At 38.3% G+C, this 57,671-nt stretch carries 38 protein-coding genes, 2 pseudogenes and 1 CRISPR repeat array (1 of these 41 only partly in view); of the genes and pseudogenes, 22 read left to right on the top strand and 18 right to left on the bottom strand.

The features are described from left to right. Positions 1–2,463, top strand: partial view of an alanine--tRNA ligase gene (alaS, locus tag AN486_RS00540; protein ID WP_290598607.1) — the 3' portion only. The gene continues 180 nt to the left of window position 1, outside the view; only the last 2,463 of its 2,643 coding nucleotides appear in the window; the start codon falls outside the window, past its left edge; it ends in the stop codon at positions 2,461–2,463. A 224-nt stretch (positions 2,464–2,687) separates the two neighbouring features. On the opposite strand, the gene AN486_RS00535 is transcribed toward alaS, so the two are convergent. Further along, on the bottom strand, positions 2,688–3,647 hold the full coding sequence (locus AN486_RS00535; RefSeq protein ID WP_168635555.1) for a M48 family metallopeptidase: 960 nt from the start codon (positions 3,645–3,647) through the stop codon (positions 2,688–2,690). Positions 3,648–3,761: 114 nt separating this feature from the next. Between AN486_RS00535 and AN486_RS00530 the strand changes: the two genes are divergently transcribed. The 7 genes from AN486_RS00530 (at position 3,762) to AN486_RS00500 (ending at position 19,665) form a co-directional block, all read left to right on the top strand. Then, positions 3,762–5,306 carry an ATP-dependent DNA helicase gene (locus AN486_RS00530; RefSeq protein ID WP_290598605.1) on the top strand — a complete coding sequence of 515 codons (1,545 nt, stop codon included), beginning with the start codon at positions 3,762–3,764 and terminating at the stop codon, positions 5,304–5,306. A gap of 67 nt (positions 5,307–5,373) precedes the next feature. Further along, positions 5,374–5,592 carry a DUF2839 domain-containing protein gene (locus tag AN486_RS00525; RefSeq protein WP_168635553.1) on the top strand — a complete coding sequence of 73 codons (219 nt, stop codon included), beginning with the start codon at positions 5,374–5,376 and terminating at the stop codon, positions 5,590–5,592. Positions 5,593–5,713: 121 nt separating this feature from the next. Next, positions 5,714–6,460, top strand: a complete 747-nt coding sequence (locus AN486_RS00520) for a creatininase family protein (protein ID WP_168635552.1) — start codon at positions 5,714–5,716, stop codon at positions 6,458–6,460. A gap of 114 nt (positions 6,461–6,574) precedes the next feature. After that, a complete protein-coding gene (locus tag AN486_RS00515; RefSeq protein ID WP_290598601.1) occupies positions 6,575–7,690 on the top strand; it encodes a DUF262 domain-containing protein in 1,116 nt (371 codons plus the stop codon). Between the two features lie 2 nt (positions 7,691–7,692). Next, positions 7,693–9,075: a DUF3696 domain-containing protein gene (locus AN486_RS00510; protein WP_053540401.1), complete on the top strand. Its 1,383-nt coding sequence runs from the start codon at positions 7,693–7,695 to the stop codon at positions 9,073–9,075. 3 nt (positions 9,076–9,078) lie between these two features. After that, positions 9,079–9,936 carry a hypothetical protein gene (locus AN486_RS00505; protein ID WP_199924306.1) on the top strand — a complete coding sequence of 286 codons (858 nt, stop codon included), beginning with the start codon at positions 9,079–9,081 and terminating at the stop codon, positions 9,934–9,936. 474 nt (positions 9,937–10,410) lie between these two features. Further along, positions 10,411–19,665 carry a phytase gene (locus AN486_RS00500; protein WP_290598598.1) on the top strand — a complete coding sequence of 3,085 codons (9,255 nt, stop codon included), beginning with the start codon at positions 10,411–10,413 and terminating at the stop codon, positions 19,663–19,665. 264 nt (positions 19,666–19,929) lie between these two features. Here the strand turns inward: AN486_RS00500 and AN486_RS00495 are convergent, their stop codons facing one another. Next, complete coding sequence (locus AN486_RS00495; protein ID WP_168634808.1) at positions 19,930–20,817, bottom strand: IS982 family transposase; 888 nt, start codon at positions 20,815–20,817, stop codon at positions 19,930–19,932. A gap of 580 nt (positions 20,818–21,397) precedes the next feature. Between AN486_RS00495 and AN486_RS00490 the strand changes: the two genes are divergently transcribed. Then, positions 21,398–21,652: a hypothetical protein gene (locus AN486_RS00490; protein WP_168636592.1), complete on the top strand. Its 255-nt coding sequence runs from the start codon at positions 21,398–21,400 to the stop codon at positions 21,650–21,652. 268 nt (positions 21,653–21,920) lie between these two features. Here the strand turns inward: AN486_RS00490 and AN486_RS00485 are convergent, their stop codons facing one another. From AN486_RS00485 to AN486_RS00475, 3 genes are read right to left on the bottom strand one after another with little or no spacing between them, the layout of a single operon-like run. After that, positions 21,921–22,091, bottom strand: coding sequence for a hypothetical protein (locus tag AN486_RS00485; RefSeq protein ID WP_168204483.1), 171 nt, complete (start codon positions 22,089–22,091; stop codon positions 21,921–21,923). Between the two features lie 2 nt (positions 22,092–22,093). Further along, complete coding sequence (locus AN486_RS00480; RefSeq protein WP_015079758.1) at positions 22,094–22,567, bottom strand: type II toxin-antitoxin system VapC family toxin; 474 nt, start codon at positions 22,565–22,567, stop codon at positions 22,094–22,096. Between the two features lie 34 nt (positions 22,568–22,601). Continuing rightward, on the bottom strand, positions 22,602–22,754 hold the full coding sequence (locus AN486_RS00475) for a hypothetical protein (protein ID WP_158310516.1): 153 nt from the start codon (positions 22,752–22,754) through the stop codon (positions 22,602–22,604). 64 nt (positions 22,755–22,818) lie between these two features. Here AN486_RS00475 and AN486_RS00470 point away from each other — a divergent pair, with 64 nt between their 5' ends. Beyond that, positions 22,819–23,055, top strand: a complete 237-nt coding sequence (locus AN486_RS00470) for a type II toxin-antitoxin system HicA family toxin (RefSeq protein WP_015079757.1) — start codon at positions 22,819–22,821, stop codon at positions 23,053–23,055. After that, complete coding sequence (locus tag AN486_RS00465) at positions 23,055–23,288, top strand: type II toxin-antitoxin system HicB family antitoxin (RefSeq protein WP_015079756.1); 234 nt, start codon at positions 23,055–23,057, stop codon at positions 23,286–23,288. The genes AN486_RS00470 and AN486_RS00465 overlap by 1 nt, the downstream gene beginning before the upstream one ends. A gap of 289 nt (positions 23,289–23,577) precedes the next feature. On the opposite strand, the gene AN486_RS00460 is transcribed toward AN486_RS00465, so the two are convergent. Continuing rightward, positions 23,578–24,513, bottom strand: coding sequence for a DUF4351 domain-containing protein (locus AN486_RS00460; protein ID WP_290598584.1), 936 nt, complete (start codon positions 24,511–24,513; stop codon positions 23,578–23,580). A gap of 748 nt (positions 24,514–25,261) precedes the next feature. Here AN486_RS00460 and AN486_RS00455 point away from each other — a divergent pair. The 4 genes and pseudogenes from AN486_RS00455 to AN486_RS00440 all read left to right on the top strand — a co-directional run bounded on the left by AN486_RS00455 (position 25,262) and on the right by AN486_RS00440 (position 34,099). Further along, entirely contained in the window at positions 25,262–25,399 is a 138-nt protein-coding gene (locus AN486_RS00455; protein WP_290598582.1) for a hypothetical protein, read from the top strand. 126 nt (positions 25,400–25,525) lie between these two features. Beyond that, a complete protein-coding gene (locus AN486_RS00450; protein WP_290598580.1) occupies positions 25,526–32,791 on the top strand; it encodes a putative Ig domain-containing protein in 7,266 nt (2,421 codons plus the stop codon). A 271-nt stretch (positions 32,792–33,062) separates the two neighbouring features. Next, positions 33,063–33,571 (top strand): annotated as a pseudogene (locus tag AN486_RS00445) (Uma2 family endonuclease); the annotation flags it as partial. A gap of 267 nt (positions 33,572–33,838) precedes the next feature. Continuing rightward, positions 33,839–34,099 (top strand): hypothetical protein, encoded by a 261-nt coding sequence (locus AN486_RS00440; protein WP_027404460.1) that lies wholly within the window; start codon positions 33,839–33,841, stop codon positions 34,097–34,099. Here the strand turns inward: AN486_RS00440 and AN486_RS00435 are convergent. Further along, positions 34,088–35,011, bottom strand: a complete 924-nt coding sequence (locus AN486_RS00435; RefSeq protein WP_168636597.1) for a 1-aminocyclopropane-1-carboxylate deaminase/D-cysteine desulfhydrase — start codon at positions 35,009–35,011, stop codon at positions 34,088–34,090. The two genes, AN486_RS00440 and AN486_RS00435, sit on opposite strands and share 12 nt — an antisense overlap. Positions 35,012–35,079: 68 nt before the next feature. Between AN486_RS00435 and AN486_RS00430 the strand changes: the two genes are divergently transcribed. The 4 genes from AN486_RS00430 to AN486_RS00415 all read left to right on the top strand — a co-directional run bounded on the left by AN486_RS00430 (position 35,080) and on the right by AN486_RS00415 (position 38,408). After that, positions 35,080–35,652, top strand: a complete 573-nt coding sequence (locus AN486_RS00430) for a pyridoxamine 5'-phosphate oxidase family protein (RefSeq protein ID WP_290598577.1) — start codon at positions 35,080–35,082, stop codon at positions 35,650–35,652. An 809-nt stretch (positions 35,653–36,461) separates the two neighbouring features. Further along, positions 36,462–37,457 carry a sodium-dependent bicarbonate transport family permease gene (locus tag AN486_RS00425; protein ID WP_053540392.1) on the top strand — a complete coding sequence of 332 codons (996 nt, stop codon included), beginning with the start codon at positions 36,462–36,464 and terminating at the stop codon, positions 37,455–37,457. Positions 37,458–37,461: 4 nt separating this feature from the next. Further along, on the top strand, positions 37,462–37,755 hold the full coding sequence (locus AN486_RS00420) for a P-II family nitrogen regulator (RefSeq protein WP_053540391.1): 294 nt from the start codon (positions 37,462–37,464) through the stop codon (positions 37,753–37,755). Positions 37,756–37,922: 167 nt separating this feature from the next. Next, positions 37,923–38,408, top strand: coding sequence for a hypothetical protein (locus AN486_RS00415; protein WP_290598574.1), 486 nt, complete (start codon positions 37,923–37,925; stop codon positions 38,406–38,408). A gap of 436 nt (positions 38,409–38,844) precedes the next feature. Here the strand turns inward: AN486_RS00415 and AN486_RS00410 are convergent, their stop codons facing one another. From AN486_RS00410 to csx18, 11 genes and pseudogenes are all read right to left on the bottom strand, one after another. Next, on the bottom strand, positions 38,845–40,236 hold the full coding sequence (locus AN486_RS00410) for an amidase (protein ID WP_290598572.1): 1,392 nt from the start codon (positions 40,234–40,236) through the stop codon (positions 38,845–38,847). A 396-nt stretch (positions 40,237–40,632) separates the two neighbouring features. After that, the gene (locus tag AN486_RS00405) at positions 40,633–42,159 is read right to left on the bottom strand and encodes a hypothetical protein (protein WP_290598570.1); all 1,527 of its coding nucleotides are present in this window, start codon (positions 42,157–42,159) and stop codon (positions 40,633–40,635) included. Beyond that, positions 42,156–44,159 (bottom strand): type III-B CRISPR module RAMP protein Cmr6, encoded by a 2,004-nt coding sequence (gene cmr6, locus AN486_RS00400; RefSeq protein WP_168636602.1) that lies wholly within the window; start codon positions 44,157–44,159, stop codon positions 42,156–42,158. The genes AN486_RS00405 and cmr6 overlap by 4 nt, the downstream gene beginning before the upstream one ends. Positions 44,160–44,163: 4 nt before the next feature. After that, a complete protein-coding gene (locus AN486_RS00395) occupies positions 44,164–44,559 on the bottom strand; it encodes a hypothetical protein (protein ID WP_290598568.1) in 396 nt (131 codons plus the stop codon). A gap of 135 nt (positions 44,560–44,694) precedes the next feature. Further along, a complete protein-coding gene (cmr4, locus tag AN486_RS00390) occupies positions 44,695–45,471 on the bottom strand; it encodes a type III-B CRISPR module RAMP protein Cmr4 (RefSeq protein ID WP_168636604.1) in 777 nt (258 codons plus the stop codon). Beyond that, on the bottom strand, positions 45,468–46,616 hold the full coding sequence (locus AN486_RS00385; protein WP_290598565.1) for a type III-B CRISPR module-associated Cmr3 family protein: 1,149 nt from the start codon (positions 46,614–46,616) through the stop codon (positions 45,468–45,470). Before AN486_RS00385 ends, cmr4 begins: the two co-directional genes overlap by 4 nt. After that, positions 46,616–49,609 carry a type III-B CRISPR-associated protein Cas10/Cmr2 gene (cas10, locus tag AN486_RS00380; RefSeq protein ID WP_290598563.1) on the bottom strand — a complete coding sequence of 998 codons (2,994 nt, stop codon included), beginning with the start codon at positions 49,607–49,609 and terminating at the stop codon, positions 46,616–46,618. The genes AN486_RS00385 and cas10 overlap by 1 nt, the downstream gene beginning before the upstream one ends. A gap of 307 nt (positions 49,610–49,916) precedes the next feature. Continuing rightward, positions 49,917–50,548: a CRISPR direct-repeat array (repeat unit 36 nt; unit sequence GTTTCCATTCAATTAATATCCCCAGCGAGTGGGAAT). Between the two features lie 207 nt (positions 50,549–50,755). Beyond that, entirely contained in the window at positions 50,756–51,037 is a 282-nt protein-coding gene (gene cas2 / locus AN486_RS00375) for a CRISPR-associated endonuclease Cas2 (protein ID WP_039203883.1), read from the bottom strand. A 144-nt stretch (positions 51,038–51,181) separates the two neighbouring features. Beyond that, positions 51,182–52,174, bottom strand: a complete 993-nt coding sequence (gene cas1 / locus AN486_RS00370) for a CRISPR-associated endonuclease Cas1 (RefSeq protein WP_290598560.1) — start codon at positions 52,172–52,174, stop codon at positions 51,182–51,184. A gap of 290 nt (positions 52,175–52,464) precedes the next feature. Then, entirely contained in the window at positions 52,465–52,680 is a 216-nt protein-coding gene (locus AN486_RS00365; RefSeq protein WP_081424284.1) for a hypothetical protein, read from the bottom strand. A 17-nt stretch (positions 52,681–52,697) separates the two neighbouring features. Next, positions 52,698–52,868 (bottom strand): annotated as a pseudogene (csx18, locus tag AN486_RS00360) (CRISPR-associated protein Csx18); the annotation flags it as partial. A 278-nt stretch (positions 52,869–53,146) separates the two neighbouring features. Between csx18 and AN486_RS00355 the strand changes: the two are divergent. From AN486_RS00355 to AN486_RS00345, 3 genes are all read left to right on the top strand, one after another. Then, on the top strand, positions 53,147–54,334 hold the full coding sequence (locus AN486_RS00355; protein WP_039203888.1) for a WYL domain-containing protein: 1,188 nt from the start codon (positions 53,147–53,149) through the stop codon (positions 54,332–54,334). 370 nt (positions 54,335–54,704) lie between these two features. Next, entirely contained in the window at positions 54,705–56,792 is a 2,088-nt protein-coding gene (locus AN486_RS00350; protein WP_290598555.1) for an S-layer homology domain-containing protein, read from the top strand. 96 nt (positions 56,793–56,888) lie between these two features. Then, positions 56,889–57,602 carry a hypothetical protein gene (locus AN486_RS00345; RefSeq protein WP_233455537.1) on the top strand — a complete coding sequence of 238 codons (714 nt, stop codon included), beginning with the start codon at positions 56,889–56,891 and terminating at the stop codon, positions 57,600–57,602. Positions 57,603–57,671: the final 69 nt, after the last annotated feature.

Below are 57,671 nucleotides of genomic sequence, written 5' to 3'. Positions count from 1 at the left end.
CCGGAATTTAAACGCGCTACGACTTCGCAAAAGTGTATTCGTACCAATGATATCGAAAATGTGGGACGGACTCACCGCCATCATACATTTTTTGAGATGTTGGGGAATTTTAGCTTTGGTGATTATTTTAAACCACAGGCGATCGCTTGGGGTTGGGAATTATCTACTCAAGTCTTTGGTTTCTCTCCTCAAAATCTGGTTGTCAGTGTGTTTGAAGATGATGATGAAGCTTTTACCATCTGGCGCGATACCATTGGTGTAACGGAAAAACGCATCAAGCGCATGGGTGCAGATGATAATTTCTGGGTATCTGGTGCTACTGGTCCCTGTGGACCATGTTCGGAAATTTATTATGATTTTCACCCAGAACGCGGTGAAGATAATATTGATTTAGAAGATGATACCCGATTTATCGAGTTTTATAACTTGGTATTTATGCAATATAATCGGGATGCGTCAGGAAATTTAACCCCGTTACAAAATAAGAATATTGACACGGGAATGGGTTTGGAAAGAATGGCGCAAATCCTGCAAAAGAAGCCGAATAATTATGAAACAGATTTGATTTTCCCGATTATTGAAACTGCGGCAAAAATTGCCAAAATTGATTATCATCAAAGTGATGAAAATACGAAAGTTTCTTTAAAGGTAATTGGTGATCATGTCCGTTCTGTGGTTCACATGATTGCTGATGAAATTCGCGCTTCTAATGTGGGAAGAGGTTATGTTTTACGGCGTTTAATTCGTCGCGTCGTTAGACATGGGAGATTAATCGGAATTTCTGGAGAATTTATTAACCAAGTTGCAGAAACCGCAATTTCTCTTTCGGAATCAATTTACCCAAATTTGCGACAAAGAGCAACTGCTATTAAAGCCGAATTGCAAAGAGAAGAAAGTAACTTCTTGAGAACTCTTGATAGAGGAGAGAAGCTATTAGCTGAAATTATCCAAGATGTAAAACAAAAAGGATTAACTTCTATTAGTGGTGAAAGTGCTTTTACTCTCTATGATACCTACGGTTTCCCATTAGAATTAACCCAAGAAGTTGCTGAAGAAAATAATATCACTGTTGATGTTGATGGTTTCAATGCAGAAATGCAAAAACAGGTAGAACGCGCAAAAGCAGCACATGAAACCATAGATTTAACAGTACAAGGTTCTTTGGATAAACTTGCAGAACATATTCACTCCACACAATTCATTGGTTATACCCAATTAACAACAACAGCAAAAATCGAAGTTTTATTAGTTGCTGGTGTTTCGGAAGAAGCAGCAGAAGCAGGAACAGAAGTGCAAATTGTTCTCGATAAAACTCCTTTTTATGCAGAATCAGGGGGACAAATTGGCGATAAAGGATATATTTCTGGTGATGGTGTTTTAGTCAGAATTGAAGATGTGAAAAAAGAATCTGATTTCTTTATTCATTTCGGACGCATTGAACGGGGAACAATCAGAATTGGTGATGAAATTACCGCACAAATAGATACCGCTTGTCGTCGTCGCGCTCAAGCTAATCATACAGCAACTCATTTATTACAAGCTGCTTTAAAGAAAGTTGTAGATGAAGGAATTTCTCAAGCTGGTTCTTTGGTTTCTTTTGATAGATTGCGCTTTGATTTTAACTGTCCCCGCGCTTTAACCGGTGAGGAAGTTATCCAAATTGAAGAATTAGTAAATAGTTGGATTTGCGAAGCTCATCCTGCTACAATAGAAGAGATGCCCATAGCCGAAGCAAAAGCTAAAGGTGCAGTAGCAATGTTTGGGGAAAAATACGGTGATCAAGTGCGGGTGATTGATTTCCCTGGCGTTTCTATGGAATTATGTGGGGGAACTCATGTTAATAATACTGCGGAAATTGGCGTTTTCAAAATCATTGCTGAAGCTGGAGTTGCTTCTGGGGTGAGAAGAATAGAAGCGGTATCTGGGGCGGCGGTATTGGATTATTTGAATGTGCGTGATATAGTTGTGAAAGATTTGTGCGATCGCTTTAAAGTCAAACCGGAAGAAATACCCGACAGAATCACAACTTTACAAACCGAACTCCGCAACAACGAAAAAGAAATTCAAAGCCTGAAATCACAGATAGCAATAGTTAAATCTGACAGCTTATTACAAACTGCGGAAATCATCGGAGAACATAAAATTATTGTTTCTCAACTAGAAGATATTGACGCAGAATCATTAAAAGACGCTGCGGAAAGATTGCTGCAAAAAATCGGTAATGGTGCAGTAGTTTTAGGTTCTATTCCCGAAGCAGGAAAAGTGAGTATTGTTGCTGCTTTTAGTTCTGAAGTGAATAAGAAAGGTGTACAAGCAGGAAAATTTGTGGGAACTATAGCTAAAATTTGTGGAGGTGGAGGTGGTGGAAAACCCAACCTCGCGCAAGCTGGGGGAAGAGATGCAAGTAAATTACCAGAAGCATTAGAAACAGCGAAAAATGATTTGTTAGCAGCGTTAAAATAGGATTCAGATCCCCGACTTCTTTGAGAAGTCGGGGATCTAGATTTATATTGTCACTGCAACTTTACCAACTTCTGTAGAAGGTTTGGGTATAGGTTTTCCATCTTCCTTCAATCCCTTTTTCCTGGGGGGTGTGAACAGTTACCCAAGGTAAGTAATAAATTAGATTTTTCAAACATCCTCTAAGATAACGGTACGTTACGCTGTCGCTAACACACCCTACGAATCTAATCAGATTTTCTCATTTTGTTAATTTCTGCTTGTAATTTTTCAATTTCTTTTCTGAGTTTTTCTGCTTCATGATCTGGTGTTTCTGGTGTAACATCTACTGAACCGTCAGCAGAACGTTGATAATTGCCTTTTTTGATTTGTTGATATTCTTCTGATACTGCCCAACTGCGTAAGTAGTGCAAGCGTTCTACGGGGAAAGGGTGACTCAGCATCATTCCTTGTCCGCCATTGTATAAGAGAAATTTATATACTTGATTCAGCCCATCATCATCTAGCGCTTGATATTTTTCTGACTGCTGAATAAATTCTTGTAAACTACATTCATGGGCATATTTATGACTACCTCCAGAGAGTTTCATCATAGATGACATGACTGGGTTTAAATCGTCCATAACTAATAAAGCCGCTCTATCTGCGGATAGTTCAGCTTTGCGTCGCCACTCAAAAAAGGCATAAATCAAGCCTTGACTGACAATATTACCTAAACCGAAGGTTAATTCACCAATGACGGAAGCGGCATTCATCGCCCACATCGCCATTTGAATTAAAATAGTATGACCACATTTAATATGTCCCAGTTCATGAGCTAAGACCGTCCGTAGTTCGGCTTCATTAAGTAAATCTAGTAACCCAGTGTTAACGACAATATAAGGGTGTTCTTGTCCTAAAGCATAACTATTAACTTGGGCGTTTTGAGCGATAAACAAGCCCGGTTCGCCGCTAATGTCCAAATCTCGGACACATTCCCGGAATATCTGGTAAATAGTAGAATATTGGCGGGGTCCGACTTGAATGGAGTTACCCATTAAGTAGACAAGTTGGGGTCGTTCATAAACAAATTCTACAAATTTACGGGCGATTAAATCAAAGCCGGGTAAACTGCGTAAAGCTTGTTCTGCTTGACTATCTAATGGATGTCTGAAGGCTTCGCTGGAAATTCCTGGATAAGTTGGCATAATTTAGGAGAATGGGTAAATAAATGGTCATTGGTCATTGGTCATTGGTAAAGATAAAATAACGAACAACGAACGACTGACAACGAAAAAAACTTGTTATGGAATTAAAAGCGCGTGATTGAGGCTGAAGTTCATTTATCATTACATAACTTCTTGCGATCGCAAGCAGGTTTCCCTTCCTGGCATCATCATTTGACAATGGCTAGGTTGGTAGCACGTGCTTTGCGATTAGGACGTAGTGCTTTAATTCAGGTAGGGGCAGTTTGTGGACATCAAGGACGATATCGCACCAGTTTTATCGCTTCTGCTTTAATGTGGCACGGTTCTGTAATTATTGTCGCTTCGGAAACTGTCCAGCAACGGTTGTTAAAGGTAGAAATTCCCCGACTCCAGCAATGGCTACCAGCGAATAAACCCATTAGAACCGGTGACTTTTGGCCAAGTCCTGATTTTCAGGGTTTACTGTTGACTTCTCCTGAAGCTTGGTTAAAGGGACAATTTGCTGATAACAATCCATTTCCGGCGAATATTCCCACAATTATTGATGGCGTTGACGATTTAGAAGATTGGGTGCGTTCTGGGCTGACTCAAAGCATTGAAACCCATGATTGGGATCAATTAATGCTGGCTTATCCCTATCAAGCAGATTTAATTCGGGAAGTGAGGGTAGAACTAACATATAAATTATTTCAGCACCCCGAAAATCCCTATCATTGTTATCTGATTTCCCAGCCAGAAATTGATATTTTACAAGATTTATATTTAGCTTTAGATAAAAATCATCTTCCCGATGCTTGGCGAAAATTTTGGCAACAATTCCCCAATTTGGAAGATTCTTCTTCTCCTACTTTATTTTGGGCGACAATTTCCCGTCGTCAAGGTTTATTTTCTCTACATTATGCTCCCCTGGAATTGGGTAAAATCCTCGCCCCAATTTGGCAACGTCAACCTGTAGTATTAATTGGTAGTTCCTTAGAACCGGAAACGGAAGCACCTCTTTTCCGTCAACGCTTGGGTTTAGAAGATGTTACTTGCTTGAAATTTGCTGCCGATAGTCAAGGGGAAGCAATTCAACTTTATGTTCCGTATAAGTTACCTTTACCAAATACACCGGAATTTCAACCAGCTTTAATTCATCAAGTTCGCACATTGGTATGTTTGAGTGCAACCGCACCAGGAATGACAGTAATATTAATTGGAGATGTACCCCTAAAAGCCAGAGTGGGAGCAATTTTAGCTTCGGAATTTGGTTCACGGGTACAGGTGGAAAAAACTTGTTTAGATGAAAATGGGATTTTGATTACTGGTTGGGAATTTTGGCGGGAAAATCAAAGTGTTTTACCATCACCCAGATTGTTAATTATTGCAACTTTACCTTTACCATCCTTGGAAAATCCTTTGGTAGCTGGTAGAGTGGCTCATTATAAGCGATCGCACCAAGACTGGTTTCGGTTATACTTACTGCCCACAGCCATGAATGAATTACAAAGAGCGATCGCACCCGTCCGCGAAAATCAAGGTATAGTAGCATTACTCGACAGTCGTGTCGTTAACCGCAGCTATGGTGTACAAATCCTTTCCTCTCTTAGTCCCCTAGCCCGTTTGAACTATCTCGATCCTAGTCTGTTTTCTACCAATAATGAAGATGATTCCGCTTAATTAACTTCCCTGCCAAATTTCTATTAGAATTTAAAATAAACTCAAAAACAAACTAAATTATCGAATTATGGGTGAAGCAAAACGCCGTAAAAACTCACTCGGAGAAGACTACGGACAAGACACTACAAAAATCTTACCTTGGGTTCCCATCACAAAAACCCAAGCCTCACAATTTGTAGCTATCACCACTCGTGGTGCATGGATTGGTATTGGATGTATGGTATTTGCTTGGGTAATCATCCGCTTTATCGGTCCCGCTTTCGGTTGGTGGGAAATTGTTGGGTAATTTACAAATTAAGATCCCCGACTTCTTTTTGATTTGTTAATCATATTATGAATTTAGCTCAGAAGTCGGGGATCTGGGTATTATGATAATTAGTTGTAAAGTTCTTAATTCTTAATAAAAAATGCTCTTACATTTAAGCACTTGGCCGGAAGTTGAAACCTATCTACAACAATCTCAAGGAATTATTTTACCCATTGGTTCAACAGAACAACATGGACCAACAGGATTAATTGGGACTGATGCGATTTGTGCAGAATCCATATCCAAAGGTGTTGGTGAAGCAACTCAAGCAATGGTAGCGCCAACAATTAATGTCGGTATGGCATTACATCATACTGCTTTTCCCGGCACAATTAGTTTACGTCCCAGCACATTAATTTTAGTAATAAAAGATTATTTAACTTGTTTAGTCAAAGCTGGTTTTACCAAATTCTATTTTATTAATGGACATGGGGGAAATATCGCTACCCTCAAAGCAGCTTTTTCGGAAACTTACGCTCATTTAGAAGATTTACAAATTCCCAATTCCGCAAAAGTGCAATGTCAAATTGGTAATTGGTTTATGGGTGGTTCCGTTTACAAACTTGCCAAAGAATTATATGGTAATCAAGAAGGTTCTCACGCTACCCCCAGCGAAGTAGCTGTTACCCAATATATTTATCCAGAAGCAATTAAAAAAGCACATCTTTCTCCAGAAGTTGCTAGTGGACATAAAATCTATAGTTCCGTTGATTTTCGTTCTCGTTATCCAGATGGTCGCATGGGTTCAAATCCAGATTTAGCAACCCCAGAACACGGTAAGCAGTTTTATGATTTGTCTGTGGAAGAATTGAGCAAAGGGTATTTAGAATTTATGAAAGAGGAATAAATGAAAGTCCCTATGTAATACATTTATCAGAAGGAGCTATAACCAATTCTATTCTTCTCAAAGATGTCATAATTAAACTGTTAAACACTTTAGATAAGAAAAGGAGTAAAAGATATGGATGAAGAATTGCAAGATAGCGATGTCATTGAGAAAGATGAAGATACTGCTGAAGAAGAAAGAGATGATAACGGAGGTTTATATCCTTATCATCCAAATACAGCAGACATTGACATTCGAGAAGAACCGCAAACAATTTTTGAGTTAATGAGAAAATATGATAATGGTAAACTGATTATTGATCCTGATTTTCAACGTAATCTAGTTTGGAAACCAGAACAAAAAAGTAAATTTATTGAATCAGTTATCCTTAACTTTCCCTTACCTCCTTGGTATGTTAATCAAACCGTAGAAGGTAAATATATTATTGTAGATGGTTTACAACGAACATCAACTTTACATGAGTTTGTTAATGATGAATTTAAACTAAAAGGTTTAGAAGCTTTAACGGATTTGAATGGATATAATTTTTCAGGACTCAAAAAACTCCCCGGTGACTATCAAACCAGAATAGAAGATAAAAAACTTAATATATACTTGATCAGACCTTCTGTACCAGCTAAAGTTGTTTATGATATTTTTAATAGAATCAATACTGGTGGTACAAAACTTGAACGTCAAGAAGTTAGAAATTGTATATTTTCGGGAAAATCTACTCAACTACTCAAAGAATTATCAGAAACAGACTATTTCAAAAGAGCTATTGATTATGGAATATCTGCTACAAGAATGAAAGATAGAGAAGTTATTTTGCGCTATTTAGCGTTTAGAATTTTTGATTATGAAAAAGAATATCAGAATGATTTAAGTGATTTTGTTGAAAATGCAATGAAAAAGATCAATTTGATGCAAAATGAAGAAATAGATGCTTTAAAAAATGATTTCAAGAGAGTTATGAATTTGACTTTTGAGTTTTTTGGTAATAAAAATTTCCGTTTACCCGCAGGAAAAAGCAGAGGAAGAATAAATATTGCTATTTTTGAATCTGTTTCTTATTTCTTTTCTGTAAATAACGATCAATTCCTGGAAGATAATAAAAAATCTATTCAAGATAATTTTGATAAATTGCTAGAAAATAAAGAATATATTAATGCAGTTAAATATGGTACAAATAGCAGGAAAAAAGTCCTTGTTAGATTTAAATTAGCACAAGAAATTTTAGGGGATGTATAGGTATGCTAACTCAAATTGAATTAGAAAATTTCAAATGCTTTAAAGAAAGAATAGCTTTTCCGTTAGGACAATTAACACTGCTTACAGGAATAAATGGATGTGGTAAATCAACACTGCTTCAGTCTTTACTATTAATGCGACAATCTATTGATCATAATGAAAATACTGATCAAATTTTGCTAAATGGTAATAGTGTAAGTTTAAATAGTTTTAATGATGTTAGAAATATAAACAATTCTAGAAATGAAGACATTATTTTGCAATATTGTTACAATAAATTAGTTGAAATTTATGATACAAGTAATCCTAATAAGTATACTAAATTCAACATAAGTGGAGATGCTAAATACTTTTTGAGTGAAAATTCAGAAGATGACATGGTAGGGAAAATTAAGAAAATTCAATTTTACGATGAATTAGAATTAAATTTTTTGCAAGATGAGCATATTAATAAAAGTGATTTATATAAAATAATTTCTATTTATGAACCTCAATTAAGTAATTTTTTAAGCAAATTTATAGTTCATTATAATATTAATATTATAGATAAAAATAATAATACAAATTCATATAATGGAGGTACTCTTATAAATAATTTAATACCTGAACAACATTATCTTATGGTTGATAATATTGATAATATATATCAGGAAATAGCATCAGAGTGGTTACATAAATCTTTAAACTTTAGTCATATTCACTATATCTCCGCAGACCGTCTGGGTCCTCAAGAATATTATTTAAAATCTACCATCAACAAATTTCCTAATGTGGGTGCAAAAGGTGAATTTACAGTTAACTTACTCTATAAAAAAAGAGATGATTTAGTTAATGAAAAACTATGCTTAGGTGAAGATGCAAAAACACTAGCTACCCAAACCGAAGAATGGCTGAACGAAATATTTAATGGCGCAAAAGTTGAAGTTCCCAGTTCTGAAAGTAATATCCTCGAACTTTTATTTAATACTAGCACATCAAAAGACCGTTTTAGACCAGCTAATGTGGGATTTGGATATAGTTACATTTTACCAATTGTTGTTTCAGGTTTGATTGCTAAAGAAGGAGAAATATTAATAGTCGAAAATCCTGAAGCACATTTACATCCCAAAGCACAATCACGACTAGCTAAATTTTTAGCTAAAGTGAGTAGTTGTGGTGTACAAGTTTTTATTGAATCCCATAGTGATCATATTTTAAATGCCTTGCGAATCGCTGTTCTTGATGATATTATTACTCATGAAGACTTAAGTATCTTATATTTTCAACAAAATCCAGAACAGCCAGTTGTGCAAATTCCTGTCCAACCTAATGGGGGAATTGAAGAATGGCCAGAAGGATTTTTTGACCAAATGGATAAAGATTTTGCACGACTTTTCGGGATGTAAAAAATGGAAATATTTATTAATGAGGTGTCTCTAGAGGGTCAGTATCTTAACGAAGCAGAATTTCGAGATGCAGTGAAAACATTCACTGCTATTTTTCTATTAATTAATGAAAAAATTCAAAAGAAGAAGCTTTACAAAGGAGAAAGTGCTATATTTATTAAATATAAAGCGATTAGAGGTTTTAACTTTCATACCAGTTTGAATCTACTTAAAGATAAATCTTTAAAAACAGCTTTTATTAATATAGTTTTTAATAAATCAAATCCCCAAGAATGGTGTACCGAACAATTACATTCTTCAGAAGATTTATTTGATTGTTTAATTAGTGATGATAATTGTAAAAATGTGAATGATACTTCATTAGCTGAAGTTACAGAAAGAAAATTACAAAATCCTGACAGTGAATATTTATTAATTAATTTTGCAAATTCTAGTTTTAGAATAGCGCACCCCAATATCAAAAATAATTGTCTAATTACTATTATTAAAAATAATGATGAAATCAATCTGATATGTTTAGATGGTATAGACAGTAAATTAGCTCTGGAATTTTGGTTAGAACATAAGCTAAATGTAAGTCAATTAGAATATTCTTTTGATAGCACAAAATCACCAACGGATAAACAGACAATTTTACGAGATACCACAAGATTTAAAAAAACAGCCAATAAATGTCAAGCAAGAGTTATTTACCTTGAATCAAATACAGAACGCTATTGGTATGTAGATAATTTACATTATGGTCAAGCTTCTCATTTAGAAGTTTTTGATAAAACAGGTAAAAATCATCTTGGAGAAGCAGACTTAGACGGGAATATTAATTATTCTAAAAGCGATTCAGATAAAACTATAGATGTTTGAATGTTAGCAGTTGCGAAAACAGAAACTAAAATCCTCTACATCCTTTAATCGGTGCAAATCCTGATTCAGACAATTAATTTGAAAATTATAATCTTGATAAATAAAAACTCTATATATATGGACGCACACTTTCCCACGCTTACCATTAGCATACCCAAAACTCGGAACACTGTCAAGCCCCTTAGCTGAAATCACCAAAACTCGTTGAATTATTGATAAAATTCTCAATAATAATGAGAATAGACCCATTGTAATTGAGAAAGGCCTTTTTTACTCAAGACTAAAATATCCCGACTATTATATCCCCGACTTCTTAGAGAAGTCGGGGATATAAACCGTAAGCTTAATCAGCACTTAAATAAATCTGAACTATAGACAATAGTATCTTAACTTTTGACTGATATTCTTGATGCCATTATCTGCAATTTTCTGTAACCAGATTATCTTTGTTTAAGCTAAATCTGCATAAAAAATATGGTACTTACTACAGTCCGCTTTTCCCAATTTAATGCTTCTCTAAACCGCAACACGGATGGTCAGTTAGTAACTGATTTATCTACTCCTAACAACGCTCAAGCAAAAACCGTTGCCGAAATTATTCAACGCAACAACCCAGATGTATTACTAATTAACGAATTTGACTATTCCCCCGCAGCAGTAAATCTTTTTCGAGAAAACTATCTGCAAATCAGTCAAAATGGTGCGACACCAATTAATTATCCCTACTTTTATATTGCTCCTTCTAATACTGGAATTGCTTCCGGTTTTGACTTAAATAATAATGGTGCAACAGTTACAACTCCAGGCGCAACCGGATACGGTGATGATGCCTTTGGCTTTGGGAACTTCCCTGGTCAGTTTGGAATGTTGTTGCTTTCTAAATATCCTATTGATACAGCTAACGTCCGCACCTTCCAAAATTTTCTGTGGAAGGATATGCCAGGAAACTTATTAACAAATGACCCAACTGTAGATAATTCCGCAACTTCAATAAATGAGAACTTAAACGGTTTTTATTCACCTGAAGAAATTAACGTTCTCCGCTTATCTTCTAAAAGTCATTGGGATGTACCAATTACAGTAAATGGGGAAACAGTTCATGTTCTGGTTAGTCACCCCACACCACCCACTTTTGACGCAACTGAAGACCGCAACGGTAAGCGCAATAGTGATGAAATCCGCTTTTGGGCAGATTATATTACCCCAACCAAAGGTGATTACATCTATGATGATGGCGGTAAAAAGGGTAATCTTGCCGCTGGTTCAAGCTTTGTCATCATGGGTGATCAAAATGCTGACCCCTTAGATGGTGACAGTTATAACAATGCAATTCGCCAACTGTTACTAAATCCCAGTATCAATACAAATGTTATCCCCACCAGTTTAGGCGCTCCTCAACAGGCAACTTCACAAGGTCAGGCAAATAACAATCACAAGGGTAATTTTGCTTTCGACACCGCAGACTTTGCTGATACTGCACCGGGAAATCTGAGAACAGACTATGTACTTCCTTCCTCTGACTTACAAATTAGTAAATCAGAAGTGTATTGGCCTAGCAATACTGATGCAAATTTCCCATTAGTAGGAACTTTTAACTCTAGTCTTCCTGGTGGTTTCCCTAGTTCTGACCATCGGTTAGTGTATGCAGATGTGCAAGTTGGTGTAACAGAAGCAGGAAAAACGGCTGTTAGTGCTGGATTTAAAGGACAAACTATTTTCAATACCGGTTTTGTTCCCTCTGGCGCTGCCGGAACAGTAAATGGTCAACAAGTTGCGTTGGGTGGATTGTCCGGTGTAACTTACGATGCGGTAAATAATCGCTATTATGCCATTTCCGATGATCGCTCATCCAATGCCCGTTTTTATACCTTCACTCTTGACCCTGTTACTAATGCGGTAACTTTTACCAACGTTGTCCAACTCAAGGATATTAATGGTAATCCTTTTGCAACTAATAGCTTAGATCCAGAAGGTATTGCTTTAACCAGCAATGGGACAGTTTTAATCTCCTCAGAAGGAGAAGTTAGACCAGATTTAGGTGCAAGTCGCGTCACCAATCCTTTCATTAAAGAGTTTAATCTGACTACAGGACAGGAAATTCGTTCTTTAGCAGTACCCAAGAAATTCCTCCCAGTTGTCCAAGATACTAACAACAACAATGTTGTTGATACTGGTGATACTCAAACTTCAGGGGTGCGTAACAACTTAGCCTTTGAAAGTTTAAGCATTACACCTGACCAGAAAACCCTATTCACAGCTACAGAAAGCGCCCTATTTCAAGATGGTGCAATTTCTACAACTACCACAGGCGCTCGTTCTCGGATTATTCAATACAATTTGGTGACAGGACAACCAGAAAAAGAATATCTGTATGTTACCGATCCTATTGCTAAAGCCCCTACAGGTGGAACTGCGGCTGATAACGGTTTGGTAGATTTATTAGCAATTGATAATCGTGGCACATTATTAGCCCTAGAGCGCTCCTTTGCTGTCGGACAAGGAAACACGATCAAAATCTATGAAATCACCCTCCAAGGGGCAACAGACATTAATACAGTTGATTCCTTGAGTAGTCTCAATGCTAATCAACTAGCCGCAATTCAACCTACTCAAAAACGTCTGTTATTAAATCTTGATACCCTGAATTTGCCCAATAGTGACGGCAATCATCCCACAGGTACAGATAATATTGAAGGTCTGGCATTTGGTCCAAAATTGGCAGATGGTACACAATCCATTGTTTTGGTGAGTGATAACAACTTCAGCGGCACCCAATTTACGCAAATCTTCACCTTGAGTGCAGATGTAGTTCCCACTGCTACCCCAATTGTAGAAACCCGTCCCGCGCTTTTAGATGATGGTAGTTTACCATTTAGTCAAAGAGCCGATGCGGATGATCCAGCAATTTATGTTAATGCTACAGATTCTAGCAAGAGTCTGGTTTTAACCAGTGTCAAAAATGGCGGTTTGCGAATTTATGATTTAGCTGGAAACTTGTTGCAAACCATTAATCCTAGTAATCCAGATATTCGTTACAACAACGTTGATTTGCAATATGGATTTACATTAGGTGGTCAAAAAGTTGATATTGCTGTGGCAAGCGATAGAAATAATGATAAACTAGCGATCTTCAAAATTAACCCCAACAGTGCTAATGGTAATTATTTAGAAAATATTACCGATAGCAATGCTGCCACAATTTTCCAAAGTGTACCTTTCGCTACTCCTTATTCTGCATCTACTCGCAGTGCTTATGGATTAGCAATCTATCGCAGTCCCGTCACCAACGATTATTACGTCTTCACCAGTCGTCGCCAAACTGGAGATATAGCTCAACTCAAATTAGTAGACAAAGGCAACGGTAAAATCGGTTATGAGGTAGTTCGTAGCTTCACCATTCCCTCACCAACCACAGCAGGTGCTTCAGCCCAAACAGAAGGCATGGTAGCAGACCAAGAAACAGGATTTCTGTACATTGGTCAAGAAGATGTGGGGATTTGGAAATTCGACGCTGAACCCAATGGTGGTTCAACAGGTAAATTAATTGAGAAAGTCAAAGCTGAAGGAGGCAAAAACCTCACCAATGATGTTGAAGGCTTGACAATTTATTACGGTAAAAACGGTACAGGCTACCTGTTAGCATCCAGTCAGGGAGATAACACCTTTGCAACATATACCCGTGAAGGCAACAACGACTTTTTAGGCAGATTTGCAGTTGGTAACAATGGCGGAATTGACAGCGTTCAAGAATCCGACGGTGCAGATGTTATTAATCTGCCCTTGGGTCCCAATTTCCCTAATGGTGTATTTATCACCCAAGACGGTGCAAATGACCCCGCCACCATTGTTAATGGGGAGAACATCAGCAGCAACTTTAAATTAGTACCTTGGGAAAATATTGCTAATGCTTTACCCAACCCCCTGAAAATAGACACCACAAGTTACGACCCTCGTAACCCCGTCCCCCAACCACGACTAACTAATTACGAATTTACCAACCTCCCCAAATTAGGAACAACTACCAAAGGTCAAGATATCTTCTTAGGTGGTTTCTCAGGGTTGTATTTCCAAGGTATTGCATCTAATGGTAATCTCCAGTTTGTGACTCACACCGACAGAGGACCAAATGGCGACCCCACAGGTGCTAATCGTCCCTTCTATTTACCAGATTTTCAACCAGAAATAGTCAGTTTTGAGCTTAACAAACAAATAGGTGCAATTACCATCACCAAGAGAACAGGACTATTTGAAAAAGATGGAACAACCCGATTAACCGGACTTCCCAACCTACAAGCAGGGGCAAATGGTACAGCATACACCGATGAAGTTGCGGTTAATTTGGATGGTCAAGTCATAGCTAACAAGGCATTGGGGGCTGATTTAGAGGGGATAGTTATTGCCCCAAACGGTGATTATTGGCTGGTAGATGAATACCGTCCCGCAATTTATAACTTTGATGTTAACGGTAAACTACTTAACCGTTTTATTCCCCAAGGAACAGCCACAGCACCTGAACCAGACGCAGCCGCAGGAACTTTTGGCACAGAGGTATTACCCGCAGTTTATGGTCAACGTCGCAATAATCGCGGTTTTGAAGCCGTAGCTTTAGAGGGTAGTAAACTTTACGCCTTTATTCAAAGTGCCATTGACAACCCAGACAACGCTGGTGATACAACTTCCAGAAATTCCCGTAATTTGAGAATTTTGGAATTTGACATTATTTCCAAACAAGTAACTGGGGAATATCTCTATTTGCTGGATAACATCACTGCTGCTGGTAACGCCAAAACTGATAAATTAGGTGATGCGGTTTCCTTGGGTAATGGTAAATTTGCCGTTGTGGAACGGGATGATTTAGGAACAAATGTCTCCAACAAATTGATTTATCAAATTAATTTAACGGGTGCTACCAACATCAATAATCCTGCTAATTTCACCTTACCTGCTGGTAAAACTATTGAACAACTCACACCAGCCGAATTAACCACTGCTAAAATTACCCCAGTTAGCAAAAGTTTAATTGCCAATGCTGCCCAACTTGGTTATACAGGTGTGGAAAAATTAGAAGGTTTAGCATTAGTTTCACCCAACACCCTAGCATTAATTAATGATAACGACTTCAACGTTACTGGTAATTCACCTTTGGAGAAATTGGGAATTTTAGAACTACCCTATAACATCGCTAGTGTTGATTTAGAATTAAGTCAAACTGTTGATGCCACTCAGCCAGTCATAGGGGGACAAGTAACCTTCAATTTGACCCTTTTTAATCACAGCCCACTTGTGGCTAACGGCATTAAAGTCACAGATTTGTTACCACAACCATTTACCTTCATCTCTGCAACACCGGAACAGGGAACTTACAACAGTCAAACCGGTGTGTGGGAAGTGGGAGAAATTGCTGGTAATGTTACCCGCACCCTGAAACTCACGGCTAAAGTGACTCAAAGTGGGGCATTAACCAACAAGGCAGAAATTACCGCCCAAAATCAACCTGACTTTGATTCTGGTGCTGGTAATAACAACGCCCAAGAAGATGATCAAAGTTCAACTACCCTAAATATTGCTTCTAATATGGTGACAATCAAAGGTTTTGCTTCTTTACCTGCCGATACCTTCGCTGCTGGACCTGCTGCGGGTGCAGCCGTAACTAATCCTACCAATGGACGGACTACCCCCTTTCCTGGTCAACCAGTGCAAGGTTTTAGTGGTGTCCAATTTGCTCCTAATGGTGGTGGTTCTGTCTTTTGGTTCTTAGCAGATAACGGTTTTGGGGCAAAAAATAACAGTGCTGATTTCCTCCTGCGACTTTACCAAGTTGACCCCAATTTTGCGGGTACAGAAAACGGTAATGGCAGTGTAGCGCTTCAAAACTTTATTCAATTGTCTGACCCCAATAAATTAATCCCCTTTGATATTGTCAATAAAAATACGGTGAAGCGGGAACTCACCGGGGCTGACTTTGATGTAGAGTCCTTTGTGATTGATGCTAAAGGCGATATTTGGGTCGGTGATGAATTTGGAACTTACCTACTACATTTCAATAGCAATGGTGTTTTATTAGATGCACCCTTCGCCACTCCTAACCTTGTTAAACTAAATACCCTCAACGGTCAAGCCCCCATTGTCATTGGCCATCGTGGTGCTAGTGGTGAACTACCAGAACATACAATAGAAGCTTACCGCCTGGCAATTTTGCGCGGTGCAGACTTCATTGAACCAGATTTGGTATCCACTAAGGATGGGGTATTAATTGCCCGTCATGAACCTAACCTGATTAACACCACCGATGTAGCTAGTCGTCCCGAATTTGCTAGTCGGAAAACTACTAAGATAGTAGATGGTGTTGCTGAAGAAGGTTTCTTTGCTTCAGATTTTACCTTGGCAGAAATTAAAACTCTGCGGGCTGTAATGCCTCAAGGTTTCCGAGATCAGGTATACAATGGTCTTCTCCAAGTTCCTACCCTGGGCGAAATTATTGATTTGGTGAAAGAGGTTGAGGTACAAACTGGTAAGAAAATCGGTATTTACCCTGAAACTAAACACCCCACCTATCACGATAACTTGGGTTTGTCTCTGGAAGAAAAACTGATTGACACCCTCAAAGCCAAAGGATTTACTGATCCCAAACGGATTTTTATTCAGTCCTTTGAAGTCAGCAATCTCAAGGATTTAAACAATACCATCATGCCGACTGCTGGTGTGAATCTGCCCTTAGTGCAATTGCTTGATGCCTACGATGTCGCTAATGATGGAACATTGTTGTATCAAGATGTTAATGCTCGTCCCTATGATTTCACTGTTAAGGGAGATACTCGCACCTATGGAGATTTATTAACTCCTGCTGGTTTGAAAGAAATTGCTGCCTACGCTGATGGTATTGGACCCTGGAAACGGCAGATTGTTTCTGTGAAAACAGTTGATAACAATAATGATGGTAAACCTGACGATCTGAATAACGATGGTGTGATTAACGATGCGGATAAAGTTACCCTAGCACCCACCAGCTTAGTTAGTGATGCCCACAAAGAGGGTTTGGTTGTCCATCCTTACACCTTCCGCAATGAAAGCCGTTCTCTAGCATCAGATTACAATAACAATCCTGAGTTGGAGTACCGTCAGTTCATTAGTTTGGGTGTAGATGGTTACTTTACTGACTTCCCAGGGACAGGAGACTTAGTTCGGGATCAAATTACGGCGAATCAAGTCCGATCGCCCCAAAATCCCACTGTTCTCTCTACTCCTAAATTTGATACCCTCACAGGCAAAGCCCCCATCGTCATCGGTCACCGGGGTGCAAGTGGTGAACGTCCAGAACATACCCTAGCATCCTACAAATTAGCGATCGCTCAAGGTGCAGATTTCGTTGAACCCGATTTAGTGGTAACAAAAGATGGTGTCTTAATTGCCCGTCATGAACCCATGTTAGCAGTCGGCGTTCTCAATACTGATGGCACAATTCAACGAGATGCTAATGGTAAGCCAGTTATCAATACTACTGATACGAGTACGGATGTTTACTTACGGGATAAGTTTGCCGATCGCCTGAAAATCAAAAATTTAGATGGTCGCAATGTCGTCGGTTGGTTTGCTGAAGACTTTACCCTGGCAGAAGTTAAGGAACTGAATGCGATTGAACGGATTCCTGCTTTGCGTGGTACTACTTTCGATCAAGATGGATTGAAAGTACCAACCCTGAAAGAAGTCATTGATTTGGTGAAACAAGTCGAACTAGAAACAGGTCGCAAAATCGGTATTTATCCTGAAACCAAACATCCTACTTTCTTTCAACAGCAAGGTATCAATACTAGCCAAATTTTAGCAGACACCCTCAAAGCTGAGAACTTTACCGACCCATCTCGGATCTTCATTCAATCCTTTGAAGTTGCCAACCTCAAGGCGCTGAAAAACACCATCATGCCCACCGCAGGGATTGATATTCCTCTGGTGCAATTGTTTGGTGGTTCAGGTCAACCTTATGACTTTGTAGTTGCTGGTGATACCCGCACCTATACCAATTTGTCCACCCCCGCAGGTTTAGCCGAAATTGCTACCTACGCTAAAGGAATTGGTCCTAATAAACAGCGGATTATTCCTCAGTTGACAGTGGATGCCAATAAGGATGGACAGCCTGATGATCTCAATGGTGATGGACAAATCAGTGATGGCGATCGCATTTTAGGCGCTCCTACAACCCTCATTCAAGATGCCCACAAAGCAGGTTTAATCGTTCACCTCTACACCTTGCGGAATGACAGTTTCTTCCTCCCCGCAGATTATAAAGGCGACCCCGGTGCAGAATTCCGTAAATTCATTGATTTGGGTGTAGACGGCTTTTTTACCGATTTTCCAAAAACCGGGCGTTCTGTCTTAGTAAATAATTACCTGGCTGGTACAGGCTACGCTAATCCCAACGGGAATTTAAATACTCCTTACTTCAATAATTCCCCAGAATACTTTGCTCCTAATCAACCCTACTACGGCGACCTCGTAACAGCCAATTTGAACCGCTCCCAAGGCTTTGAAGGCATGGCATTTAGCCCTGACCGTCAAACCCTCTATCCGATGTTGGAAGGAACTGTTGTCGGCGATCCTGCTGGTTCTGTACGGATTTATAAATTCGATGTAGCCAGTGAAAGCTACCAAGGATTGGTAGGACGTTATCAATTAGCCAGTACCAGTAATGCGATCGGTGATTTCACTCCCATCAATAACAACGAGTTCCTAATTATTGAACGCGATAATAACCAAGGTACTACAGCCGCTTTCAAGAAGATATTCAAAGTTGATTTCAGCAAGATTGATGCTAATGGCTTTGTTTCCAAAGAGGAAGTCGCAGACCTCCTAAATATCCAAGATGCTAAGGATCTCAATGGTGATGGCAAAACTACATACAATATGCCTTTCCAAACCATTGAAGATGTGTTGGTAATTGATAGCAAAACCATTTTGGTGGCAAACGATAACAACTATCCCTTCTCCATTGGTCGTCCTCCAGGAATTGACAACAATGAGATGGTGGTCTTGGAACTAGACAAACCTCTTGCCCTTGATCCCCGTCTAGGTCTATCTGCGTCTATAGCAGAAGCTACCCAATATGTGGCGGGGACAACTGGTAAAGATGATTTGTTTGTCAGTGGTGGCACTGATGGCATCAATGACACCATCTTCACTGGCGCAGGTGATGACACTGTTGATACTGTCTTGGGTGCAAGTTCTCCCTTTGCTGGTAACAATATCGTTGATTCGGGTAGCGGTGATGATACGATCTTTGTGAATAAGGGCGATCGCACTTTCGGTAGTGATGGCAATGACACCTTTGATGCTAGAGATGGTCAAGGTGGCAACCGCATATCTGGTGGTGTGGGTGATGATACCTTCTACTTAGGTAGCAATGACCGGGCTTTGGGTGGTGATGGTAAAGATATCTTCAGAGTTAGTCTTGGTGGTGGTAACTTAATTTCCGGTGGTGCCGGCGCTGACCAATTCTGGATTGTCAATGCTGAATTACCCTCTTCGGCTAATACCGTGCTTGACTTCCAACTGGGTACGGATGTTATCGGTATTCAAGGTGCTGTTAGCTTAGGTATTACCACATCAACATTGAAGTTAAATCAAGTTGGTGGAGATACTGCGATTGTCTTCAACAATCAAACCTTAGCTACTCTGACTGGGATTCAAGCCAGTAGTTTGAGTTTGACAGATTCTAAACAGTTTGTCTTTGCTTAGAATCTAATTCTCCCGTAGGGGTTTAGCGCAATGCGTTAAGCCCTGACGGGGCAAAATCTCTGTAGTTTGGTTTGCATTTTTTTGATCGAAAACTGCTGTAAGACCTGAGTTCGATGTAAATAAAAAGTCTAAAAGTACGTAACAGCAACAGTTCTGTCAATAAGTATTGGTTATTGAGAATTAAAGCCCACGCCAAAAAGTTCTCAAAAAATTAATTTTTTGAAATGTATTTACTATTAGGTAATATTGATATTTAATTGGTAATTAAGCTAATAAAACTGGTAAGGTTTCAATTTCATTTTCATCAAATCTTAAAGAAGGTTTTTTAGGTTGCCAAGTATAAGCTATTATTGCAGCAACAACATTAACCATGAAATTAGTAACACTTCGATGTCGAGAATGAGCAAGTTGTGAAATATTTTTGAGTTGGTCATTAACAGTTTCAATTAAAGAGCGTTTTCGGAGCATTAATTTCTCCTCCAGGGACAAGAGCTTATTCCGCATATTTTTCTTGAAAGGAGTGATTAATTTGAGTCCATTAGACCAAAGTTCAAGCCAGAGTTTTTGAGAAATATATCCTTTGTCTCCAAATATTTTCCCAAATAAGTTCTTAGTCAAAGTGGGAACAGGTTTTCGGTCATCTGTATTTCCAGGAGTAATTTGAAACGCAAGTAACTCTCCTTGATCATTAATAATCAAATGAAGTTTAAACCCAAAATACCAACAAATAGAACTTTTCCCCCAGCCAGCTAAATCTTTAAAGACCTTATTTGTCTTGGCTCTTTTAGAATGACAAATGGGAATAGAGGTACTATCAATAAAACTTATACCTGTATTGAGTCCTTTTCGTGTATTCAGATAATACATCAAGGGAATTAAAGCATTTGGCATTAATTCAACAAATCTTTGATAACTCACTAAATTGGGAAATTCACCTTGGCAATATTTGAAGATATGTTTCAGGTAATAATCTTTAAAATTGCGGTAACTAGAGCGATGAAAATACACAATTATTGTCATAATTTCACTTAGACATAATCGGCTGGGTCTAATTCTTTTTTTTATTTGGGATGGGATAAGTTGAGCTTGAAATATTGGCTCAAAATAGGTACAAAAATCATCAATTTCACAGAAAATAGTTTCTAATTCCATGAGTTATAATCATTAATTTTCTTTAATTAAACCTCTTCTATTGTCCCTAATCTGAGGTACTTTGAGTTTGTATTCAAATAGTATTCGTAATATAAATTTAGATTTTGTTATGAAAATTTACTTAAATCTAGGCTGGTTTCCTATTAATTCTCAATAATTAAGGCTTATTGAGAATATAGGCTCTTTCCAGAAAAGCCTCTAACCCTTTTGAATACTCATTTTTAGCTGGTTTTCTTACATCGAACTCAGGTTGTAAGAGGTTGTTTGAAAAGTATTATATGAAACCCATAATCTCCAAAAACCTAACCCCCCTACCCCCCTTCCCTACAAGGGAATGGGGGTTTTAAAGCCTCTCCCCTTGCAGGGGAGAGGTTTGGAGAGGGGTCAGTTTATACATTAAAAACTTTTCAAACATCCTCTTAGAAGTGTAATCAATCTCAGGAATCTGGGTTATTTTGTAATCACAACAGTGACAAACAGAGATTCCTAGGTCGGGCTTCGCTATCGCTCCTAATCTCAAAGCAAGTTATTGTATTGTAAAATAGGAAATATGAATTGAGTTTGTAATTAGGAATATACTATGACTATAGAACGCTGGAATGACGAAATGCTTGATGAATTAGCATCAAGTGTAAGTGAATTAAGAGAAAGTATGACTGAGGTTAAAGATGGTATAGATGGTTTAAGAATAACTGCTCAAGCTTTGTTACAATTGGCTGCTCAAAATCAACAAAATATAGAATTAATAAAAGAAAGACAGGCTGAAAGTGATCAGAGATTTAATGTTATACTTGAGGAAGTTCGCTATTTAATTCGAGGTAATCAAGCGAGCTAGGGATTGAGTATTACATGGAACACTAATGGTAAGTTTAAACGTACTTCAGGAAGAAGGGCTGCACCATCGAACAGAGCATCTAAGGTTTGAATCATAACTTTTTCCTATACTGCATTACTACCATTATATCGCCTTCAATCTCCTTGTTAAAAAGCGAACTGCTTGCAGCAGTGCTTGCGCTATCGCATCCCATCATCCCCCAAAACAGCGAACTGCTTGCAGCAGCGCTTCGCTATCGCACCTCCCATCATCCCCTACAACAGCGAGCCTATTTAGTTGAGGATGATAATGTTACGAGCGGCTGAGTAATAACTTTTCTGTTTTTAGCTACCTGTTTTTTTCTTAAATCTTGACAAATTTCATGCAAATCATAGTTAAAAGATTTAGCGTGTTCTTCTCGGATTTTGTAAATTTCTTCTAATACTTCATCTTTCCACATATTTAATCTCCCATAAGTTCATAAGGTGTACAAATCGTTGGTAGTTCATATCCAGATTGAATACTAATTTGTGAGAGTTTTTTCTGGATTTGTGCATTGGCAATATGTTTACAGTTCCATGTTAACAAATAATCTACTTTATAAACAGTGGCTAAGGCAATATGCAAGGCATCATCAGATGCTTTAGGAGGAAGATTGCTTTTTGTCAGAAATTGCTGGGCTAATTCTTCCACTGCTTCATTGAGTGCTAATAATGGTAACTCACTTATTAGATCCAGTCGTTTAGTAGCTATTTCTTGATCTCCTCTGGCTAATTCTTCTAGAACTACTTCCGAAATATATAGAGTAAAATTTTCCCGACGAGTATCCCACCAATTTTGTGTAATTACTGAATTTGAAGCAGTAATTAGATTAGTGCTTGGTCTAATTGTTAGATAGCCAATAATACTGGTATCAAGATATAGACTTTCAATCATTATTAAATATTTAAAAAAATTATTTATTATTTTACTATATGATTGCTACAAACAACCGATCGCATCCCACATCCCCAAAAATGGTACATCCCACATCCCAAAAGCGAACTGCTTGCAGCAGCGCTTCGCTATCGCACTTCCCACATTCCCAAAAAGCGAACTGACAAGTCAGCGCTTGCGCTGTCACAAATTAAATTCCTGTCAGACTATAATAAAATCAAGGGATAATCTACTAAATAATAGCCTTGGTGATGACTAAAAAAGAAAAACTATGGCAAAAAGCTAAAAATAGTCCAGAAAATCTAACTTTTGATGAATTTGAAACTCTCCTCATTCAGAATGGGTGGGAATTTAGTCGTCAAAAAGGAAGTCATCGTTTATGGTATTCACCGAGTGGCAAACCTTTACCAATTCAACCTCGTAAAGATGGAAAAGCAAAACTCTATCAAATTCAGCAGTTCTTTGAATATCAAGAGGGAAATCAGTAATGACTTTAAATAATTATAATTTTAATGGCTTTACAATTAATTTATATATTGATGAACAAGGAGATTGGTTAGCACATTTCCAAGAAATACCTAACATTTCAGCTTTTGGTGATACTCCCGAAGAAGCTTTGCAAGAACTAAAATTAGCCTGGGAGTTAGTGAAGGAAGATTATCAACAAAAGGGTAAAGAAATTCCCTTTGCTCCTGTGCGTAGAAAACTGTACTCTTCATGAAGCGATTCCTGCGGAGCGCTTCGCTATTGCATCCAACATCCCCTACAACAGCGAACTGCTTGCAGCAGCGCTTACGCTATCGCACCTCCCACATCCCCTCACATCCCCTACCCTAAAACAGCGAACTGCTTGCAGCAGCGCTTACGCTATCGCATTCCCATATCCCCAAAAATGGTACATCCCATATCCCCAAAGCGAACTGCTTGCAGCAGCGCTTCGCTATCGCCCTCTCATATTCACAAAACGGTTTCCCAGGAGCGATCGCTCTATTTAATAAATATGATTAATCTCAAGCATCTGGGTTATTTTGTAACCATTGTTCTAAATCAGTAACAGAAGAAAAATCTAACAGAGCCTCACCCAATAATTCTAATTTATCAATTGTTAATCTACGAATTGAGTCAATCAAGGATAATTCAATTTCACCAACTCGCCGATTTATTTGTCGTATAATTAGCTGTTGCTCTCCCCGTTCCATAGCTAGTTGTTCTGTTGGGCTAATTAAAGGCATTTTTCTTTCCTCCTCAAAATGTTTAATTTTAGTGACCAATCCTGCTTGTAATTGTTTAGGTAAAGTCATCATTGTGTCGATGATTTTAAATAACTTAATAACCTTCTCTTTTGTGAAGCCCCGGTCATAAAGTCCTCTAATTAATATCCATTTCCATTGCTCCCTTTCTGCTAAATTACTGGTGGTGGCTTTAGTCTTTAAATGCGCCATGACTATGATAGCAAAGGGATTATCGCTCCTTTCTAGTTCATCCCACTTTGATTCATAATCAAGGATTTTAGCTATGGGGAATTTTAAATTTAATTCACAATCCAACATAGCTCTATTATAACTATTTGGTCGCCAACTAGGACTTGTATCACCTAAAATTGCTACACTTACTACAAATTGGTGATAAAGGTCGAAGGCTCGGTAATTATAAATGTACATCCGTTCTTCAAAGTTGACATCATATTGACTCTGAATTTCTATGTGGATTAAAATCCATACTTGAGTTTGATCTAATAACCAAACTTTATACAGTTTATCGGTAATTCGGTTTTTGGTTTCTCCTGAAGCTGTAATTTCTTGCAGTTCTTTATCTAAAGATTCAGGGGTTTTTGTCCAATCAATTGCTTGATGGGCTACAGGAAAGAAAAATGCTAGGAAGCTTTCAAAATATTCATTTAATGCTTCTTTCCATGATTGATCATAATTTGCTGTTACTTCACTCATTTTATCTCTATATTAGAGGGTGTTTGAAAAGTTATGGTTGATGTATCAAATATTTTTTACCCCACCCTAACCCTCCCCTTGTAAAGGGGAGGGAACTGGATTTTTATTGTTTCCCCCCTTTACAAGGGGGGACTAAGGGGGGTAGTAATGTGATGAAAATTACGGAATACCACTTTTCAAACATCCTCTTACAAAGAAGGGAACAGGTAACGGATAGTATGTTAATTTTGTGTGTTTTGGAGCGATGCCTGCGGCGAGCAAAGCTATCGCCATTTCTAATGTGATCATTAGACATCTCCGAAAATTAAATATGCGTGACATGAAACCCCTGTAGAGACGTTCCATGGAACGTCTCTACAATCTTTACCGGAGATGTCTATTTATTTCTCCTGTAACTTCAAATTATTTCTATTTTAGACCCAAACAAGCGATTCCTAGGTCGCGCTTCGCTATCGCTCCCCCATATTCCCAAAAGGCGAACTGACAAGTTAGGACTTGTGCGATACCTGCGGCAAACGGAGCGATCGCCATGCTACCACAGAGTCTCTGTTTATACAGATTTACTAAAAATATATTCTAGCACCAGCTAATTTAAATACAACATATTTTCATGTCAACCTACTCAGGTAGGATTTTCGAGGAAAAATTTTCAATATCTAACTTTTGGTAGATGCCAGACTTTTGTATACTCAATATTATCTTTTTGCTACAGCTACGCGCGAAAAGCAGTTAATTACCATATATTTTTATGACATCTACACCTGTCAATAGTTCTCTTACCGATAATTTGTATCTAAATCAGGCTTTATTACCAGCATTAGAACAGGTAGAACTGCATCTAAAGGATTTTGCGAACAGTGAAGAGTTTATTGCAAAGATGCAATAGCGTAAGCGCTGCTGCAAGCAGTTCGCCCTGTTAATAGGTTACAGTGTTTAGCCTTGACAAAAATCATAAATGAATGAGAAAATAATTCGCAACGTGTAAAAATTGACCAGTCTATCTGAGGTAGTTATGAGCCTGATGAATAATGATTCTGCTGTCAAATTAATTTCTGGTCAACTTGGTGCTTTTGGAAAGGAGTACGACCAAGCGGCGGCTCTGAGTGCAGAGGCTTCCCCAACTCAAAATCCAAGTCTTTTGTTTGATGCTGTTGAAATCTCTAGCGATAAAAATATAATTGGCATTGGGGAGAACCATCAAGTTACCTATACTTTTAAAATAACAAATAAAACTTCAGAAGATGCAACTAATGTTAGTGTAAAAGTTACCATCCCAAAAGGCATTAACATTATTAGCACTTCAGTACCTGAAACTATTGTTAATCGACAAATTGATAGTGAAGGTAATACCATTTTAACAGTAGGTACTGGCTCAGTTTTAAAAAATAGTTCAGTATCAGGTACACTTACAGTTGAAGCTACAGGATTTAGTCAACCGCTAGAAAACCTCCAAGATTTTTTATGGAATATTAAAGTTACAAGTTCTGCTTCAGGAACGTTTCCCAATTTTTCCAATGAAGAATATACAAGCAATACGGCTGTTATATCAACGCAAGTTGATAGTAGTAAAGGATTAGCCGAAGAAATTGCTAATGATTTTCTACTTGGTTCTTCAACAAGCAAAGGAATTATTTCTTCCATTCAAGAATTAGATAGTAAGCAGGATGCTCTATTTACAGATCTCAAGAGTTTAACTAGAGGCAATACTTTTGACTCTTTCAGCCAACAACTCACTGATATTAGTAATTTACGCTCCGATGTGGAAATGTCAAATTCTCCAATAATTAGTGGTAATGCTGAAAAATTCAATAAATTTTCTCAATCTATCTTTTTTGGTGATGATGGGCAAAAGAATGTTGACAGTCAACTATTGACAATTTTCAATGAAGCTAGTACTAAACCCAGTTTTCAAGATGCAAAAAATCTAGCCATTAAGGAATCATCACCAATTATTGTCAAATATGCAAAAATTGTTGCTGAAAATAACATCTTCTTTGGGGCAGGGGAATCAATAATCAAACAGGGAGAGGCACTGCGTGACGATTTGGCTAATGGAGTAAATGGTGCTAAAACTATTCTGGAAGCAATATCACCAAATAACTTAAAAATTTCAACAGGTACACCTGATTCATCAAAAGTAACTAATCTAGAAGTAAATTTTGGAAGCAATATTAATCCAGCAATTCTAGAGGCTGCTAATAAACGTGATTTTGAGCATCTCAAGCAAGCTATTCAAAAACCTGCCTTTGGATTAGGCATCGACTATGCACAAAAATTCGGACAAACTAGTAGTATTGCTGCATCTTATAGTTATAAATCTGAAAATGAAGTAGAAGAATCCAAACTGAATTTTGGAGCAGTCAAGCAATCTGTAGATGGTGGAAACAGTGTAGGAATTAGTGCTGGTCTAACCTCTGGGACTAAGGGTCAAAATTTATCATTCAAACTAGGTGCTAGTTTAGCAGTAGATGAAGCTACTGAAACTATTAGTAAAGGTATTGATAGAGTAATTGATTTTTTTTCTATTAAATCTAACTCATTATTGTTAGATTCTAATCTTGATAAATCAGTTGCAAAACCTACACCATTCGCTCCTTCCTCTGCAAGTAATATTTTCAATTATAGCTTGTCAGCAAATAATCAGAGCTTTCGTCCTATCTTTAGTGAAAATAGTCAATTTGTTGTCATCACTTCTGCTGCTACCAACTTGATTAGTAGTGATACAAATAATGTCCAAGATGTTTTCTTTATAAATTTGGAAAGTAATACTGTTGAACGAGCCAGTGTTGCTAATGATGGAACAGAATCCAATGGTAAAAGTGAAGGATTTGCGATCAGTGCCGATGGCAACTATATTGTGTTTGCCTCAAATGCTTCTAATCTAGTAGCTGACGACAGCAATAATGTGCGAGATATTTTTGTCCGAGATCGTATCGCGAATACAACTAAGCGAGTCAGTCTTGCCAATGATAATTCTCAAGCCAATGGAGTAAGCGATCTAGCTGCCATCAGTGCCAATGGACGCTACGTGGTTTTCTCTTCTATTGCATCTAATCTGGTAGCGGGAGACACAAACGAAATGGTTGATGTCTTCGTTCGCGATCTTGAAACAGAGACTACAGAACTTATTAGTACTGCTGTTAATAACTCCCAGAGCAATAATGACAGCTTGAGTCCGAATGCTGCCATTAGTGAAGATGGACGCTATGTAGTGTTTTACTCCTATGCATCTAACTTGGTTGCTAATGACACAAATGGCGTTGCAGATATTTTTGTACGCGATCGTCAATCAGGCACTACCAAACGCATTAGTAATGGTATTAATGGTACCGAGGCGGATGGAATTAGCTTATCGCCTTCGATAAGTGCTGATGGTCGATATGTCGTCTTCTCTTCCCTCGCCTCCAATTTAGTTTTAGCAGACAATAATAACACAGGTGATATCTTTGTTTATGATTTAACAGCCGAAATTCTTGAGCGGGTTAGCCTTACCACTAATGAAATCGAATTAGATAGTAATAGCAGTCGTCCTTCGATTAGTCCAGATGGACGCTATGTTGCCTTTCAATCCCGTGCTGCAAATCTTGGAGTAGACAACCCTGATTTTTACAGCAATATTTATTTACGCGATCGGGTAACTGGAGAAACCAAGCTAGTTAGTCCAGCACTGAATAGCAAACTAGATGGAGATAGTAGCAATCCTTCGATCGCTGGGAATGCAAGCATCGCTTTTGAGTCTGGTACAACTAATCTAGTCGAAGGAGATACCAATAACGCTTCAGATATTTTTGTCTATAAACCAGTTAATAGCGACCCACCCACATTGGTTAAATTCATCAATATCCCTCAAACACCCGTTACTAATCCCATTAACTCGGTTGAAGTGGAATTCTCTGAAATTATTAATCTATCCACTTTTGACTATCAAGACATCACCCTGACCCGTGATGGTGGCTCAAATCTAATCACCAATGCGGTCACGATTGAATATCTCTCTGGCAATACCTACCGCATCAATGGCTTAGGATCGCTCACCCAAGCATTAGGGAACTATACCTTACAGGTCAACACTCTAGGCATTCAAGATCAAGCAGGAAATCAAGGCATCGAACCGAAAAATGCGACTTTCACCATTCAAAGCCCATCCACACCAGGCGTAACAATTACTCAATCCAATGGCAGCACTAATGTTACTGAAGGCGGTGCTACCGATAGCTATACCGTTGTCTTGAGAACCCAACCTACGGCTGATGTCACCATTAACTTAGCGATCGGAAATCAAATCGCCACCGACAAAACCACCCTCATCTTCACCGCCGCCAACTGGAATGTTGCTCAAAGCACCACTGTTACCGCCATTGATGACAAGATTACCGAAGGAACTCAAACTAATACTATTACTCACACAACTAGCAGCAGTGACAGCAACTATAATTCCTTAACTATCCCTACAGTCAATGTTGGCATTCAAGATAACGATGCTGAAGTTCACGGTATTATCTGGAACGATATCAATGGCAATGGAGTAAGAGACAACAGCGAACCCACACTCTCAGGTTGGAAAGTTTACCTAGACAGCAACAATAACAATCTTCTAGATACTGGAGAAGTTTCGACTACTTCTGACTCCCAAGGAGCCTACACATTTAACGATTTGCGTCCTAACACCTATGCGATCGCCCAAGTTGTTCAAGATGGCTATAAACAAACCTACCCTGTAATTAATGTCTCCACTACCGCCTCTACCGAGAAAATCTTCACCCCTAGCGATATTCTCAGCACCAGTAGTAATACTCAAAACAATAGTGCAACCCATTTAATTAACCTTGATGGTTTCCAAGCCGATCCCCGCTTTGCCAATATCAAAGGACAAAGTTATTCCACCGTCATTATTGATACGGGCATTGATTTAGATAATCCTTTATTCGGTGCGGATAGCGATCGCAATGGCATAGCCGATAAAATCATCTACAAATACGACTTTGCCGATCAAGATACCGATGCCAGCGATAAAAATGGACATGGTTCTAATATCGCCAGCATCGCCGCCAGTGTTGCATCTGATGCGAATATCATTGCTCTAAAAGTTTTCAAAGACAATGGCTCTGGTTACTTCTCTGACCTAGAAGCTGCCCTGCAATGGGTCAATCAAAACGCCCAAAAATACAATATTGCCTCAGTTAATCTATCTTTAGGCGATGGACAAAATTGGAATACTGGCAATCCACGTTATGGTATCGGCGATGAACTTGCAGCGATCGCATCCCAAAACATTATCATTGCCGCCGCCGCAGGTAACAGCTTCTATCAATTTAATAGCAATCCAGGACTAGCCTATCCAGCAGCCGATCCTAATACCATCTCTGTCGGTGCAGTCTGGGCAGACAACTTTGGGACAAATAAATCCTTTAGCGGTGGGGCGATCGACTACACAACTGATAGCGATCGCATTGCCAGTTTCTCCCAACGCAGCGCCGACCAGTTAGATGTCTTTGCCCCAGGGATTTTTATTACAGGTGCTAATGCGACAGGCGGCACTCAGTCAATGGGCGGCACATCGCAAGCTACCCCATTTATCTCAGGACTTGCGGTACTCGCTCAACAAATTGCCCAAGAGAAACTCAATCGCAAACTCACATTAAATGAATTCCGCACCCTATTAGACACTACCAGCGTTCTCATTAACGATGGTGACAATGAAAACGATAACGTTAAGAATACTGGAAAGAACTTCCCAAGAGTAAAGGCCCTTGCCCTCGCAGAAGGAATCCTCAAGCTTAATAGCCAAGTTTCGACTACAGACAATTCCAACTCAAACACCAATTCCACTAGCGATCCGCTTTACTTACCAAGTGGCTCAGTTAAACTGACACAAACAGTTACGCTCGTCTCTGGACAAACCGCCACAGATATTAACTTTGGCAACCAGCTATTAAATAATGCACCTACATTAGTAAATACGATCGCTGATCAAAATGCTAAACAAGGTAACTCTTTCAACTTCCAAATTCCTACCAACACCTTTACAGATATTGATGCAGGTGATGTTCTCACTTATTCAGCAACCTTAGAAAATGGCAATGCTTTACCAAGTTGGTTAACCTTTAATTCTACAACGCACACCTTTAGCGGCACTCCCACCAATGACAATGTAAGTAGTTTGAATGTTAAGGCAATCGCTACAGATAAAGCTGGAGTATCCGTCAGTGATATCTTTGCTATTACCGTTGAAAATGTCAACGATGCGCCGATTTTGAGTAATGCGATCGTCGATCAAAACGCCAAACAAGGAACTGCTTTTAACTTCCAAATTCCCACCAATACTTTCACCGATATTGACGCGGGTGATGTTCTTACCTATTCCGCGACCTTAGAAAATAGTAATGCTTTACCAAGTTGGTTAACCTTCAATCCCACAACTCGCAGCTTTAGCGGTACTCCTGCTAATGATACTGTAGGGAATTTGAATGTTAAAGTGGCAGCTACAGATACAATAGGAGCGATCGCTACTGATACGTTCACTATTAAGGTACAAAACGTGAATACCGCACCCATCCTCAAGAATCAACTTGTAGATCAAACAGTTAAGGTCAATTCTACCTTTACATTTACACTACCCAAAGATACCTTCTCCGATCCAGACGCAGTTAATCCCTATAAAAACCTCGTCATCTTTGGTGATAGCCTCTCAGATACAGGTAATGCCTACAAAGCATCCGGTAACACCTTTCCACCATCACCTAATTATCAAGGTCGTCTTTCTAATGGCTCAATTTGGGTTGATTACTTTGCACCTGATTTACAATTTACAAACCCATCAATTCAAAATTACGCCTTTTTGGGCGCAAATACAGGAGTAAGTAATACTTTTGGGCAAATAACCGTACCTGGATTATTAACACAAATTCAGCAATTTAAAACTGTAAATACCAATTCCATCGGTAAAGATGGACTGTATGTAATTTGGGCTGGTGCTAATGATTTTCTGAATCTTGCCACAGATCCTACTCAGGCTGTGACTAATGCAGTTACTAATATTAGTAGTGCAATTACAACCTTAGCCGGATTAGGTGCTAAAGAAATTGTCGTTGGCAATTTATCAGACTTGGGTGCTACTCCTTTGAGTATTGCTAATAACAATGTAGCGAATGCCAGAGCAATTTCTATTGGTTTTAATGCAGCTTTAACTCAAGCTTTAACTAACTTAGAACCAGCCCTCAATGTTGATTTATCTTTAGTAGACATCTTTGGTTTGAGTACAGCATTTCAGACTAATCCTGCTAATTACAAATTCACGAATATTACTCAGCCGCTAATTACAGTCACTACGCCAGTTAACCCTGATCAATATGCTTTTTGGGACGATGTTCATCCCACAACCAGACTGCATCAGTTAGTAACAGATACATTTGAAAATACACTGCTCAAGGATGGTGTAATTCCTGATTTAATTAAATATTCTGCCACGTTAGCTGATGGTAGTAATTTACCAGATTGGCTGAATTTCAACTCTACAACTCGCACCTTTAGTGGTACTCCCAACACAGGAAATGTCGGTAAATTAGATGTCAAGGTAATTGCGACAGATAAAGCCGGGGCAACTGTCAATGATATCTTTACTCTCGCAGTCAACCAATCTACAACTGTAGGAACTCCAGGAGATGATAAATTAATTGCCACTCCTGGTAGTCAATTCGATGGTCAAAACAATATTGTATTTACAGGTGCAGGTAAAGATGAGTTAGACCTGTCCACTGTATCTGTTTTTCCCAACTCAGGTAGCAATATCGTTGATCTGGGTAGCGGTGATGATACTATCTTTGTGAATAAGAGCGATCGCGCTTTTGGTAGTGATGGTAATGACATCTTTGATGCTAGAGATGGCCAAGGTAATAACCGGATGTCAGGTGGTGCTGGTGATGATATCTTCTACTTAGGTGCAAATGACCGGGCTTTAGGTGGTGATGGTAACGATATCTTCAGAGTTAGTCTTGGTGGTGGTAACTTAATTTCCGGTGGTGCTGGCGCTGACCAATTCTGGATTGTCAATGCTGAATTACCAAAAGCTGCAAATACCGTGCTTGACTTCCAACTGGGTACGGATGTTATCGGTATTCAAGGTGCTGTTAGCTTAGGTATTACCACCTCTACACTCCAGTTAAATCAAGTTGGTGCAGATACTGCGATCGTCTTCAATAATCAAACTTTAGCTACTCTGACTGGGATTCAAGCCAGTAGTTTGAGTTTGACAGATTCTAAACAGTTTGTTTTTGCTTAGAATCTAACTCACCAGTTAGGGGTTTAACGCAATGCGTTAAACCCTGATGGGCAAAATCTCTGTAATTTGGTTTGCATCTTTTTGAACCACTGTGAAAAGTGTAATCAATCTCAGAAACCTGGGTTATTTTCTAACAATTCTTCTAACATACCTCTAAGATACAAAGCTATCGCTTGACAATCAAGACAGTCGCTACAAAAGTTATAATTATAACTTAGTCGAGAAACTTGTAGAAGCGATCGCCAACCCATAAAACCTATAAATTAAAATTATGACCCTCGCACAAGAAACACGCTACTATTCACCTGAAGAATACCTAGAATTAGAGGTAAACTCGGAAATACGTCACGAATATATCAACGGATTAATTATACCATGACAGGTGGAACACCCAATCACAACCAACTTGCAGGCAATTTTTACGAAATGTTAAATTTTGCGCTCAAACATCAACCTTATCAAGTCTTTGTTCCAGATCAACGTCTTTGGATTCCCACCAGAAAAATTCATACCTACCCTGATATTATGGTTGTGAAAAATCCCTTAGAATATGAAGAAGGAAGAAAAGACACTTTAGTAAATCCCGTGATGATTGCAGAAGTATTATCAAAATCTACCAAAAGCTATGATAGAGATGAAAAATTTGCAGCTTATCGGACAATTCCCAGCTTACAAGAATATATTTTAATTGACCAATACACAATGCACATTGAGCAGTATTTTAAAACCGATAATAATAAATGGATATTTTCTGAATTTACAGACGGAGATAGTAGCTTAGAGACTTCCAAATAAAAAAATGTCCCAAAACTGATGCAGAAATTCTCTCTCTGTGTACTCTGTGCCTCTGTGGTTCGTTTCTTAGGATAATTTATTTCTTGGAAGTCTCTTAAACCTATCTTCTATTCCCTGCCAAATCTTGTTAGCAGATATTTATGATAAAGTAGATTTCAACACCGAAGAATAAAAACTCAATCTTCCTCTCCGCGTCTGGAGCGCCTCTGCGTGAGATAATCATAATTCTAAATACCAAAGGAGTCAATAAAAATGAGTCGCATTAATCCCTACACATTACAAATGCAAATTACCCAAATGTTTGCACAAGGACAATCATTTTTTGCCCTTACTAAAGTTCAAGATTGGTTAAAAGAACATAATCAAAACCCCTTAGATTACGAAATTCTCTTTCATAAAAAACCTGCACCTCCCGGTTCTAAGGAAGTCATGGTAATAGAAATAGAACTTAAACGCAAAGACGGACAACCTGTAGATCCTTGGTTACAAGAACAGGCTAATTTACACGCTTAATTTAGATATTGCATCTTGATTACCCTGTAAACCTCCCGTATGGATTAATAGCAAAGATTCCGATTTAAAAAACCCTTTTGCAATTAAATCCATCACTCCATAAAACATTTTTCCCGTGTATATATAATCTAAAGGTATATCATATTGTTGTTGGAAATCTTGACAAAATAGCTTTAATTTATTAGTCACTTTAGCGTAACCACCAAAATGATAATCACATATAAGTTGCCAAGGTGCAGGAGTATTAACAAGTGTTGGTAAACCAGAAGCTAGATAATTTGTTAATAAGTTATTGATATCTTCGTTGAGAAAATCACCACCTTTCAAAACAGGAAAACCAATTACTTTTTGTTCTTGACTTAATGATAGTGTCATTCCTGCTAATGTTGTTCCTGTCCCGCAAGCCAAACAGATAGTATTAAATCCTCTCACTGTTTGTAATATCTCTATACAACCGCGCAGACCATTTAAGTTACAACCTCCTTCAGGAATAATAAATGCTTCTCCAAATCGCTGTTTTAACTGATTTTGTAATTCTTCTGTATGACGTTTTTTATATGTTTGACGATCAATATATACTAATTCCATTCCCTGTGCTACTGCAAATTGTAAAGTAGGATTGAGAGGGATATTTTCTTCTCCACGAATTAAGCCAATAGTCCGAAAACCAAACAGATTTCCTGCGGCTGCGGTAGCATAAATATGATTAGAATAAGCGCCACCAAAAGTAAGAATTGTTGAGAAATTTTTCTCTTTAGCTTCCACTAGGTTATACTTTAGCTTAAACCATTTATTACCGTTAACATGAGGGTGCATTATATCCAGTCGTAAGACATATAATCTAGTATCTGCAATAGCACAGATTTCACTATGAATTTGTTGAATAAGTGGCGGAAAAAAAATTGATGACATTTCCAATAAAAGTTAATCTTTATTAGTATAGTATAAAATACTAAATTTATAAAAAACATCTACCAATTATGGCTAAACTTTTTGATTTAATCACCGAAGAACTGCAAAAGTTTATTATTAATCAAAAAATATTTTTTGTCGGCACAGCACCGCTAAGTTCGACAGGTCATGTTAACCTTTCTCCCAAGGGTTTGGAAAGTTTTCGGATTCTCTCCCCCGACCGAGTTGGTTATTTAGACGTAACAGGTAGTGGTAATGAAACATCTGCTCACTTGCAGGAAAATGGACGAATAACCTTGATGTTTTGCGCTTTTCAAGAACCTGCTTGTATTCTCCGTCTTTATGGTCAGGGACAAACTATTTTACCGGGTTCTCCCGAATGGGATTCTCTTTATCCTTTATTTCCTCCGCTTCCGGGAACTCGACAAATTATTATTGCAGATATTGAACGAGTGCAAACTTCTTGTGGTTTTGGTGTCCCGCTGTATGAATATCAAGGACAAAGAGATACTTTAGTTAATTGGGCTAGTAAGAAAGGGGAAAAAGGAGTTAAGGAATATCAACAAAAGAAGAATCTTATGAGTATTGATGGATTATCAACGCCTTTGAGTAAATCCCAGAGTGTGGATGATTGCGGATAGGAATAGATAAATAAGATTAGTTGGTTTTACCGCTTTTATTGTGATCAAATATCCTTTTTGTTAATCCAAAACCATGACTGTACATGGATTTTAATTATATCAGTAAAGGATGAATCTGGATGCGTTTCCCCTGCCTATTTTTGATTCAGAGTTATATATACTTATTCCTGCTTCCTTAAATAAGTCTTAGAAGACCCTGGAAAAGTTTTTTGCGAATATCAATATGTCCTTAGGAATGTGAATTAAATAAGGTGCAAAAGTAGGGTGTGTTAGCGACAGCGTAACGCACCATTCCAGGTTACATCAGAATTGCAGGTTATTAAATTTGCGTTCCTTAGCACGCTTTATAAACGCTACGATGCAGATGAAGTTCACGCAGTTAAAATTATCGAACAGAATTCAGGAGTCACCGAGTCAGAATTCAGAATGAATTCTGTGCGAGTGGCGGATGAATAACTGGGTTTAAGACCCCCACCAAATCTACGATTTGGTGGTCTTTAATCAGTCGCAGGCTTGAATCCTCGACTGATTGATTCTGACTCCTGGCTACTGACTCGGTGACTCCTTCTTCAAATTTTAATAATCATTATCAATACCTTGTCCATTTCCTGTAGGTTGGGTTAAGCGACAGCGCAACCCAACGCATTTGTTGGGTTTCATGCTTCAACCCACGCTACAAATCAAGGCTTTTTCTAATTTGGACAAGGTATTGATTATGCTACCCATTTACAAAATACTATATCAGCAGGTATATTGGAAAGTTAAGCCTGAAATATAAAATTACGAACTCAGAATCAAATTAATAAAAAATGAATTCTAGCCCCCTATTGTCCAACATTTTAAACCCGCCAGTGTTATTCTTCTTTTTAGGAATGCTGGCGATTTTTCTGCAATCTGATTTGGAAATTCCCCAACCATTACCCAAATTATTTTCCCTTTACCTGCTACTCGCAATTGGTTTTAAGGGTGGATATGAAATTGAAGAAAGTGCCATTAATCCAGAAATTGTCCTCACTCTTTTAGCGGCTATATTCATGGCTTCTGTTGTTCCTATTTACTCATTTTTCATTTTAAAACTGAAACTAGATACCTATAATGCAGCCGCTATTGCTGCAACTTATGGTTCTATTAGTGCCGTTACTTTTATTACGGCTCAATCTTTTCTCAAAGTTCTCAATATTGATTCTAGTGGACACATGGTAGCTGCTTTAGCACTCATGGAATCTCCAGCAATTATTGTGGGAATTGTCTTAGTGAGATTCTTTGCTAAAAGTCAGTTAGAAGCAGGAGAAGGAGAAGGAAAAGCAGAAAAGTTTTCTTGGGGTGAAGTATTAAGAGAAGCCTTTTTAAATGGTTCTGTATTTCTCCTCATTGGTAGTGTAATAGTGGGAATTCTCACAGGAGAAAAGGGTTGGGAAAAATTACATCCATTTACCCAAGATATATTCTATGGAGTGCTATCATTCTTTTTACTAGATATGGGTATGGTAGCTGCTAGAAGAATCAAAGACTTGAGAAATACAGGTCTTTTCTTGATTGCTTTTGGCATTTTTATGCCTGTATTTAATGCCATTATTGGTATCTTTATTAGTAAATTAATTGGGATGTCTGAAGGAAATGCTCTTTTGTTTGCCGTACTTTGTGCTAGTGCTTCTTATATTGCCGTACCAGCAGCAATGCGAATGACTGTTCCTGAAGCTAACCCCAGTTTATATGTATCTATGGCTTTAGCTATCACTTTTCCGTTTAATATTATTGTTGGTATACCTTTGTATTTCAACATTATTAAGACAATAGGAGTATAATTAGGTGCAAGTTTTCAAAAAAGTCGAAATAATTATCAATTCTTTAGAACTACAAAAGGTGTTAAAAATTCTAGATCATATAGGTGTTTCTGGATATACAATTATTGAGGATGTCACAGGTAAGGGATACAGAGGTCGAGTTATTGACGATTTAGAAGGTCATGCACTTACCAATGGTTATGTAATGACTATTTGCAATGAAGAACAAGAACGGCAAATAGCTGAAGCTGTTCGACCAATCATCAAAAAATATGGTGGTGTATGTATTGCTGCTGATGTTAAATCAATCGTAGATTAATTAACTTTTGTAAATAACAATCAGCAAATAAAATCTAATTTTTCGATGAATTTTGGCGAATGCTCCGGTACAAAGGAAATAGATGCAGGATTACCCGGTAATAGGTTATAACCCTACATTACTATAATCATTGTACAGATTAGAGAATAATCTCTGGAGTATACAAAATGAAATCTTTAATTGCAACTTTCACCGAAAAGTTAGATTTTTCGGAATCGGAAATAGAAGCAATACTTTCCACACCCTTAAATGAGGTGCTGAATTCATCGGCTTTAAAACAAGAATTAGACAGTTTAGATATTAGCTTACTCAAAAAAACCTTACCCACAGCCGGTGCAGTTTTATCTGAACATTTACCACTTTTTTATGATTGGCTAAAAAATGAATTAGGTGTTCAGAATGTTCCTGATAGTCCAGACCATACAACAAAATGGGTAGTTGGTTTTCTTAATAATCAGGAAAGTATCAATCATTTGGTTGAATTACACCGTCCCGTTCCTCACGCAGCTTTAGAAAAAGCTGTTCCCCGGTTGGTAGGTTTGTTTGATGGTGTGGAAGATGTAAAAGTGCGTGAAGAATGGGAAAAAGCAGTTGCAGCACTTTGTTTAGTTTTGGTTGTTGATGCTCGTGAACAGGCAAAACTGGCTGGTTAAAATGTCTGAATCAGGATGCTCAGGATTGAAGGATTAACAGGATTGAATATGGAAATATTTGCCAACTTTCTGTTTTTTGAGATTATTTTATGGATAAGAGGATGTTTGAAAAGTCGTATCCCGTAATTTTCATCACATTGTTACCCCCCTTTCCCCTTACAAAGCTACGGTGTACACACAAGTTATCGAATCACCATTATTCCTCAATTTACCCCGGGGTAAAAAATATTTGATACATCAACCATAACTTTTCAAACACCCTCTAACAATCCTGTAAATCTTTAAATCCTGTAAATCCTGATTCTGACTTAAGTAGGTGAACACAATAAAACCAAACTGTGTAAAGAAACGTAAAATCGCCCAAACCCTCTTCACTCTTGCCTCTTGCCTCTTGCCTTTTGCCTTGCCATAACGACAATTTTCAACGCCAACCTACTTAAAGTGATGGCTGGTGTTGAATCCAAGGGTTAGCGGCTTCTAATTGGGCTGCTAGACTAATGAGGGTAGACTCAGCCGCAGGTTTACCAATTAGCTGTACACTCAGGGGTAAACCATTGCTATCAAAACCGACGGGAAGAGCGATCGCAGGTAATCCGGTAGCATTTGCGACAGGACAAGGCGCGACCCAGTGGACAATTTTGGCGAATGTCTCTTCTGGACTCAAATCTGCCCATTCACCGACGCGAATGGGAGAATGTAAATAAACTGGTAATACCAATACATCTACAGTATCAAAAAAGGCGATAATTTGCCGAGAGACTATTTGCATTTGGGAAAGTGCTTGCAGATATTCAGCCACAGAACCGGTTTTGGCGAATAACCATTGGTTCAAAGGTTGCAAAGCTGGTGATGGGATTCCCGCTGCTGCGATTCCCGCTTGCCAAACTACTTTAAATGGTTCGATTAAATTGCTAAAATCTGGGTATTTTTCCTCAACTTGATGTCCAAATTGTGCCAATAACTCGACGGTTTTAAATACTCCTTGTTGACAGTTAGCGTCAGCTTCTCCAAAGGGGAGAATATTGGTACTAAAAGCGATTTTTAAAGGATCTAATTTAACTTGAGTTGCAGACAGAAATGATGGTTGGGGATCTGGTAGCCAATAAGGATCACCAGTGACATAGCCAGAGATTACATCTAACATAGCGGCTGCATCCGCCACCGTGCGGGCAAGGGGACCATCAACAGCGATGCCCCCCAAGCGATCGCCTACAGGGGCTTTAGAGACTCTTCCCCTGGCTGGTTTAATGCCCACAACACCACAACAAGCCGCCGGACCACGCACCGAACCACCACCATCTGAACCTTGAGCGATCGCACTTAATCCTGCTGCTACCGATGCCGCTGCACCACCACTAGAACCACCTGGAGTATATGCCAAATTCCAAGGGTTTCTGGCTGGGGGAAATCCCATAGGTTCGCTGTAAGGATAAGAACCTAATTCAGAAGTTGCGGTTTTACCCAGAATAATAAATCCCGCTTGTTTAATTTTCGTCACCACGCCATCATCATGATTGGCAATATTGTTTAACAGTGCTGGATTTCCATAAGTACAAGTAACACCTGCAACTGCACTTAAGTCTTTAATAGAAATTGGCACACCAAAAAACGGCGGTAATTCTGAAGTTGTAGTTAGTAATTCTGTTTTATTTGTAGCATCAGCGATCGCTAAATCTGCCGTAACTGTAAAATAGCTCCCCAATTGAGGATTTAAGCGTTCAATTCTTTCCAAATATACTTCCACCAACTCCAACGGCGACACTTCCCGTAGACGGATTAATTGTGCTAACTCTAAAGCCGGAGTAAAAGCTAAATCATTGTTATTCATTGCAAAAAAGGGAACAGGTAATGGGTAATGGGTAATAAACACTCATTTTCACCAGTTTAGAGCTTCAGTCAAAAAAAAGATGCTTAGTCTGAAAAAACAGTCCCATTATTTCCATCTTTTCAAAAACATGAGTTTTTTCTGTTCCCTCTGAATTTAGCAGGATTTTTGGGCGTTGCTGATTAAGGGTATGAATTTTAGTCTCACGCAAAGGCGCAAAGACGCAAAGGTAAGATTTTTAAAGGTTCAATTTGGAAATTTCATACCTCGATTCAGCAACGCCGATTTTTGAAGCTTTTGTTGCATCAACTTCATAGCAATAGGTGAAGGTTGAAAATGCCTATTTTCCCAACGGTTAACTGTTTGGCTCTGATGTATGGGCGATCGCTCAATTATTGGTTAAATTGTATCTTCTAAGTATTGCAATCCCCATTGATACAAAGAGCGCATTAATAGATTGTTGAGATTGGGGGGAGTGCTAACTTCCTTGAGTAGTCCCATCATCAGCTTTTTAATGATTTCTGGTGTTGTTGGTATCTTAACTCCGTCAAATCCATTGTTAGCCCAAAGATAGCTAATTTTCGTTGAAGTTATAGATTCGCCATCATGAATAATTGTGTTGCGCTTTTTCCTAATATCGGTCATTAATTTTGACCATTTATTATCTTCTTTGAATTTTTTGTAAATACACCAACCTTGCATTAATTGTTGTAGGGTAGCCTCATCTTGATGATTAACTATCCAACCTTTGACATACCATTTTTGATTGATAGATTGCAGATATAATAATTGTTCTAAAATCTGCACGAATTGAATAAATGCTGTGGTGTAGTTTTCCCGATTTAATGCTAATTCTAATATCAGGGTAGACTCCCATAAATTAGTAATTTTGTCATCTTGCAGCTTTTGCAGTTGGGTTTTCCAATTTTCAACTTGTTCTGCATTGACTAATTTAGATGCATCCTTAGAACTCACCCAATCTTTGAGTTTTTGGTAAAAATCTTTATTAGATTCCCAATTACTATATTGTGCTAAAAACCCTGCTAATTTATATAATACTGGATGACGATGTTGATGGACTTTCAGCCAAATTTGTGCTTCTGAAAAATCTCCCCGTTCCCAAGCAGACTGAATTTTTACTTTTTCTAGTGACCAAAAATATTCAGCCATAGAAATTAAACTGAAAGTTTGGGAATGATTAGCAGTAACTAAACCATTTTCTAAAGTGGTGAAAAACTCCTTTGGTTCATTAGGACTAGCATTAAATACTTGATATTGACGTACTAAAGCGGCTGCACATATTTCTACATTAGAAGCAATGACAGGGGTACATCCTTTAGTTTGTATCCATAGAATAAATTCTTGATTTTCGTTAATACTTATAGCTTCTTTTAAAACCAGTTGTTCTAATTCTTCTCGGATTTCATCACTATTACCAGCATTAATTTTTGGTGAGTGAATATCAACTCTAACATCAGGAAATAAACTTTTAATTTTTCCTTTCATTAATTCTGCTAACCATAAAGTATCTAATCGGCGAAAGTTCCAAGTAATACTTTCTGGTTGGTCTGTTCCCCATAAAATAATATGTTTTAAACCTTGGTTTACTCCTCCTTCAATCACAATTTTATCTAATAATAATTCAACATTACTAAAATCGCCACCTAACCATTCTTTACAGTATTCATAATAACGTTGACCTAAATCTCGACCACTCCAAGGATAGGTTTTACCATCTTCATCTTGATGTTTACCGCGTTCTATTCCTAGTTCTTGGTAGAGTTCGTTGATATGCTTAGGATAACTAATATTACCATCTGCACCAAAGGAACGAATGATACTATCTTTACAACGCCATCCTATTTGTCTAGTTCCTACGGTGATGATGAGGGTGCTAACTTGATTTGTGTTATTTGTTGTTTTCATAGGGGGAAGATTTGAACTTTATTTTGTAATGTTTCTAAATATTTTTGACGAGGATCTGCATTAGCACCAAATACTGTTACTACTTGGTAATCACCTAAATCTGCAATCCAGACAGGGGAAGGAATTACTTCACGTTTTATTCCGTTGGGGAAATCTTTCTTAACACCACCACATAGATTTTTTGCATCACTGTAGTTTGGGTTTTCTAATTGGTGAAAATATTTATGTAAAGTTTCTAGTGCATATCCCTTATTCTCATCATCTTTATTACTGACAACTATAATTTTGGCATTAATATCTAATGCTTCAGTCCATGTAAAAGAGTTTACCATTCCACAATTTCTTAGCTGCCGATAATTGAAATTAACGCCTAATGCTTGTAATGCTTGATAAAATGCTTCTAATCTTTGTTGAAATAATTGCTGAAATTCTTTAGGAGTTTTTGGTAATTTCCAAAATGAATCTTTACTACCAGGTATTAGAGTTGAACCACGCAAATAAGGATGTTTTTGACGAGAATAACAAGGTCTTCTTGCACCTTGACCAGTACCACCTAAATGAAACATTAACCAAGTGAGATTTTTAACTAATTTCTGCAAATTAGCCTGTTTATCTTCAGGTATTTCTGGTGAATAATGTAATGTTAAAATCCCTTCTTGTTCATCTTGGTTGCTTTTTACTGCTTTGGATTTTACCTCTAAAGTTCTAATCATCAACCAGCCAAATTTGTGATTGGGGGTAGTAATACCACCAAATATTGTAGCTTCCCATTCTTGGACTTGTGCGGTTTCTAAAACCCCCAAAGTAAAACTTTTAAACCAATAACGTAACATTGATTTAAAAGCAACTGGGCGGATTTCTGGATGATTGATTGTATCCGGTTTTAAATTTCCCTTGTTATCAGTTTTTAGTCTACCTTCTCTGTCTTTTTGATAAGGTTGATTAACATTTCTAAACTTTTGTCTACCATGAATTAACTGGCCTTCTATCATAAATTCAACTCGGAAAAATTCACTTTCAGGTTTATGATTACCTATACCTGCCGGATTTAGTTGACCATAACCTGTGTTAATCTGAGAACCCACACCAGCTTGTAAGCCCTTGATTAACCACTGTTTTACTTGTTCTAATATCTCTTTATCTTGACAGTTACTAGCTAACCGTAACCCAATCATAAACATGGGTTTTTCTAAACTGAGAAACGGGTTAGGATTGGGGCTATATTTGGGTGAATTATTATCCCACTGCCAGATATTATTAGCCATGTCTACAGCTAGTATATTTTGATCACCTAAAGGATAAGCGTCTAGAAATACTACTTTACCTGCTTGATCTTTTTTATTATTAGTTTCTACTGAACCAAACGAAGCAGCAATTTGTTTTTCTGCATTTTTCCAGTCAATATTTTGCTGTGCCATGATTTCCCGGATAGCTTGGGTTCTGGCCACACCACGCAGGGTGCTAGAAGGAATATAAGGAATACCCAAAGCATCAAAAGCAGGTAATAAAATACTTTCTGGTCCTCTATGTCCTCCTACTCTAATTCTCCAAGGACATTGAACTGAAAAACTATTTTGGGCGATTAATTTGGTGCGTTTTGTGAGTTCTTGTAATCGCTTGGAATAGTTTGCCCCCCGTTCTGCCATTTGCAATATTTGGACTTTGGTGGGGTCTTTGTATTTATTATCGGTATCTGGCGATAGCGAAGCGCTGCTGCAAGCAGTTCGCATCCAACGCAGATATTCTACAAAACTGGCTTCTGAATGTGGTTGAGGTGGGTTATCTGGATTCAACCAGGGAGACGGGATAGGAGGTTGATTATTACCACCACCATGACCACCAGGATTACCATTGCCGCCACCATGACCACCGGAATTACCGCTACCATTACCACCCACAGGAACGTTAATTACTTTCTTGGGTCTGTTTACATCTGGTGTGGTAGGTGCAGGTGGTTGAGGTCTTCTAGGTTGATTGGTTTGAGGTCTTTCAAATACCATAATTTTAGTCTCCTTGAATATCTGAATAAACAGCAGTAGCCCAAAAACTAAACTCTTGGGATAAAGCTAGTCCTAAACCTGTGATACCTAAATATTCATCTGTACCAAGATTTTTTAGGGTTGTTAAACCTTGTTGACCTGATAAGTTTGGTATTCCTGATACTGCTTGTAAACATTCAAAGAATTTTTCCACCACTTGTTTTTTACCGAACATCCCATTAGGTAATGCCATTTCTTCAGCTTTTAATCGCATCATTCCCCAAGTAGAAAGATAGGTATAAAGTTCTACTGCTTGACTTTTTTGTTGCTTCAAACGAGTATCATCTTGATTAGGTAAAGAACGCAAATTATTTAAAGCGTCATAAATTGGTGTGGCAATTGTTCTAGGGTCAAATGTCATATTAATTTCCTTTTTCTGACTACACTTTTACAGGCTAGAAATCTGTTTTACACAGAAAATTATTGTTTTCATCCTGTAAATCCTGAAATCCTGGATATCCTGATTCAGACAAATTTTCTAATTCTCTTTAGAAGTTTACATCCATTGTTGGACAAATCCACGTCCTAAACTTTCTTGCCCACCAATCTGCAAAATTTCATTAGCGGCTAATAAACTTTTGAAATCATCGTAAGATTTTTGTGATGTACCATTAGCTTGTGATGTAATTCCCCAAGGTAAATACATAAGTGTATCCGGTGGAATTGCTTCTTCATAACGGAAACCACCATCTACAGATTTATGTTCATCAAGTTTAATTTTTACTTGTCGCCATAAACTCATTTGAATTAATGTAGCACAATGTTTATCTGGTAAAATTAATAAACGATTTATAGAAGTTGTTGCTGATGATTTTGGTACAAATTCTTCTGAGTTTGTCCAAGATTTTAATTCATTACCTTTAATAATTGCATCTTTGAGATAAACAGCAGAACCATTAGCAAAGTTACAGCTATATTCAGGAGGTATAGTTAATTTACTACTCTGTAAACGTTGCCAACGTTGTAATAAGAGAGGACAACTAACCCAAACTACACTATGACTTAATGAAGGTACTGGCAACCATAATATAGAAGCATCACCAATCCAAATATTACCTTGTTCTAATTTGCCATCTTTTAAGTCATTGCCAAATAGTTGATATTGTGTATCTTTGTCTGTGACAGTTGACCGAACTTTACCACGAACTGTACTGGACGGAATGTAAGGTAAATTAGTATGTGATTCACGGGCAATTCCTAGCAAGTTACCTTCTTGAGTTGTGCCGCCTGTATGTAATGGTGACAATAGATATAAATAGATGTATTCAATCATGAATTTTCTTCACTTTTTCCTTGATATTTAATCCACAACATTTCCGAATAACCCAGTTGTCTCCAGTTATTGATCCGAGAATCAGTATGATCCTGAAACAATCCTTGAGGTTTATTCAAATAGTATAAACTCCCCGGTGGTGCTGCAAAAACCTGGGGTGCAGGAATACTTTTTACATCATCTTTATCCCTGATTCTACAACTGATTGGGACTGGTCTATCTGTGGACATACTCACAAAATTACCATCTTTGATTTTCCATTCCCAAGGATAAGGACGACATAAATTCATTCTTTGTTGGTGCTTATCTGTATGTGGTCTTTCAAAAACCCCTGGGGTAACTAAATAAGCAATTGATTTATCATGATGATTAAAATTATCACTGGAAATCTTCTGTAATTCTTGCCATTGCTCCCCCAATTCTGGACAAGATTCTACAATTACTCTGTGTCCTTCTCCTCCTAATCTGATTGTAGCAGGTGTTGTAATTTCGTGATTAATTCCTATAGCAAAACTCCAATTTTGATGTAGTCTAATAGCATTTTCCACAAAGTACCCATCGGCATCTTTGACTTGTTTAGTTCCGGGTTCAATACTATTATGAGAACGGGTTTCTATTGTCCAGGGTTTGTCTTCGTGAGTACCATCAACTACCTTCCAATTGTCTTTATTAATTTCTCCTGTTTCTAAATAGTTCTTAACAACACAATAAGGTAAATATTGTCTAAATTTTACCTCAGAACTTTCTTCACATTTCTGTAAACTATTTATTTTCTCCTCATCTTTCTCATCTTCCTCATCTTCATCTTTAGCATTATGAGGTTTAACTAAAGGACAAGGTTGAGTTTCATCCCACAAGGCATTATTTATATGAGATTTGGTTTCCCATTTCAAAGGGACAAGGGCTGTAGATTTCACAAACCCCAAGGGACGCGGAAGATATAGGGTGTTTTCTGTGTTTTCATAGCAGAGGAACGGACCAACTATATTAAATGTTTCTTTTCCTAATAAACCCCGTAATGCCCCAGCAATAGTATGACCATTGGGAGGAAATACACTACCGGCCCAAGCCCTTTCTTGTGGTGAAAATGGTTTGGCATCTCGTAACATCAATATATCTAGTGGTGTGAGTTTGTACCAGTACATTAATTAGCACCTCCTAGTTTGATATCACGGTTACGTTTCACAAATGCCGCAAGTTTCAGCCAACTTTGAATTTCGTTGTCTAGTTCTTTGCTTTGGGTGGTCAGGAATAACGCTTTGAGAAAATTAGCTAGGTTTTCTTGAAACTGTGTTTTCGCGGGTTTGTTGTTTTGGAATTGGTCACGGCGATCGCAAAATGCCTTGCTCCAAGGTACAATAGCTTCTAAACTCGGTGCGGGGTGTTGACTCCATAAACTCGCAGCTTGTTCAAATATGGAACTTTCTAAATCATTTGTGATTAATTGCTGCCATTCAGAAAAAACATCGAATTTAGCAGTAGATTTTAAGGTATTTCCGTTTCCGTAAAGTACCCGCACTTGTACAGCGTCTTTTTTATTAAAACAGACTTTTGTATCATGTTTTTCAGTTGGTATAAGGCAACTATGATGATATTCGTGTTTTTTCGCTGCGTCTTCCGCTTCCCACAGGCTTTCTAAAGCTATTGCCAACGGTACTGAATGATGGGCAATTACGATACCAAAACTAATTGTGGCTGCGCTACCCATTGTAAATAATGGACGATCAACTAAACCAACTTTTTTACCATCATCTTTTAAATATTGCCAATAATCACCCTTATTACTAAACTCTTCATGGGGGTCTTCAGCACCTCTAAAACATTGGCGGATATCCCACAACCATTTATCCCATTCCCAGAGGTTCGTATAGGCTAAAACATCATCACCACCACCGTAAATTAGTTTACCTGCATAGCGGGTTTGAGTGAGGTAAGGAACTAATTGATTAGAGAAGTCTAATAATGCCCGACTTAATGCGCTGTGGGTGCTAGGTCCCATTCTTTTAGTCAGTTCTAGGAAGTCTGGGAATTTTGTGAGGGTTACTTTTTCTGCAAAACCATCGGGAATATAATCACGATATGTTTTCATCTTTGTTCCCTTTAACCATTCACTCATGCCATCACCATCACCGGCTGCTAATACATACCAATTTGATGGGTTATTACTGGGATAATATTTACTAATGCTTTCATTAATTTCTTTGGTGTATTCTTCTTTTAGTTCCTCACTGTTGTCTAAATATTCTAATATCCAACCAGCATTAAGTAAGCGGGGATGATATTGTTGAGGATTCTTTTTCTCATCCATCCAAGGAATACCCCATTTATCTCGCATTTCGGGAAGTATTCTTGTAATTTCATCAAATTTAGATCCTATTTCTCGACAAGCATTATCAAAATTGCGTTTATGTTCAGTTTTGTCTTGATTAACTTTTAAATACCCAGCCACACCAGATGTTAAGTCTGGATAGGAAATTTCTAAATCCTTTATTCCCAATAAGTCAGGTAGAATTTTGTGTAATCCACGTTTGAGAACTTCTGTAGCATTTAGCTGTTCTGTACCATCAAATAAACCTGCTTGTCGTTGCCAATAATTCTGAGTTTCACCTTCTGTCATCCAGTCTTTTCCGTCTTTACCAGGATTAACAACAGGACCAATACCAGAAATTGTAGAACGTGGTCCAAAGGCTGTGGGCATTTCCCAGTTTCTAGCATTTTTAACAGAGGCTAAACTAGCACGGGTAGCATCGAATATATAACCCCACCATGAACCAATATTAGCACTAAAACCTCGGCTTTGTCTTTCCCAACGTTGTTTATGGGCTTCTCGTAATAATTCTAACTCTTTCTCTTTAAAAAGCCGATTCTGATTGTTTATTATATTATAGGCTTCGTTTTGAGAATCTGACCATTTTTCAAATTCTGAATGTTTCTTTTCATCAGCAGAACATTTAAACTCTTCCCCAAGTTTACCAATGGGTAATGCTGTCCAGTAAAATTGCCATTGGGATTTTAACCAACCTTTCCAGGTAGTATGATTGGATTTTAACTGTTTCATCCAATGCCGCTGATCATGCAATTCATTAAATACTAAATCCCCAATTTTTAACCATTCTTCCAACAGCGTTTGCTGGGCTGTCTGCATGGCAGCTTGAACCTTATCTTTCGGCAACACTAAGACTATAACGTTAGGAAAGCCTGCGGTTAATAATGATTGTGGTGATGGTGTTTTTATCAAATCCTTAAATTCTGGATATTTTTGTAATAACCAATGGTCAATTAATGGTTGTTGATAAAGACTGGGATAAAGTAACGCATCCGGTCCATACTGATTTGCTAGTACCCAACAAACTTTGGCTGAGAGATAATGCAGTAACCAAGAACCTGCCCAAAAGTCGCGCATTTTCCGACTGGCTTTAATTAGTTCCTGTACCGGACTAAAACTGAATACTGCTAAATAAGGATGAGAAACTTCTTTTCCTCTTGGCCAATTTTTAATTTCATCTAATGTTAAATCATATCCTGCAAATCCACCGGCTAAAGCTGCTGTCATACTCACATGACTCCAAATGGAAGCATCAGGAATGCGGGTTTCTGCTGGCATTAACATTAATGAAGAATCTTCAAATAAATTACAGGTTGCTTGAGGTAAACAACGCCATAACCACCAATATAATTGTTTGATTTTGGGAATATTATCTTTAATACTTGGATCTTGTAATTCTGGGGGTACAAATGCAAGTAGTTGTTTTTCTTTGTTTTCTAAATATTCTTTACGTTTAGATTTTATAAGTTCTGTGTGTAGTTTAATTTTGAAGTCTTGTTTTGCACCTGATAATAAATGAGTAATTTGTAGCCCTTTGTCATGGTTATCACCGGGAGCATAGTTAATAGAAGCTGTAGTGCTACCTATAGCGGATCTGTCACTAGCTGAGGCTATATAATCCGCTAACAATATATTTGCTAATGCTTTACCACCTGATTGATCAGGGGTTCTACCTGTCTCAACCCAAGGTTTCATTACTTCTAACTGTTCATAGAAGCTATTTTTACCCCGTCCTGTGTTGTCATGTAATGCCTTTAATACAGGGTCATGTAGTAACCCCCAAATCTTAGCCCGCCAATATTCTGCCGTCATCGGTAGATCCCCTGTGTAGCTTATAGATGAATTATAAGAGCGCGATTCAGTATTTGTCTAGGAATCTAAAATATCTCAAGATTTTTGTAAGGTTTTCTCTAACTCTTACTCTGTAAGCTTTTCCTCACTTTGAGAGTTTTATTACAAATATTTTCTTGTCTTTGACATGGGTTATTGTTTATGCAGCTATCAAGTTACAGCGTTTCCCTTACCAAACATTGATAGTTACAATTTACTGATTCTCAAAATATCAGTAAATATTTTATTATGTATTTATATATACTCCTGATGATCGCCTCCCTCCCCTGTTTCCATTCAATTAATATCCCCAGCGAGTGGGAATAAAGACGAAACGCACCGCGGTAGGCTTACCTACGAGTTTCCATTCAATTAATATCCCCAGCGAGTGGGAATAAATCGCTGTCAAAAACGATCTAATCGCTAGAATTCAGTTTAGTTTCCATTCAATTAATATCCCCAGCGAGTGGGAATTTTGTAAAAGCGCGATCGCAAATTTCAATAACACAAGAGTTTCCATTCAATTAATATCCCCAGCGAGTGGGAATGATCCAAAAACATTGAGAACGTGGGTAAATACTGACTACTAACAAGTTTCCATTCAATTAATATCCCCAGCGAGTGGGAATATTACTATTGACCGTCGTTAGATAAGTATGGGATAGTTTCCATTCAATTAATATCCCCAGCGAGTGGGAATATAAAGAAAAATACAAAAAGCAGTTTTTAGATGTTTCCATTCAATTAATATCCCCAGCGAGTGGGAATATGATCACATTGATTTTGAGGGAATTACAGACTGTTTAGTGTTTCCATTCAATTAATATCCCCAGCGAGTGGGAATATCCTGGAGCTTGTACTCAAGTTAGTGACACTATTGAAAGTGTTTCCATTCAATTAATATCCCCAGCGAGTGGGAATCCCTTCATTTTAAACCCTTACTGGGTAAGGAGTCTAGACCCACTTTCCGAAGGTCAGCAAAAACCACCGCCAACCAGCCCATAAAACTACCATTAAAAACCGCGTAACCCTTATCCAATAAGCAACCGAAGTTCACAACCATAAAATCAACACTTCAGCCATTTTATCTAAACCATAGCTAACGCCACGCTGCGCTATCGGCAACAACTAAATGATAATTGAACTAGGTGGTTCAATCACAGGTATTCCCACACCCCAAGTTTCCACTTGAGATAGAGTATGTCGAGACAAAGGATAAAACCTGACATTATCCTCTTCTAACTTCAATTTTTTCCTCAACTGACGACGTAAATCTTGATATTTTTCTGTACTCAATTGACATTCAAACACAGAATACTGTACACGCTGTCCATAACCTTCCAATAAATCAGCTACTTTTTTGCGCCGTTTATTACAGGGAATATCATAAGCAATCACATACAAAAACATAAGTAGGTTAGCATTGAAAATTGTCGTTATGGGAAGGCAAGAGGCAAGAGGCAAGAGGCAAGAGGCAAGAGTGAAGAAGCTTTGGGCGATTTTACTTTTCTTTACACACTTTGGTTTTATTGTGTTCACCTACTTAATATAATTTTAGTCAATTCGATAGGGTTGATAATGATGACTAGGATTGTAAACAAACTGCTTAAAAGCCCTCACCTGTTTAGTTAATAAATCCCATTTTGGTTGTTTAATTCCCTCATCAGTTTGTATTTCTTCAGACATCCTTTGTAAAAACGCCCGAAGAAATTTCTTCCTTCCCGCATCATTCAAATAACAGCCACCATTTTTAAACTCAAAATCAGATTCAGCACTAACGATTTTGCGATTAATTAACCACATCACTAAAGAATCTATAAATGGGGCGCGAAACTCCTCAATTAAATCAGAAGCTAATGCCGCATGACCATCATGAGCCTGATGTAAACAGGCATAATAAGGGTCTAATCCTTGAATTTCAATTAACGCTAATAAATGATTCCAAAGAACTTGATAACCAAAACTGAGCATGGCATTCACTGGGTTTCCTGGAGGACGACGACTCCGACCGGAAAACACAAAATCAGGATTTGTTAAACATTCACTAAAAGCTGAAAAATATTGAGCCGCACCAGCACCTTCAAACCCCATTAACCGTTCTAAATTATCAGCCTGTGCTACTTGGTCAGCTAGATAATCTAAACTTTGTAAAACCCGTTCTAAAAGCTCCGATTCCTTTTTTTTCCTTTGTCTTCGCAACAACACCCTACTATTTTTTAACTTACCTTTAATCATAGCCCTAGCAGTAATCAACTTTTCTACAGGAGATAATTGTTGTTGATAACGTGATAACTGCCGATATCCCCTAGAAATGGGTAAAATTCTGCCATAGCAATAACCCATGCGTGATAAGTAAGCAATAGGAATATCTCGCCATAAACAAGCACGAATAACTTGGGTGGTTAATTGGGATTTCCCAAAGATCAGAATTTGCTCTAACAGAGGTAACTGGACTTCAGCATATACAGTTTCCCCTTGCTTAACTAGCAAAGTTTCTTTTTGTAAACACACATAGCAATTCTGCTCAGAAACATAAAGAGTTTGCATGAAATTATCAATTATTAACTCAAGTTGCTAGTTATCTCGTTGAAGCTGGTAATGGGTAATTGGTAATAGGTAATTGGTGAACACAATAAAACCAATCTGTGTAAAGAAAAGTAAAATCGCCCAAACCCTCTTCACTCTTGCCTCTTGCCTTTTGCCTCTTGCCTTGCCATAACGACGATTTTCAAGGCTAACCTACTTAATTGGTGATGAAAACAGAAATTTCATCCTGTTCATCCTTTAATCCTGGACATCCTGGTTCTGACAATTTACCTAACTAGCAACTTACATTATTAACGCCACCAACGTTGTAAATTAGATTTCTTGGGAGAACGATATTCACCGTTTCCAGAAGATGTTAATTCTGCATTCTGTTCCGGTTCTAACCACAAAACAACTCTAAGTAGGTGAACACAATAAAACCAAACTGTGTAAAGAAACGTAAAATCGCCCAAACCCTCTTCACTCTTGCCTCTTGCCTCTTGCCTTTTGCCTTGCCATAACGACAATTTTCAACGCCAACCTACTTATCGGCTGCACTGGCAACTATATAAGTAGCAACAGCGACTAACATAGTATTGATAATTACTGCTGCTAAACCTAAAGGTGCAATCAACAAAATCACTAAAGTAATACCACCATTAACAGTAGATATAGAAACATTTCTGACAGTGGCAGAACGTCGGGAAATATACATGGTGCTAAAAAGACTGACTTCAAAGTAATGATATTAGACTTCTCCGGTAAAGTAGAGACGTTCCATGGAACGTCTCTACTTTACCGGAGAAGTCTATTGACTACCATAACCGCAGAATTAGCCAAAAGCTAGAAAAAGGTTATAAACTAAATTATTATAGTTATCTTCCCTAAAGCAATATTGACAATGCTTACAGCCAATTTTTATTAGCATTCTAAATATTTTCTTTTTGCACTGAGATTAATTTACTATAAATTCCTGCCAGTGATTCCTTTACCATGCCTAAAAAACCTACTCATCCTTACACAGAACGGTTAGCGTTTGAACGCTTACTGCTGTTAATTGCTACATTATTAAAACATCCAGGTATAGGTAGTCCTGATTTTTTTGATCTCAGTAACAATGAGAATCATGATGCAATTAGTTCTGTGAAAGTATATCTGCAAAAATTAGCAGCAGAATTGGATATAGAATTACCCGCAGAATATCCAGCAATTCCGACATTACGCAAAGATTTAGAAACCCTCAGACGTTACGCTATCCTTGATCGGCGGATGTATCGTTGGGGATATTATTTAGGTACTGGTGCGCTTTCTATCGCAGAATTAAAAGTAGCATTTAATGCTTTAGCCTCTCAAGCTCAATATCAAGGTGATGCCCAAGCTAGACGCATTCATGAAACTCTTAGTAAAAGATTACGTGGGTTAGATATGGAACTCAAGGGTGATTTTTTTTATCCTACTCGGCAACATCTTAACCGGGCTATTATTCATACCGACCCAGAAGAAATGGTAATTCAGGGAGAAACCCGCGATACACTATTTCATAAATTACCATTATTAGAAAAAGCTATTAGTAAGGGAGAAGCCATTGAAATTTCTCGGAGTAATGACTTTTATGGTTTTAATCGGATTGGACGGATACAGATTTTTCCCCTACAATTAATTTACCATGATATTGCTTGGTATTTACTGTATGAATATTGTGAAAATGGACATTTAGCCATAGGAAGATTAAACCGTTTTAATAATCATTGTATTTTTATTAAAATCTTGCCCAGGGGTTTAGAAAAACAAAAAGAAAGTTTAGTTAAAGCATATAAGTTACTAGAAAATGGCTGGGGTTTAAATTTAGGTGAACCAGAACCGCAAAAATTAGAATTAGATGGAACTCTCAACTTAATTAATGTGAAAGTCCGGTTTTTTCCGCCAGTATCAGCATTTATTTTGGAAGGAGAGCGTCGTCATCCTCATCAAAAAATTACCACTGGATTGATTGATAAAACTGGGCAACATACTTATATAGAATATGCTGTAGATTTACCACCTCGGTCTTTAAATGAATTTAGCCGCTGGGTTTATCGTTATATGGACAAAGCAGAAATGTTGTCCCCTCCTCAATTAGTGGAACAACACCGCCAATCTGCACAAGCTTTATTTGACCGCTATTTTCATGGAGATAGGTAGGTTGGCGTTGAAAATTGTCGTTATAGCAAGGCAAGAGGCAAGAGTAAAGAAGTTTGCAGCGATTTTACGTTTCTTTACACAGTTTGGTTTTATTGTGTTCACCTACTTAGAGAACTCCACAAAAAAGATAATCCAATCTCGTGGGATGGGCATCCTGCCTGTCCTTGGTAATTAGCGGGCAAGATGCCCGCACCACAAGAAACTTTTGGGGATTTTTTTAATTGGAAGTCCCTTAAGTAGATAAACCGGAAAAAACTGAAATATGTAACAAAAAGTAAAGTTGCCCAAAACCTCTTCCTTCTTCCTGATTGTGCTAAAAATATGGTTAATTATGGATGTCACCATTAAAACCCTGCTCGTTTAAAAATTTATGGTTAATTCTAGTCTTGTTGCCACACTCTATGTTAATCCTGTGACAGGAAACGATGCTAATACTGGTTCTCGTTCTGATCCCCTCAAAACCATTACCCGCGCCCTTAAACAAGCGAAAACATCAACAATTATTCAGTTAGCCAGTGGAACTTACAGCACAGCCAATGGTGAAGTATTTCCCTTAGTCATTGCACCGGGAGTATTAGTAGTAGGAAATGAAGCAAATAAAGGTCAGGAAACGATTATTGCCGGCAGTGGGGAATATCAAAGCTCTAGTTTTGGAATACAGAATATTACATTACTCTTACTAGGTGATGCTAGTCTTTTAGGTATGACAGTGATGAATCCTGCCGCTAAAGGGACTGGGGCGTGGATTGAATCATCAATACCGACTGTAGCTAATAGTACATTTAAGGATTGTACTAGAGAAGGCATCTTCATTACCGGCAATAGCAAACCGGGGATTGTGGATAATTTATTTATTAATAACAAAGTCTGTGGGTTGGTCATAGCCAAGAATAGCAAAGGAGAAGTGCTGCGGAATGTATTTCAAGATAATGCTTTAGGCATAGCCATTAGTGACTTTGCCGCCCCTTTAGTCGCCAATAACCAACTTTTAGCCAATGGGACAGCGATCGCCCTATCTCGTGATGCTAAACCAGTATTACGGCGAAATCTGATCACCAGCAATACCCAAGGCGGTCTGTTAATCGCCGGTAATGCCACTCCCGATTTAGGCAGTCCCCAAGACCCAGCCGACAACATTTTTCGAGAACAGGGTAAATTCGATTTACAAAATGTCACAGATCAAAAAATTATCTCCGTCGGTAATCAATTAAGTGTTCCCCAGGTAATTGGGGCAATAGATTTCATCGCTGCTACCGCTGACACCCCCAGTCAAATTGGAGTTAGCAGTAGATTTGCTGATTTAGAAGGACATTGGGCGGCAGCCTTCGTCGAAGCCTTAGTCAGTAAAGATATTATTAACGGTTTTCCCGACGGCACTTTTCAACCAGCCACACCTGTTAACCGCGCCCAATACGCAGCCTTAATCACCAAAACATTCCAACTACCAGAAAGTAATCAACTAGATAAATTCAAAGATGTCAAATCCGACTTTTGGGCTGCCAAAGCCATAGCCAGTGCGTCCGATAGAGGCTTTTTGAAAGGCTTTCCCGATGGTACATTTCGACCCGGAAATAACATCACCAAAATTCAAGCAATAGTCTCCATTGTCAACGGTTTAAACTTGAGTGGTGGTAATCCTAACGTCTTAATGGTATACCGCGATCGCGCCCAAATTCCCAGCTACGCTACCAATGCCACCACCGTAGCTACGCAAAAACTATTAGTCGTCAATTATCCCCAACCAGATCAATTAGAACCACTGCGGGAAATTACCCGCGCGGAAATCGCAGTCCTAATTTATCAGGCATTAGTCGCCACCGGTCAAGAAAATCCCCTACCCTCCGCCTATATTGTCAAACCAGAGACAGAGATTCCCTCTTTTTCCGATATTGTTGGTCATTGGGCAGAACCATTTATTCGGGCATTAGTTAGTATGAACTTAACCCAGGGTTTTGCTGATGGCACATACCAACCAGATCAAGCCATGAGCCGCGCTCAATATACAGCTTTAATTGCTGCCGCCTTTAATCCCCCAGCCAAACGTCCGTCCCCAGAATTTACAGATATAGCCAAGGATTTTTGGGCAGCTAACGCCATTGAAATCGCAGCCAGAGGCGGTTTTGTGGGCGGATTTAGCGATCGCACCTTCCGTCCTACCCAAAACGTCCAACGGCTGCAAGTCATCGTCTCCCTAGTCAACGGACTGGGACTTGTGGCAAGTGATCAAAAAACCCTGACCTACATTGACCAAGAGAAAATTCCCGAATACGCCCGCACAGCCGTCACCATCGCCACCCAGCAAAAAATTATTGTTAATTATCCCGACCCCAATTTACTAGCACCAACCAGAGAAGCCACCCGTGCTGAAGTTGCTGCAATGGTGTATCAGGCATTAGTCACTAGTCAACGCACAAAAGTTATTAACTCACCATATATTGTTTTGCATATCAGCAATTGACAAGTAGAATAGAAAACACTGCCTATAATTTTTGCTGCTGGTGAAAAAAAACACTAATGTAGCCAAAAGTACGTTAGACTAGATGCGATGGGTGCAATGTTTATACCTATTGCCTATAACTCACAGCCCATGTTAACAACAGCCCCGGTCACTCAAACTTTCGCACCTCCTGCGGAACTAGCAGCTAAGTTATTAACTCACTACAGCTTTGATCTCAACGGATACAATGCCAGTGAGTTGATTAACCAATGGCAATCTGAATATCCCCTGCATTGGTTACACTTAGCAGTTATCGAAGCTTTGTATCAAGGTCGTTATAAAGCCGTATCTGTACAGCAAATCTTGAACTTTTGGCGACGAAAGGGCGAGACAACCTACCATTTCAATATGGAATTTGAGCGCATGATTTGTAGCAAATTCCCTGAACGGCTCACTTCTGCGCCTCTACAAGTTTTACCACCCACTAAACAGGAAATCAGGATGGAAGAATATAAAAATCTTCGTTTATTACCTGCTCCAGTGAGTTATAAGTATCAAATAAATAAGAATTTACAGCCAATAGAAGAAAACCGAGACTATGCTCCAAAAAGCCTAGCCCCAGTGCCTTCTTTTGGGCAATTAACCGGAAATATCAGACAAAAGCAAGTTATTGAGGAAATTTCACCCCCACCTGCCCAACAGTTAATGCTCACAGCAACAGCCAATCATCCTCCTATTGGTCAGTTTATGCCCCAAAAGAGCGATCGCACCGAATCCTTCACCTCCAAACTCAAATCCATGACCAGTGAAAGATTGGAGTTGGCATTTTAGTCAGTTGTTAGTTGTCAGTTGTCAGTGGTCAGTGGTCAGTTGTTACCCATTACCCATTACCCATTACCC

Source organism: Anabaena sp. AL93 (assembly GCF_001672085.1).
In the GTDB taxonomy this organism is placed as follows: Bacteria; Cyanobacteriota; Cyanobacteriia; order Cyanobacteriales; family Nostocaceae; genus Dolichospermum; species Dolichospermum heterosporum.
Note: the sequence above shows the minus strand (reverse complement) of the source record. Positions and strands in the feature narration are given on the sequence as shown.

What these genes read in the sequence shown, in the direction of transcription:
- AN486_RS00535 (WP_168635555.1), bottom strand. Translation starts at nt 3,647, where the DNA reads ATGCCAACTTATCCAGGAATTTCCAGCGAAGCCTTCAGACATCCATTA.
- AN486_RS00525 (WP_168635553.1), top strand. Translation starts at nt 5,374, where the DNA reads ATGGGTGAAGCAAAACGCCGTAAAAACTCACTCGGAGAAGACTACGGA.
- AN486_RS00520 (WP_168635552.1), top strand. Translation starts at nt 5,714, where the DNA reads ATGCTCTTACATTTAAGCACTTGGCCGGAAGTTGAAACCTATCTACAA.
- AN486_RS00515 (WP_290598601.1), top strand. Translation starts at nt 6,575, where the DNA reads ATGGATGAAGAATTGCAAGATAGCGATGTCATTGAGAAAGATGAAGAT.
- AN486_RS00510 (WP_053540401.1), top strand. Translation starts at nt 7,693, where the DNA reads ATGCTAACTCAAATTGAATTAGAAAATTTCAAATGCTTTAAAGAAAGA.
- AN486_RS00505 (WP_199924306.1), top strand. Translation starts at nt 9,079, where the DNA reads ATGGAAATATTTATTAATGAGGTGTCTCTAGAGGGTCAGTATCTTAAC.
- AN486_RS00500 (WP_290598598.1), top strand. Translation starts at nt 10,411, where the DNA reads ATGGTACTTACTACAGTCCGCTTTTCCCAATTTAATGCTTCTCTAAAC.
- AN486_RS00495 (WP_168634808.1), bottom strand. Translation starts at nt 20,817, where the DNA reads ATGGAATTAGAAACTATTTTCTGTGAAATTGATGATTTTTGTACCTAT.
- AN486_RS00490 (WP_168636592.1), top strand. Translation starts at nt 21,398, where the DNA reads ATGACTATAGAACGCTGGAATGACGAAATGCTTGATGAATTAGCATCA.
- AN486_RS00485 (WP_168204483.1), bottom strand. Translation starts at nt 22,091, where the DNA reads ATGTGGAAAGATGAAGTATTAGAAGAAATTTACAAAATCCGAGAAGAA.
- AN486_RS00480 (WP_015079758.1), bottom strand. Translation starts at nt 22,567, where the DNA reads ATGATTGAAAGTCTATATCTTGATACCAGTATTATTGGCTATCTAACA.
- AN486_RS00470 (WP_015079757.1), top strand. Translation starts at nt 22,819, where the DNA reads ATGACTAAAAAAGAAAAACTATGGCAAAAAGCTAAAAATAGTCCAGAA.
- AN486_RS00465 (WP_015079756.1), top strand. Translation starts at nt 23,055, where the DNA reads ATGACTTTAAATAATTATAATTTTAATGGCTTTACAATTAATTTATAT.
- AN486_RS00460 (WP_290598584.1), bottom strand. Translation starts at nt 24,513, where the DNA reads ATGAGTGAAGTAACAGCAAATTATGATCAATCATGGAAAGAAGCATTA.
- AN486_RS00455 (WP_290598582.1), top strand. Translation starts at nt 25,262, where the DNA reads ATGACATCTACACCTGTCAATAGTTCTCTTACCGATAATTTGTATCTA.
- AN486_RS00450 (WP_290598580.1), top strand. Translation starts at nt 25,526, where the DNA reads ATGAGCCTGATGAATAATGATTCTGCTGTCAAATTAATTTCTGGTCAA.
- AN486_RS00440 (WP_027404460.1), top strand. Translation starts at nt 33,839, where the DNA reads ATGAGTCGCATTAATCCCTACACATTACAAATGCAAATTACCCAAATG.
- AN486_RS00435 (WP_168636597.1), bottom strand. Translation starts at nt 35,011, where the DNA reads ATGTCATCAATTTTTTTTCCGCCACTTATTCAACAAATTCATAGTGAA.
- AN486_RS00430 (WP_290598577.1), top strand. Translation starts at nt 35,080, where the DNA reads ATGGCTAAACTTTTTGATTTAATCACCGAAGAACTGCAAAAGTTTATT.
- AN486_RS00425 (WP_053540392.1), top strand. Translation starts at nt 36,462, where the DNA reads ATGAATTCTAGCCCCCTATTGTCCAACATTTTAAACCCGCCAGTGTTA.
- AN486_RS00415 (WP_290598574.1), top strand. Translation starts at nt 37,923, where the DNA reads ATGAAATCTTTAATTGCAACTTTCACCGAAAAGTTAGATTTTTCGGAA.
- AN486_RS00410 (WP_290598572.1), bottom strand. Translation starts at nt 40,236, where the DNA reads ATGAATAACAATGATTTAGCTTTTACTCCGGCTTTAGAGTTAGCACAA.
- AN486_RS00405 (WP_290598570.1), bottom strand. Translation starts at nt 42,159, where the DNA reads ATGAAAACAACAAATAACACAAATCAAGTTAGCACCCTCATCATCACC.
- cmr6 (WP_168636602.1), bottom strand. Translation starts at nt 44,159, where the DNA reads ATGGTATTTGAAAGACCTCAAACCAATCAACCTAGAAGACCTCAACCA.
- AN486_RS00395 (WP_290598568.1), bottom strand. Translation starts at nt 44,559, where the DNA reads ATGACATTTGACCCTAGAACAATTGCCACACCAATTTATGACGCTTTA.
- cmr4 (WP_168636604.1), bottom strand. Translation starts at nt 45,471, where the DNA reads ATGATTGAATACATCTATTTATATCTATTGTCACCATTACATACAGGC.
- AN486_RS00385 (WP_290598565.1), bottom strand. Translation starts at nt 46,616, where the DNA reads ATGTACTGGTACAAACTCACACCACTAGATATATTGATGTTACGAGAT.
- cas10 (WP_290598563.1), bottom strand. Translation starts at nt 49,609, where the DNA reads ATGACGGCAGAATATTGGCGGGCTAAGATTTGGGGGTTACTACATGAC.
- cas2 (WP_039203883.1), bottom strand. Translation starts at nt 51,037, where the DNA reads ATGTTTTTGTATGTGATTGCTTATGATATTCCCTGTAATAAACGGCGC.
- cas1 (WP_290598560.1), bottom strand. Translation starts at nt 52,174, where the DNA reads ATGCAAACTCTTTATGTTTCTGAGCAGAATTGCTATGTGTGTTTACAA.
- AN486_RS00355 (WP_039203888.1), top strand. Translation starts at nt 53,147, where the DNA reads ATGCCTAAAAAACCTACTCATCCTTACACAGAACGGTTAGCGTTTGAA.
- AN486_RS00350 (WP_290598555.1), top strand. Translation starts at nt 54,705, where the DNA reads ATGGTTAATTCTAGTCTTGTTGCCACACTCTATGTTAATCCTGTGACA.
- AN486_RS00345 (WP_233455537.1), top strand. Translation starts at nt 56,889, where the DNA reads ATGTTTATACCTATTGCCTATAACTCACAGCCCATGTTAACAACAGCC.